This window comes from Antarcticibacterium sp. 1MA-6-2 (assembly GCF_021535135.1).
Taxonomy (GTDB): Bacteria; Bacteroidota; Bacteroidia; order Flavobacteriales; family Flavobacteriaceae; genus Gillisia.
In genome coordinates this window covers 115,343-173,013 of record NZ_CP091036.1, presented here as the reverse complement: position 1 = coordinate 173,013, position 57,671 = coordinate 115,343, and the positions used below count along the sequence as shown (strand labels likewise).

Annotated in this window: 46 protein-coding genes and 7 pseudogenes (2 of these 53 running past the window's edge); 23 read left to right on the top strand and 30 right to left on the bottom strand. The window is 37.2% G+C overall.

The window, feature by feature from the left end; all coding sequences use genetic code 11:
• The 3 genes from LZ575_RS00770 to LZ575_RS22165 all read right to left on the bottom strand — a co-directional run.
• On the bottom strand, window positions 1–911 hold the beginning of the coding sequence (locus LZ575_RS00770) for a histidine kinase dimerization/phospho-acceptor domain-containing protein (RefSeq protein WP_235327678.1). Its footprint begins 1,102 nt before the window's first position; only the first 911 of its 2,013 coding nucleotides appear in the window; the start codon lies at window positions 909–911; its stop codon lies beyond the left edge, outside the window.
• 98 nt (window positions 912–1,009) lie between these two features.
• Window positions 1,010–4,177, bottom strand: coding sequence for a CheR family methyltransferase (locus tag LZ575_RS00760; protein ID WP_255702720.1), 3,168 nt, complete (start codon window positions 4,175–4,177; stop codon window positions 1,010–1,012).
• Between the two features lie 47 nt (window positions 4,178–4,224).
• On the bottom strand, window positions 4,225–4,611 hold the full coding sequence (locus tag LZ575_RS22165) for a chemotaxis protein CheB (protein ID WP_255702719.1): 387 nt from the start codon (window positions 4,609–4,611) through the stop codon (window positions 4,225–4,227).
• Window positions 4,612–4,928: 317 nt separating this feature from the next.
• On the opposite strand from LZ575_RS22165, the gene LZ575_RS00755 reads away from it, so the two are divergent.
• From LZ575_RS00755 to LZ575_RS23050, 7 genes are all read left to right on the top strand, one after another.
• Window positions 4,929–7,043 (top strand): M3 family metallopeptidase, encoded by a 2,115-nt coding sequence (locus LZ575_RS00755; RefSeq protein ID WP_235330796.1) that lies wholly within the window; start codon window positions 4,929–4,931, stop codon window positions 7,041–7,043.
• Window positions 7,044–7,182: 139 nt separating this feature from the next.
• Window positions 7,183–9,669, top strand: coding sequence for a hypothetical protein (locus LZ575_RS00750; protein ID WP_235327676.1), 2,487 nt, complete (start codon window positions 7,183–7,185; stop codon window positions 9,667–9,669).
• Window positions 9,670–9,789: 120 nt separating this feature from the next.
• Window positions 9,790–10,701, top strand: coding sequence for a hypothetical protein (locus LZ575_RS00745; protein WP_235327674.1), 912 nt, complete (start codon window positions 9,790–9,792; stop codon window positions 10,699–10,701).
• A 4-nt stretch (window positions 10,702–10,705) separates the two neighbouring features.
• Entirely contained in the window at window positions 10,706–11,929 is a 1,224-nt protein-coding gene (locus LZ575_RS00740; protein WP_235327672.1) for a translocation/assembly module TamB domain-containing protein, read from the top strand.
• A complete protein-coding gene (locus LZ575_RS00735; protein WP_235327670.1) occupies window positions 11,922–12,188 on the top strand; it encodes a hypothetical protein in 267 nt (88 codons plus the stop codon). Before LZ575_RS00740 ends, LZ575_RS00735 begins: the two co-directional genes overlap by 8 nt.
• Before the next feature lie 19 nt (window positions 12,189–12,207).
• Complete coding sequence (locus tag LZ575_RS23055) at window positions 12,208–13,455, top strand: hypothetical protein (protein ID WP_311195916.1); 1,248 nt, start codon at window positions 12,208–12,210, stop codon at window positions 13,453–13,455.
• 182 nt (window positions 13,456–13,637) lie between these two features.
• Complete coding sequence (locus LZ575_RS23050) at window positions 13,638–14,495, top strand: BamA/TamA family outer membrane protein (protein ID WP_311195915.1); 858 nt, start codon at window positions 13,638–13,640, stop codon at window positions 14,493–14,495.
• Window positions 14,496–14,614: 119 nt separating this feature from the next.
• On the opposite strand, the gene LZ575_RS00725 is transcribed toward LZ575_RS23050, so the two are convergent.
• Entirely contained in the window at window positions 14,615–14,833 is a 219-nt protein-coding gene (locus tag LZ575_RS00725; protein ID WP_235327669.1) for a hypothetical protein, read from the bottom strand.
• Between the two features lie 324 nt (window positions 14,834–15,157).
• Here LZ575_RS00725 and LZ575_RS00720 point away from each other — a divergent pair, with 324 nt between their 5' ends.
• From LZ575_RS00720 to LZ575_RS00705, 4 genes and pseudogenes are all read left to right on the top strand, one after another.
• The gene (locus LZ575_RS00720; RefSeq protein ID WP_235327667.1) at window positions 15,158–15,583 is read left to right on the top strand and encodes a hypothetical protein; all 426 of its coding nucleotides are present in this window, start codon (window positions 15,158–15,160) and stop codon (window positions 15,581–15,583) included.
• Window positions 15,584–15,907: 324 nt separating this feature from the next.
• A pseudogene (proC, locus tag LZ575_RS00715) lies at window positions 15,908–16,713 on the top strand (pyrroline-5-carboxylate reductase).
• A gap of 37 nt (window positions 16,714–16,750) precedes the next feature.
• Window positions 16,751–17,526: pseudogene (gene proB, locus LZ575_RS00710) on the top strand (glutamate 5-kinase).
• A 59-nt stretch (window positions 17,527–17,585) separates the two neighbouring features.
• On the top strand, window positions 17,586–18,785 hold the full coding sequence (locus tag LZ575_RS00705; RefSeq protein ID WP_235327665.1) for a glutamate-5-semialdehyde dehydrogenase: 1,200 nt from the start codon (window positions 17,586–17,588) through the stop codon (window positions 18,783–18,785).
• A 67-nt stretch (window positions 18,786–18,852) separates the two neighbouring features.
• Here LZ575_RS00705 and LZ575_RS24140 read toward each other — a convergent pair whose 3' ends face one another.
• From LZ575_RS24140 to LZ575_RS00685, 5 genes are read right to left on the bottom strand one after another with little or no spacing between them, the layout of a single operon-like run.
• The gene (locus LZ575_RS24140; protein ID WP_409187233.1) at window positions 18,853–19,071 is read right to left on the bottom strand and encodes a T9SS type A sorting domain-containing protein; all 219 of its coding nucleotides are present in this window, start codon (window positions 19,069–19,071) and stop codon (window positions 18,853–18,855) included.
• Window positions 19,038–21,110: a DUF5689 domain-containing protein gene (locus LZ575_RS00700; RefSeq protein WP_235327663.1), complete on the bottom strand. Its 2,073-nt coding sequence runs from the start codon at window positions 21,108–21,110 to the stop codon at window positions 19,038–19,040. Before LZ575_RS00700 ends, LZ575_RS24140 begins: the two co-directional genes overlap by 34 nt.
• The gene (locus LZ575_RS00695) at window positions 21,067–21,840 is read right to left on the bottom strand and encodes a hypothetical protein (RefSeq protein WP_235327661.1); all 774 of its coding nucleotides are present in this window, start codon (window positions 21,838–21,840) and stop codon (window positions 21,067–21,069) included. The genes LZ575_RS00700 and LZ575_RS00695 overlap by 44 nt, the downstream gene beginning before the upstream one ends.
• Before the next feature lie 18 nt (window positions 21,841–21,858).
• Window positions 21,859–22,236, bottom strand: coding sequence for a hypothetical protein (locus LZ575_RS00690; protein ID WP_235327649.1), 378 nt, complete (start codon window positions 22,234–22,236; stop codon window positions 21,859–21,861).
• Complete coding sequence (locus LZ575_RS00685; protein WP_235327646.1) at window positions 22,194–22,844, bottom strand: lamin tail domain-containing protein; 651 nt, start codon at window positions 22,842–22,844, stop codon at window positions 22,194–22,196. The genes LZ575_RS00690 and LZ575_RS00685 overlap by 43 nt, the downstream gene beginning before the upstream one ends.
• Before the next feature lie 164 nt (window positions 22,845–23,008).
• Here LZ575_RS00685 and LZ575_RS00680 point away from each other — a divergent pair, with 164 nt between their 5' ends.
• From LZ575_RS00680 to LZ575_RS00655, 6 genes and pseudogenes are all read left to right on the top strand, one after another.
• Window positions 23,009–24,886 carry a peptidase M61 gene (locus LZ575_RS00680; protein ID WP_235327642.1) on the top strand — a complete coding sequence of 626 codons (1,878 nt, stop codon included), beginning with the start codon at window positions 23,009–23,011 and terminating at the stop codon, window positions 24,884–24,886.
• A 138-nt stretch (window positions 24,887–25,024) separates the two neighbouring features.
• Window positions 25,025–26,272: a cation:proton antiporter gene (locus tag LZ575_RS00675; RefSeq protein ID WP_235327640.1), complete on the top strand. Its 1,248-nt coding sequence runs from the start codon at window positions 25,025–25,027 to the stop codon at window positions 26,270–26,272.
• Window positions 26,241–26,858: an NAD-binding protein gene (locus LZ575_RS00670; protein ID WP_235327638.1), complete on the top strand. Its 618-nt coding sequence runs from the start codon at window positions 26,241–26,243 to the stop codon at window positions 26,856–26,858. Before LZ575_RS00675 ends, LZ575_RS00670 begins: the two co-directional genes overlap by 32 nt.
• A complete protein-coding gene (locus LZ575_RS00665) occupies window positions 26,788–27,027 on the top strand; it encodes a TrkA C-terminal domain-containing protein (protein WP_311196140.1) in 240 nt (79 codons plus the stop codon). Before LZ575_RS00670 ends, LZ575_RS00665 begins: the two co-directional genes overlap by 71 nt.
• A gap of 218 nt (window positions 27,028–27,245) precedes the next feature.
• On the top strand, window positions 27,246–28,898 hold the full coding sequence (locus LZ575_RS00660) for an AarF/UbiB family protein (protein ID WP_235327636.1): 1,653 nt from the start codon (window positions 27,246–27,248) through the stop codon (window positions 28,896–28,898).
• Window positions 28,899–28,952: 54 nt separating this feature from the next.
• Window positions 28,953–30,436, top strand: a pseudogene (locus LZ575_RS00655) (S10 family peptidase).
• 143 nt (window positions 30,437–30,579) lie between these two features.
• Here LZ575_RS00655 and thrC read toward each other — a convergent pair.
• The 5 genes and pseudogenes from thrC to LZ575_RS00630 form a co-directional block, all read right to left on the bottom strand.
• Window positions 30,580–31,875 carry a threonine synthase gene (gene thrC / locus LZ575_RS00650; protein WP_235327634.1) on the bottom strand — a complete coding sequence of 432 codons (1,296 nt, stop codon included), beginning with the start codon at window positions 31,873–31,875 and terminating at the stop codon, window positions 30,580–30,582.
• A 39-nt stretch (window positions 31,876–31,914) separates the two neighbouring features.
• Window positions 31,915–32,836, bottom strand: a pseudogene (locus LZ575_RS00645) (homoserine kinase).
• A 4-nt stretch (window positions 32,837–32,840) separates the two neighbouring features.
• Entirely contained in the window at window positions 32,841–35,288 is a 2,448-nt protein-coding gene (gene thrA / locus LZ575_RS00640) for a bifunctional aspartate kinase/homoserine dehydrogenase I (RefSeq protein ID WP_235327632.1), read from the bottom strand.
• 411 nt (window positions 35,289–35,699) lie between these two features.
• Window positions 35,700–37,163, bottom strand: a complete 1,464-nt coding sequence (locus tag LZ575_RS00635) for an AAA family ATPase (protein ID WP_235327630.1) — start codon at window positions 37,161–37,163, stop codon at window positions 35,700–35,702.
• Window positions 37,164–37,209: 46 nt separating this feature from the next.
• Window positions 37,210–38,337: a VWA domain-containing protein gene (locus LZ575_RS00630; protein WP_235327628.1), complete on the bottom strand. Its 1,128-nt coding sequence runs from the start codon at window positions 38,335–38,337 to the stop codon at window positions 37,210–37,212.
• Window positions 38,338–38,515: 178 nt separating this feature from the next.
• Between LZ575_RS00630 and LZ575_RS00625 the strand changes: the two genes are divergently transcribed.
• From LZ575_RS00625 to LZ575_RS00615, 3 genes and pseudogenes are all read left to right on the top strand, one after another.
• Window positions 38,516–39,124, top strand: a complete 609-nt coding sequence (locus LZ575_RS00625; protein ID WP_235327626.1) for a hypothetical protein — start codon at window positions 38,516–38,518, stop codon at window positions 39,122–39,124.
• A pseudogene (locus tag LZ575_RS00620) lies at window positions 39,097–39,360 on the top strand (phosphatase PAP2 family protein); the annotation flags it as partial. The gene LZ575_RS00625 and the pseudogene LZ575_RS00620, both read left to right, overlap by 28 nt.
• Before the next feature lie 24 nt (window positions 39,361–39,384).
• Window positions 39,385–40,464, top strand: coding sequence for an endonuclease/exonuclease/phosphatase family protein (locus LZ575_RS00615; RefSeq protein WP_235327624.1), 1,080 nt, complete (start codon window positions 39,385–39,387; stop codon window positions 40,462–40,464).
• Here LZ575_RS00615 and LZ575_RS00610 read toward each other — a convergent pair.
• Window positions 40,461–40,853, bottom strand: a complete 393-nt coding sequence (locus LZ575_RS00610) for a two-component system response regulator (RefSeq protein WP_235327622.1) — start codon at window positions 40,851–40,853, stop codon at window positions 40,461–40,463. The two genes, LZ575_RS00615 and LZ575_RS00610, sit on opposite strands and share 4 nt — an antisense overlap.
• 289 nt (window positions 40,854–41,142) lie before the next feature.
• Between LZ575_RS00610 and LZ575_RS00605 the strand changes: the two genes are divergently transcribed.
• Window positions 41,143–41,760 carry a tyrosine-protein phosphatase gene (locus LZ575_RS00605; RefSeq protein ID WP_235327620.1) on the top strand — a complete coding sequence of 206 codons (618 nt, stop codon included), beginning with the start codon at window positions 41,143–41,145 and terminating at the stop codon, window positions 41,758–41,760.
• A gap of 120 nt (window positions 41,761–41,880) precedes the next feature.
• Here LZ575_RS00605 and LZ575_RS00600 read toward each other — a convergent pair whose 3' ends face one another.
• The 10 genes and pseudogenes from LZ575_RS00600 to LZ575_RS00560 all read right to left on the bottom strand — a co-directional run bounded on the left by LZ575_RS00600 (window position 41,881) and on the right by LZ575_RS00560 (window position 52,105).
• On the bottom strand, window positions 41,881–44,280 hold the full coding sequence (locus LZ575_RS00600; RefSeq protein WP_235327618.1) for a tyrosine-protein kinase: 2,400 nt from the start codon (window positions 44,278–44,280) through the stop codon (window positions 41,881–41,883).
• Window positions 44,280–45,086 carry a polysaccharide biosynthesis/export family protein gene (locus tag LZ575_RS00595; protein WP_235327616.1) on the bottom strand — a complete coding sequence of 269 codons (807 nt, stop codon included), beginning with the start codon at window positions 45,084–45,086 and terminating at the stop codon, window positions 44,280–44,282. Before LZ575_RS00595 ends, LZ575_RS00600 begins: the two co-directional genes overlap by 1 nt.
• Before the next feature lie 63 nt (window positions 45,087–45,149).
• Window positions 45,150–47,147 (bottom strand): annotated as a pseudogene (locus LZ575_RS00590) (polysaccharide biosynthesis protein).
• Between the two features lie 21 nt (window positions 47,148–47,168).
• A pseudogene (locus tag LZ575_RS00585) lies at window positions 47,169–48,339 on the bottom strand (DegT/DnrJ/EryC1/StrS family aminotransferase).
• Between the two features lie 48 nt (window positions 48,340–48,387).
• On the bottom strand, window positions 48,388–49,011 hold the full coding sequence (locus tag LZ575_RS00580) for an acetyltransferase (protein WP_235327614.1): 624 nt from the start codon (window positions 49,009–49,011) through the stop codon (window positions 48,388–48,390).
• Window positions 49,012–49,020: 9 nt separating this feature from the next.
• Window positions 49,021–49,626, bottom strand: coding sequence for a sugar transferase (locus LZ575_RS00575; RefSeq protein ID WP_235327612.1), 606 nt, complete (start codon window positions 49,624–49,626; stop codon window positions 49,021–49,023).
• An 87-nt stretch (window positions 49,627–49,713) separates the two neighbouring features.
• Window positions 49,714–50,436: a glycosyltransferase gene (locus LZ575_RS23045; protein ID WP_311195914.1), complete on the bottom strand. Its 723-nt coding sequence runs from the start codon at window positions 50,434–50,436 to the stop codon at window positions 49,714–49,716.
• 34 nt (window positions 50,437–50,470) lie between these two features.
• The gene (locus LZ575_RS23040) at window positions 50,471–50,863 is read right to left on the bottom strand and encodes a glycosyltransferase (RefSeq protein WP_311195913.1); all 393 of its coding nucleotides are present in this window, start codon (window positions 50,861–50,863) and stop codon (window positions 50,471–50,473) included.
• A gap of 157 nt (window positions 50,864–51,020) precedes the next feature.
• Window positions 51,021–51,260, bottom strand: a complete 240-nt coding sequence (locus tag LZ575_RS00565) for a hypothetical protein (RefSeq protein ID WP_235327610.1) — start codon at window positions 51,258–51,260, stop codon at window positions 51,021–51,023.
• Window positions 51,261–51,286: 26 nt separating this feature from the next.
• On the bottom strand, window positions 51,287–52,105 hold the full coding sequence (locus LZ575_RS00560) for a hypothetical protein (RefSeq protein WP_235327608.1): 819 nt from the start codon (window positions 52,103–52,105) through the stop codon (window positions 51,287–51,289).
• A gap of 587 nt (window positions 52,106–52,692) precedes the next feature.
• On the opposite strand from LZ575_RS00560, the gene LZ575_RS00555 reads away from it, so the two are divergent.
• A complete protein-coding gene (locus LZ575_RS00555) occupies window positions 52,693–53,361 on the top strand; it encodes an acetyltransferase (protein WP_235327606.1) in 669 nt (222 codons plus the stop codon).
• 13 nt (window positions 53,362–53,374) lie between these two features.
• Complete coding sequence (locus tag LZ575_RS00550; protein ID WP_235327604.1) at window positions 53,375–54,340, top strand: glycosyltransferase; 966 nt, start codon at window positions 53,375–53,377, stop codon at window positions 54,338–54,340.
• Here LZ575_RS00550 and LZ575_RS22160 read toward each other — a convergent pair.
• The 5 genes in view from LZ575_RS22160 to asnB are tightly spaced (at most 7 nt apart) and all read right to left on the bottom strand, a layout consistent with a single transcriptional unit that may run on beyond the window.
• Complete coding sequence (locus tag LZ575_RS22160; RefSeq protein WP_255702718.1) at window positions 54,337–54,468, bottom strand: hypothetical protein; 132 nt, start codon at window positions 54,466–54,468, stop codon at window positions 54,337–54,339. The genes LZ575_RS00550 and LZ575_RS22160 overlap by 4 nt on opposite strands.
• On the bottom strand, window positions 54,465–55,193 hold the full coding sequence (locus LZ575_RS00545) for a glycosyltransferase (protein ID WP_235327602.1): 729 nt from the start codon (window positions 55,191–55,193) through the stop codon (window positions 54,465–54,467). Before LZ575_RS00545 ends, LZ575_RS22160 begins: the two co-directional genes overlap by 4 nt.
• Complete coding sequence (locus LZ575_RS00540) at window positions 55,145–55,465, bottom strand: hypothetical protein (protein ID WP_235327600.1); 321 nt, start codon at window positions 55,463–55,465, stop codon at window positions 55,145–55,147. The genes LZ575_RS00545 and LZ575_RS00540 overlap by 49 nt, the downstream gene beginning before the upstream one ends.
• Window positions 55,462–56,328, bottom strand: coding sequence for a glycosyltransferase family A protein (locus tag LZ575_RS00535; RefSeq protein WP_235327598.1), 867 nt, complete (start codon window positions 56,326–56,328; stop codon window positions 55,462–55,464). Before LZ575_RS00535 ends, LZ575_RS00540 begins: the two co-directional genes overlap by 4 nt.
• Before the next feature lie 7 nt (window positions 56,329–56,335).
• On the bottom strand, window positions 56,336–57,671 hold the 3' portion of the coding sequence (gene asnB, locus LZ575_RS00530; protein ID WP_235327595.1) for an asparagine synthase (glutamine-hydrolyzing). The gene runs 566 nt beyond the window's last position; the window shows 1,336 of its 1,902 coding nt (coding positions 567–1,902); the start codon falls outside the window, past its right edge — the gene reads right to left on this strand; its stop codon occupies window positions 56,336–56,338.

Sequence of the window (57,671 nt, the reverse complement as noted above, 5' to 3'; positions counted from 1 at the left end):
TGGTTATTATCCATTTGCTCCACGAGCTTCTTCCTTATCTCCAAAGAATACCGGGATTTTTCTATAGATATTTCGGTAGTTTTTACGGCAAGCCTGTTGGTAAAGATCTGGGTAAGAAATTTTACCGATTGCCGTTGATAATAATCTACAAATTTTGCTATGTAATGGTGGCAGGCAAGGAGACCCCACAACTTACCGTTTAAAACAATAGCTGCCGTTAAAGAAGCTCCAACACCCATATTTTTTAAATATTCAATATGAATGGGAGACACAGCCCGAAGCTCAGACCGGGAAAGGTCCAGTGGTTTATTATTTATTGGAGAATATTCGGGAGTAATTACTGCAGGAGAATAATTAACATCGCTAATCATTCTTACCCCCTGTTTTAAAAATAGATCTCTTGAAGGTTTTGGAATATCTGTAGCTGGATAATGAAGTCCTAACCAGCTCTCCAGCTTTTCCTCTTTCTCTTCGGCAATTACTTCCCCGTTCCACTCCTCGTCAAAGTGATAAAGCATTACCCGGTCATACCCAAAAAGCGTCTTTACCAGGTAAGCAGCCTTATTGCACATTTGCTCGATAGATTCTGCCGCTGTTAATTCATTGAGGATCCTACTTAGCTGCTCCTGATAATTGACAGGTGTTGTACTACCTGCCAATGGCTCAAACTCCAGGATCAAACTTTCTTCGGAAGTATGCGCAATAACGAGAAAAGAGGAATTATTGAACTTTGCTTCGGGAAGCAGGATTTTTTCTCCTTTTCCCGGATTTAAACCTTTGTAAGAGTTTTCAGCTAACAGGACAGACAGTGGTTTTCCTACAAGCTCAGAAACTTTAAACCTCAGAATTTCAGAAGAGTTTTCACTACACTGAGTTATCCTGAAGTTTCTTTTGTCACAGGCGAGAATCACCCCGTGAGCCTGAGATTTTCCTATTATATGTATGGGTTCACGGTCACAATTGGTTACATCTATTTGAGAAGGATAATCCTCTGCTAAGTAACTTCATATTAGTCCGTTTTCACTTTAAAATAAAAAGTACTTCCTACTCCCGGTTGAGAATCTACCCAAATTGTTCCTTCATGGAGTAAAACGATTTTTTCAGCGTGAGCAAGTCCCACCCCGGTACCTTCATATTTTTCACGTGTTTTAACCCGGTTAAATATGGTAAATATATTTTTTTGATCTTCTTCCGAAATTCCTATACCGTTATCCATAATTGAGAAAACCCAAAAGTTCCCCTCGGGAAAAGCTGAAATTCTAATCTCCGGATCCCGGTCTTCAGCTTTATATTTTAAAGCATTACTTATAAGGTTTTGAAACAGGAGCCTTAATTCCACCTGGTAGGCCATTATTTTTGGCAGGGCACCAACATGAATTTTTGCACTTGTATCTTTAATTCGTTTTCCAAGATCATACTTCACTACCTCGACAAGTTCTTTGGTATTTACCAAAGTTTTTTCAGTATTTTGGCCAATCCTGGAATGATCGAGTAAAGCTTTGATCTGGTTCGAAAGCCTGTCTGAAGCTTCATCAATATATTTAATATATTCCTTACCCTTTTCGTCCAGCTGTTTGGAATATATCTTGCCCAAAATGTCACTTCCAAATTTAATAGTTGCTAAAGGTTCCTGCAGGTCATGAGAACAAATGGAAACAAATTGCTCCAAATCTTTATTTGCTCTTTCCAAAGCTACTTTCTTTTTTCGTAGTCTTACCTGGGCCTCCTTAAGTTCAGATATATCAACACAGGTGAACCTGTTACTCACCACATTGTTATCCTCATCCAACTCCACTGTAGAATTAAGAAGTACTGGTAATTTTTTACCAGATTTGGTAATCATTTCCTGCTCTACATTAGTAAGTTCCCCCTGCTTTATAAACAAATTATTGAGTTTTACAGCTTTAAGCTGAGCTTCATCTTCATAAAGTTCATACATAGGCCTGCCAATCAATTCCTCTTTTGAGGAATATCCCAGCTTCTCAACTGCCTTTTCATTACACTCTTTTATTATAGAGGTATTAGGGTCTACACTAAAGTGAAGCACAGGATCTTTTTCGTAAAAAGATTTAAATTTCTTTTCACTTGCCACTAATTTATCCTGGGCCTTTTGTAAAGTCTCTATATCTACAAAAGTTATTACAACACCATCGGGTTTTTCTCCGGAATTGATAAAAGGGGAAATACGTTGTAAATAATGATTTCCTTCCCGTGAAACTATATGTCTTTCCTGCTTTTTTCCTGTTTCAATTACTTTTTTACATCTTGAAAGAAGATCTTTACGTCCTTTTAAAACTCCAAAATTGGTTGTGAAATTATGAATAGGCCTTCCTATGTCAGAATTTATAAGGCTGAAGTGTTTTTTAATAGCTGGTGTAAATTTTCTTATTCTCAGGGAACTGTCGAGAAATATGGTACCTATATCAATACTTTCGAGAAGATTATTCATGTCCGCATTTAGTTCAGCCAGATCATCCATTTTCTGAACATTTTCTGCATTCACTGTATTTATCTCCTCGTTTACACTCTGTAGTTCTTCATTGGTACTTTGCAACTCTTCATTACTGGCAAGCAATTCTTCATTAGCCGCCTGCAATTCTTCATTGCTGGTTTCAATTTCCTCAAGGGAGGTTTGCAATTCCTCTTTAGTCCTCTTTAGTTCGGTCTCAAGTTCTGCAATGTACTCTTTAGTCCTGCTGGTAAGGGTAACCTTCTCAACTTCTGTTATTTTATGCAGTTCAATTTCTTTTTCTAAGAACGTAATAACAAAACTATTTTCGTTGTCGAGGTTGTGCTGTTTAAAAGGTTTTACAATTAGATCCAGAGATTTCTTCTCAAAATTGTGTTCATAGACTGCATCTTTGTAATATACCTTATCGTTCTCTTTTTCGGCATTTCTCACGGTAGCTTGCACTATGTGCTTCAGGTCCTGCTCTAACATATCCAGGAGATTGATAGAAAAACCGTTAACAGGTAAATTAGCGTATCTTCTAAATTGACCAATTGCCTGTAGAATATTAAATTCTGAATCAACAAAAACACTAGCCCCACCGAATTGTTCCAGAATAGCTTCATTAAGTTCGTTGACGAACTTCTGTCTTATATTCCCCTGAGAAGCAGAAACATTACTACGTTTTCTAAACGTCTTATTTTCAACCAGAATACGGGAAGATGAATGTAAATTTTCAGAATTTAGCCTTTTACGAGGATTAATGTTCCGGTAAATTTTCCATTTTCGGCTTATATCCTCAAAAAATTCCCGGTGAGTTTGAACAGTTTCACTTGTGCCCAACACTAAAACACCTTCTTCTTTTAAACCGTAGTGCAGTACATTTAAAGCTTTCCTTTGAATAGAGGGCTGAAAATAAATCAATAGGTTACGGCACAAAACCATTTCCATATTACTAAATGGTGGATTCTTGATCACGTTGTGTTTAGAAAAAATAACCATTCTTCTTATTTGTTCTACAACCTGATATCCTTTGCTTTTAACACAAAAATATTTTTGCATGAGATGTGGTGCAACGTCTGCAACTATACTCTCTGAATATATTCCCTGGCTTCCTATATCAAGGTGTTTTTGTGAAATGTCAGTCGCAAAAATCTTAACCTCTACTTTTTTGTCCTGCCGCTCAATTTCTTCGTTCAAAAGCATACCAAGAGAATAGGCTTCCTCTCCTGTACTGCAGCCAACATCCCATATTTTTAAAATTTCACCTTCCTTTTTATTCTTAATAAGATCTGGAATTACTTCCTCCCTTAAAATATCCCACACCCGCGAATCCCTGAAGAATTTTGTGACCCCTATTAAAAACTCCCGATAAAGCACAGGAATTTCATTTTCATTGGACTGTAATAAGCTGTAATATTCTCCCAATGAATTACATCTACATACATTTACTCTCCTGGCAACCCTCCTGGCAAGCGTTGAATGTTTGTATTCCCTAAAATCCAAACCTGTTTTTTCATTTACCAGGTGAAGAATTTTAGATAAGGTATGTTCATCATATTCAATATTACCTTCAGTAAAGTGTAATACCACAGGAGCATTAATAAAATTGCTTAGCTCCTCACCCATATCTTCAACTTTTAAAACATAGTCCACCAATCCTGTATGTATAGCACTTTGAGGCATGCCATCGAACTTTGCCTGTTCAGGATCCTGGACCATTACCATCCCATCCTTTTCCTTTATAGCTCTAATTCCTCTGGTACCGTCACTGCTTAAGTACCACTAAGAATAACAGCAATTGCTTTGTCGGTTTTATATTCGGCGAGGGATTGAAGAAACATATCTATTGGCAAATTAAGCTTTTGATCCTTGGGTTTTTCAAGAAGATGAAGCATGCCATTTTGGATCACAAGGTTATTTACCGGAGGAATTAAATAAATTCTACCCGGTAGAATCTCCATATTGTCCTTAATTTGTTCAATTTGAAGATTGGTAGATTTTGCCAATAGTTCCCCCATCATACTTTTATAGTCTGGCGAAAGATGTTGAATGACTACATATGAATTATTGTCATCACCCGGAAGATTCTGAAAAAAGGCTTTTAAAGCTTCTAACCCTCCTGCACTTGCACCAACAGCTATTAATCTTGTAGTTGCCACTGAAGAAGTTTTTACTTTAGGGCGGGCAGATGAATTATTATTTTTCATGTAAAGGTGAAAAGGAAGTTTTAGGTTTAAAGTTTTGTAAAATTAGTAAATATTAGAAAAGGATAAAGCAGAGGGAAAACGTAAATTGACGGTATTCTCACTAATTTTACACCGTTTAGTAAGTGGGCGAAATAAAAATAATAAATTTTGCCAGAAAAAATACTTCTTTTCTCTAATTTACCTGAATGATGAAAGATCAAAAAAAATTGAAAATGATGTCCTTGCAGCTCCTTGCAGGTGTTACTCTAATTAGTGGGTTTCCAACTTCTATGTTAGCCCAGGACTCACCACAAACAAAAATTGAAATGAACAGAAAAAATGTAGAGGAAAATGTTCTCCTAAAAGAATATCAGGGACCATATGGAGGAGTCCCGGCTTTTGATAAAATGAATCTGGACCAATTAGAACCCGCAATTGAAAGAGGTATGGAGCTTCATTTGCAGGAAATTCAGAAGATAGCAAATGATCCCCAGCCTCCAACATTTGAAAATACTATTGTGGCAATGGAAAGAGCAGGCAAACCTCTTAATCGCGCTTTTACCTACTATGGTATATGGAGCAGTAATATCTCCTCACCGGAATTTCGTGAGATACAGGCAGAACTTGCTCCACAAATTTCTGAGTATTCTTCAAAAATTCTTCAAAACGAGAAGCTTTTTAAAAGAATAAAAACAGTTTATGATAATTCCCGGCAAACACCATTACCGGAAGATCAGCAAAGAGTAGTACATCTTGTATATGAGAACTTTGCTTTAGACGGAGCAGAATTAAACGATGAAGCCAAACAACGTTACGCCGAAATAAATAAAGAACTCTCTCAATTATATACTAAGTTTTCAAACAATGTCCTTGCCGAGGAGGAAAATTATGTTGTTTTTCTTACAAAGGACCAGCTAAGCGGCCTTCCTGAATCTTTTGTAAAAGCTTCAGCCAAAGCTGCTGAAGATCGTGGAGAAGACGGAAAATACGCCATAACAAATACCCGCTCTTCAATGGATCCATTTCTCACCTATTCCGATGAAAGAGAACTAAGAAAAAAAGTTTGGACAAATTACTATTCCCGCGGAGATAATAATGATGAGTTCGACAATAATGATATAATTAAACAAATTTTAAAGCTGCGGGATGAGAGAGTAAGCTTAATGGGATATGATAATTATGCTGAATGGCGACTGCAAAACCGAATGGCTAAAAATCCTGAAAACGCAATGGACCTAATGATGGCCGTATGGCCTGCCGCACTAGCCAGGGTTGAAGAAGAGGTGGCCGATATGCAGGAGCTGGCTAATGCTGAAGGTGCCAATATTGAAATTAAACCCTGGGATTATCGCTACTATGCAGAGAAGGTGAGAAAAGACAAATATGATCTTAACAGCGACGAGGTAAAGCAATATCTGCAACTGGACAAGCTTACCCAGGCTCTGTTTTTTACAGCAGGGGAACTTTTTAATTTTAAGTTCACCCCAGTTCCTGAAGCTAGTGTTCCCGTTTTTCACGAGGAGGTAAAAGTTTGGGAAGTGACCGATAAAGATTCCGGAGAACATATTGGATTATGGTACCTGGATCCATTTGCCCGCAAAGGAAAACGATCTGGTGCCTGGGCCACCACCTACAGAAGCCACACCACATTTGATGGAAAGGAAACGGTATTATCCTCCAATAATTCAAATTTTGTAAAACCTGCTCCGGGAGAACCAGCCCTAATTTCCTGGGATGATGCTACAACATTCTTCCATGAGTTTGGACACGCCCTTCACTTTCTATCTTCAAACGTGAAATACCCTACCCTTAATGGAGGGGTGAGAGATTATACTGAATTCCAGTCACAGCTGCTCGAAAGATGGCTGTCCACTGACAAAGTCATTAATCAATTTCTTTTACATCACGAAACCGGGGAACCCATTCCGGCCGATTTGGTAGAGAAGATCAAAAAAGCTTCGACTTTTAACCAGGGATTTGAAACAACAGAATTTCTTGCTTCAGCTTTAATGGATATGAAATATCACACTACTGATCCTGCGAACATAGATCCACGAACTTTTGAAAAAGAAACCCTTGAGGAATTGGGAATGCCAGAAGAAATAGTAATGAGACATCGTTCTCCTCATTTTGGGCATGTATTCTCCGGCGAAGGATATGCCACAGGATATTATGGATATTTGTGGGCCGATGTTCTTACATCAGACGCTGCAGAAGCTTTTGCTGAATCTCCTGGTGGATTTTATGATAAGAGTTTAGCGACCAGGCTGGTACAATATCTATTTGCACCTCGTAACGCAATGGATCCTGCCGAAGCATACCAAAAATTCCGTGGAAGAGATGCAACTATTAATGCTCTTATGAGAGACAGAGGATTTCCTGTTCCCGAAGGAGAACCTAAGTGAAATTAGCTTCAACAATTATAAAAAGGCTGTTAATGAAAATTATACAGCCTTTTTTTGTTTAACAGCAACAACAGGTTTCGCTTAAATTTAACAGACTTCCCTCTGCAAGTGCCTATCTTTATGGCAAAAGTATTTGAACTTGAAAAAGTTTCTTCGCAAGTTTTTAAAAGTAATTTTATGGATATTAGGGAGCATAATTGGTATTTTGTTGCTCCTGCTTCTCCTTATTCAAATCCCTGCCGTTCAAAATTACGCTAAGAAGGAGGCAGTCTCATTCCTTGAAGGCAAATTTAAAACTCCCGTACGTGTTGGAAACCTTGATATAGATTTCCCAAAAAAGATCGTCCTTGAAGATTTTTATCTGGAAGACCAGGAAGGTGACACTCTTGCTGCGGGACAACGCCTGGCAGTAAACATAAATTTTTACAAATTAGTAAGTAATACGTTTGATATTGGAGCAATTGAGCTTCAGGGCGCTGTTGTTCATTTAAAAAGAGATCAGGATTCAGTATTCAATTTTGATTATATGGCCGAGGCTTTTGCGACGAACACTCCTAAAGACACTACGACATCAGCTATGGAAATATCTTTGGGTACCATTGATCTTAATAAGGTACGTTTCCGGATGAATGACCAGCTCACCAAAACTAACATAGATGCTAATCTAAATCATCTTGAAACCCGCATTGGGACTTTTGATCTGGAGAATATGATCTATGAAATTCCCGAAATTACCATTGATGGTCTTATTCTAAAAATGGATCAGGGACTTACAGAATCTTTGACTGAATCTACTTCAGGTACATCGGAAACCGAAGAAGAGGAAGAGACTGCACCATTATATATTGGTCTTGGAGATATTTCTTTATCAGATATTCAGGTGAGCTTCAACAGTGAATCAGCCAATATCAACAGTGTTTTTGGATTAGAGGAACTACAGGCCGAATTTGAAGATTTTAAACTTCAGGAACAATTTGTAGATCTTTCAAACCTTAAAATTAAAGGATTAGAGGGAGAGCTAATTATGCCTCAAACTGCAAGTGCCGCAGAAACAGGAACAGAGACTGAGACAGATTCCACCGCAACAACAGAAGCTTCAAATAACTGGAAGGTAAAAATTGATGATGCAGATTTTCAAAATGTTGCTTTTCGTTTTCAGGATCAAAATGCACCTAAACAGGAGCAAGGGATCAACTATATGGATCTCGACCTTACAAATTTGAACCTTAATGCAGAGAACTTTTATTATAGTCTCGATTCAATTTCCGGAAGAATAAATTCCTTCACTTTAAAAGATAAAAGCGGTCTTAATATCAAATCTTTAGAAACAGATTTTGCGTATGCAAATACTGCTGCTTACTTAAAAAATTTATACCTGGAGACCCCAAACACGCTCCTAAGGGAAAAAATTGTTTTAGATTATCAATCCCTGGAAAGTCTTCAGGAAAATATAGGTGAGGCAAGGGTGGTAGCTAATCTTAACAATAGCAAAATTGCCTTTAGTGACATTTTAATTCTTGCACCAGATCTTAAAGATACTCCACCTTTTGCAAGTAATCCTAATGCAGTTCTTAATATTAATGGAGAAGTTTCAGGTAAGGTAAACGACTTAAAAATAGACAATTTTGAAGCTTCAGGAATTGGTAGCACTGCCGTGTCCATAAATGGATCTATTTCAGGATTACCAGATGCTGAAAATGCTTACTACAACCTGAACATTCGCAATTTTAGGACAACAGCAGCTGACATTAATGAATTTGTTCCGCCGGGAACTATACCAGATAGTATTCAATTACCTGCAACTTTTAGTGCAACTGGAAATTTTCGGGGAACAGCTGAAAATTTCGACACCAAGATTGATCTTCAAAGCAGCTCCGGAAATGCTCAAATTGATGCTACCATTGACATGAGACAGGAGAATGCAGAAAGGTACAGAGCAGATGTCGCATTGAATGATTTTGATTTAGGAAGATTGATGCGGAATGATTCTATAGGTGAGCTCACTTTAAATTTAAAAGTAGACGGAATTGGTTTTGATCCCGCCACGGCTAACGCTACTGCATCGGGGACAATTCAAAAGGCTGAATACAATAGCTACACCTACAATGACCTTCAGTTTGAAGGTTCAATGGAAAACGGAAATCTTACTGCGCAGGCAGAAATGGATGATTCTAATTTAGATTTCAACCTTGAGGCAACAGGAAATTTCCAGGGAGAATATCCATCTATCCAACTTCAGGCCGATTTACGCAACATAGCACTTGATTCCCTTAACCTCTACGGAAGCCCATTAAGGATTGAAGGGAACCTTACTGCCGATCTTCAAACCGCAGATCCAGATTATTTAAACGGGGAGATTTACATTACTGATCTTATTGCAGAAAATGCCACGGAACGATATCCTCTAGACACTATTTCTATTGTCTCCTACGCTTCACCAACACTGGATAGTTTAAAACTTAATTCGCAGTTTGTAGATGCCAAAATTGAAGGGCAATATCAACTAACTAAAATTGGAACCGCCTTAACAAATACCATTTCCAATTATTATGATCTCTCCCTCCTATTGATACAATTGAGGTGGAAACAGATACTATCCAACCTCAACAATTCACCTTTAAAGTAGACATTGATAATGATCCTGTTTTCGCACAACTGGTTCCCCAATTAGATTTTAGAGAGCTAGGTAAAATTCACCGGGGGCTTCAATAGCGAAACTGATTCTCTTGGCTTACAGGGAAAAATCGTGAGTCTTAAATATCTTGATTATGATCTCACCAATTTGAATATCGATGTTACAACAGTAGGCGATGCTATTGAGTATGCCATTATAATTGAAGATGTAGACAGCCCACAACTGCAGTTATTCCACACCGAAATAACAGGAAAAATTACTGATAATGTTATATTTTATGAACTCCAGATAGATGACTCTAAAGGAGAACCTCATTATCGAATAGCCGGAGACCTGGAAGCTGTAGAAGGCAATCAACGAATTTCACTGGAAGTTGAAAATTTGTTGCTTAACTATGACAAATGGCAAATTCCCGACAATAACAGTATCACCTTTGGACCAGGTGGAATACAGGCCACTAATTTTAACCTAAGCCATCAGGGCAACGCAATCAGGATAAATTCTACAACAGACGATCCCTCCTCCCCCCTCGAAGTTGAATTTGAATCCTTTCAACTTGAGACTATAAGTGCAATGATTTCCAAAGACACTCTTCTGGCCGCCGGGGCTTTAAACGGGCAGGTAGTTATAGAGGATCTTACCGCCGCACCTCAATATGAAGCAGATTTAAACATTTCTAACTTTAGTTTTAAACAGGACACTGTGGGAGATGTTGGTATAAAGGTTAATAATGAAACTGTGAATTCCCTACAGGCAGTTGTTACGATCACAGGACAGGGAAATGATGCAGAACTCGCAGGAAATTATAATACCGAAACTGGTGCTTTAGATTTCCTTTTTGACCTGGAACGACTGGAAATAGAAAGTATTCAGGGATTCTCAATGGGCAGTATTAATGATGGTACAGGATATTTATCTGGAGATTTAAAGATTGAAGGTACCATGGGCGAACTAAGCAGTTATTGGGGACCTGTTATTTCACGAGGTGGGCTTCAGGGTTACCACTCTCAACAGTTATTTTAAAGATATGAACGACCGGATCTCTTTTGACAGGCAGGGTATAACTATGAATAACTTTACCATATCTGATGAAGATAATAACGAATTGGTAGTGGATGGTACCATTGCAACTACAGATTACACTGATTATGGATTTGAATTAACCGTAAATGCCGATAATTTCAGGGCTATCAACTCTACTAAAGATGACAATGATTTCTACTACGGAACCCTGGTTTTGGATACCCGGCTTACCATTGGCGGCAGCCTTGATACTCCCGTGGTAAATGGAAGTGTAAGTGTAAATGAAGGAACAGATCTAAGTATTGTATTGCCGCAGGAAGATCCCACAATTGCAGACAGAGAAGGAGTGGTGGAATTTGTAGACGAAACCAGCCTTAGAATGAAAGAAATGAGGGAAATAGAAGAAACTGTAAATACCTCTGAACTGCAAGGGATGGACGTATCAGTTAATATTGACATAAATGAAGAAGCGGAGTTCACCATAGTTGTAGACGAAGGAAACGGGGATTATTTAAACCTGCAGGGAGAAGCACAGTTGACTGCGAGCATTGATCCTTCAGGAAATACCAGTCTTTCCGGCAGGTATGAATTTACAGAAGGAGCTTATGAAATGTCCTTCAATTTTATAAAAAGAAGATTTGAAATAGAACCGGGTAGTTTTATCCAATGGAACGGGGAACCTACAAATGCAACAATAAACATAACAGCTATTTATGAAACTGAAACCGCTCCTATAGATCTTTTAGGCAACCAGCTTGCTAATCTAACACAATCTGCAAGGAATATGTACAAGCAGGAATTGCCTTTTCAAACACTTTTGAAAATGAGGGGAGACCTTCTGGAACCGGAGTTGACCTTTGACATAAGATTACCTGAAGGCAATTACAGTGTTGCCACTGAAATCCTGAATAGTTCCAGGGCTAAACTGGAGCAACTTCGTCAACAACCTTCAGAATTAAATAAACAGGTTTTCGCTTTACTCCTTCTCAACAGGTTCATAGGTGAAAATCCTTTTGCCAGTGAGGCAGGCGGCACCAGTGCAGAGTCACTTGCGAGGCAGAGTGTGAGTAAGATCTTATCACAACAACTAAATGATCTTGCCGGGGATCTTATAGGTGGAGTAGAATTAAATTTTGATCTTGAATCTACTGATGATTATACAACAGGACAGCGGGAACAACGAACAGATCTTAACGTAGGCCTATCCAAAAGCTTATTAAATGACTAAGTTAAAAGTTTCTATTGGAAGCAGCTTTGGATTAGAAGGCCCTCAACAGTCTAACCAGCAGGCAAACAATATTGCAGGTGATATTGCTGTAGATTATGATCTCTCCAAGGATGGAAGATATAAACTAAGGGCTTACAGAAAAAATCAATATGAAGTAGCTTTACAAGGTCAAATTATTGAAACCGGGGTGGCATTTATTATAACCATGGACTACGACCATTTCATGGAGATTTTTGGAAAGCAGCCAAATGAGGAATAGATAAATACGAAACACAGTTATGAATTATAAATATCTTCTCTTAAGCTTGTTTATTGTCGTTTTCATATGCGGTTGTGGCAATGCAAAATATTTGGACGAGGGAGAAATGTTATATGTGGGTGGAGAAGTGAAAGTAGAAGGACAGGATGTTTCCAAAAGCGAAAGAAAAACTCTTGAAGCCAACATGGAAGGTCTTCTAAGGCCAAATCCTAATTCGTCATTTCTCGGTCTGCGACCACAACTCTGGTTCTATAATATTTCCGGAGGAGAGGATGCAAAAGGAATAGGCAAATGGATTCGGGAAAACCTGGGACAACCTCCTGTGCTTTTTGAACAGGTAGATTTAGAATACAACGCCGATCTTGTTCAGGGATATGCTGAAAACCGGGGATATTTTAATGCCAGTGCAATTCCCGATTCAACCGCGAAAAATAAAAAAGTAACTGCACAATATTTTGTGGAGCTGGGGAACCAGTATATAATGAAAGAAATTTCTTTTCCCAATGATTCCATCCCTCTTACTGAAGATATAAGAGAAACAAAGGAAGGTAGTTTTTTAAAAGTAGGTAATCCATATGACCTGGAAGTAATAAAGGATGAAAGGTTGAGAATAGATGCTAATCTAAAGGAAAAAGGTTATTATTACTTTAATCCAGATTACCTTCTTGCGCAGGTAGATAGCACCGCAGGAAATCACGAGGTCACTCTTAATATGGTTTTAAAAGAAGAAACTCCGGAAAAAGCTACGCAACAATACACTATTGGAAATGTATATATCTATCCTAATTATTCAATAACCGGAGATTCTATTCCTGCCAATGAAGCAACAGGGGAAGAATATCAGCAATTCACACTAATAAATTCTGAAAATAATTTTAAACCTCAATTATTTGAGAGATCCCTGCTTTTTGACCAGGGAGAACTTTACAATCGTACAGACCATAATAAGTCAATTAACCGTCTTATCAACCTGGGAATATTCAGGTTCGTAAAAAACCAGTTCCGGGTATCGGACTCTGCAGATAACGTTCTGGATGCATATTATTACTTAACCCCAATGCCTAAAAAGTCTCTAAGACTGGAGTTACTGGGAAAGACGAATTCAGCCAATTATGCGGGATCTGAGGTCAACCTCAGCTGGAGCAACAGGAATACGTTTAGAGGAGCAGAATTATTGACAATTTCAGCCTTTGCAGGTTACGAAGCACAAATTTCCGGGCAAAACCAGGGATTTAATGTTTTTAGATTAGGGGGGAAGCCAGTTTAACATGGCCCAAGTTCGTAACTCCTTTTCCAGTTCATTCCCCCAGTGCTTTTATTCCCCGAACAAGGGCTACTCTGGCTTATGAATATCAAGCCCGGCAACAGCTTTATGGACTAAATTCCTTTCGTGCATCCTTTGCATACCTATGGAAAGAAAATATACGGACAGAACATCATTTAAAGGTAATGGACATTCAGTATGTGAATCCGTTCAACGTTTCTGATCTTTACCGGGAACAAATCGCTTTAAATCCCAATCTTGAGAGAATAATTGAAGAGCAATTAATATTTGGCCCTACCTATACCTTCACGTTTACCAACACTATGGAAACGGCGAAGAAGAATACTTTTTATTATCAGGGACATGTAGACCTTGCAGGTAATGTTACAGGCCTTATAACCGGGGCAGATGTTGATGCCGGGAAACAAAAAGAAGTATTTGGGGTACCATTTAGCCAATATGTAAAACTGGAAAATGATTTCAGGCATTATTTAAACCTGGGTCGAGGTCTGGATCTTGCAAGCAGGATTATTGTTGGAACAGGTTTACCTTATGGAAATTCCCGCGAGATGCCTTTTATTAAGCAATTTTTTGTGGGAGGAACTAACAGTGTCCGGGCCTTCAGAGCACGATCTGTAGGACCGGGAGCTTACCATGAAGAAGTACCACCCTCATCTTTCTTACCAGACCAATCCGGAGATATAAAACTGGAATTAAATACTGAATTACGTGCACATATTTACAGTGTCGTAGAAGGTGCTGTTTTCGTAGATGCAGGAAATGTGTGGTTAATGAATGAAGATCCCAATAAACCCGGAGCAGAATTTTCAAAAGATTTTTTAAAGGAGTTAGCTGTTGGAACGGGAGTAGGTTTACGGTTTGACTTTAATTTCCTCATTTTAAGAACAGATCTCGCCTTCCCTATTCGCCTGCCCTATTTACCTGAAGGAAATCGCTGGGTATTTGATCAGGTAGATTTTGGAAACAGGGATTGGAGAAGAGAAAATCTGGTGTTTAATTTAGCTATTGGCTATCCATTTTAGATTTTGAGATAAATTTAAAATCAATGTGCGCCAGTAAAGAAAGAATAGCAAATAAAAATGGGGCCGAAGCCCCATTAAAATACTGAGAATCCTGAAGGATCAGGAGATCATTTATATTTTTATTCTACAATTGTAGCATCTTCACCAGTAGTAGCAGTAGTAGTATCTACTTCTTCTACAGGAGCTTCTTCGATTACTTCTTCAGTAGATTCAGTTTCTGTTTCAAGAACTTCCATCTCTGTTGCTGGATCTTCAGTAGTTTCTACTGTAGTTTCTTTACAAGAAGTAAAACTAAAAACTAGTGCGATAGCTGCAAGAGTTAAAAATGATTTTTTCATTTGAAAAATGAGTTTATTGTTTGATTTATGGGCCAAATGTATGTGAAAAATTGTTCGAAAAAACATTGGACAAAAAAAATATTTTTCGACCTCAACCCTTGATTTTACTACAATTTCTCAAATTTTCCTTTCTCCACACATCTCAGGAAAGATTAAAAATATTCCAGATGACAGCTAGAAAACAAAAACTGTGCTCAATTTAAATTTTCCAAAGGTCAAAATGAGGAATATTGGCATCTCTTTTTTAATTAAAAATTAGCTTAATATTGATGAGCATTTAGTTAATCTTGTTGTACATTTATTAACCCCCTAAAATTTTCAGCTATGTCCACAACCATGAATTGCCGCCGCTCGGCGAACGAAAAAAGTGTAGATGAATTGCAGGCAGATACCCTTCGTTGGGACTCATTATTACAAATTGATACTGAAGAAATTCACTTTTTGAAACAATTTCTTACCTCTGACATTTACCAGGATTCAATCCCTAATTTATTTGAGCGACTCCAGGAATTTTATGATGAGGTTGAAGAAAGAAAGGCTGAAAAAATTGAATTACACGAAGAGTTGCACAATCATAAAAACGACCTGAATGGAATGATGGAATGCGAGGATATAAGTTGTGAATCTTTTTACCATTCACAACATCAAAAACTTTCTATTCGTCTTGAGAAACATATTGAAAAAATGCAGGATCTCAAATTAAGAATTCTTCGTTTTACAACTCCTTTACTAAAACGTAATAGTAACTAAACCTGCCATTTTTACAGATTTTTAACGACATTGCGGCGGGGGTTAATTTTAAGCTTAAAATTATTTGCCTCTTTTTTCCTACACTCCGCCCTCCCCGGGTTTTATTACCTCTTCCTATCATTTATCTTTTCATTCCACTAATACTGCAGGTTTCGTTAATTTACAAATTCTAAATCTTCATCTTTTTAATTATAGTTATCTTATTCCGGGGAGATTTCTTAAAATCTTTCCTACAATAAGGTGGCATTGCATGGTCTTTGTACCATTATACCCAAATAGAAGTAATTTTTTAGACGATCAATCAAAGTAATTAAAACAAAAAGAATGAAAGTACTAGTAATTGGAGCAGGAAATATGGGCCTAACATATTCCCAGGGAATGGCTAAATCTCCATTGTTGACCCGGCACAAGTTAATGATCTATGATAAGTCTCCGGAATTGCTTATATCCCTTAGTAAAATTGAACATTTTGATGTTTACGATAACCTGGAAGATTGCCTTCCGGAAGCTGATGTAGTTTTTCTTGCAGTTAAACCTTATCATATTGATGGTTTATTTGAAGAAATAAAATCAATGGTAAATAATGGGCAGATCATAGTTTCAATTATGGCAGGTGTTACCATAAATAAAATCCAGAAGGGATTGAATATACCCAAGGTGGTAAGGGCAATGCCTAACTTACTTAAGCACAGGTGGGAAAAGGAGTTACCTCGTATACAGAGTCAAAAGAAGTTTCCAGGGTGGAACTTTTAATGATAAGGAATTTACTGGATACCACAGGAGAATCTATTCATGTTGAAACTGAAAATTATATAGATGCCTCAACAGGTATTTCAGGAAGTGGCCCGGCCTATGTTTTTTATTTTATGCAATCTATGCTGGAAGCTGCTTTAAAAATGGGCTTCTCAAAAAACGATTCCAAGGTGCTGGTAAGTCAGACGTTTGAGGGAGCCGTTGAGCTTTTCAACCAAAGTGATCTCTCGCCGGAGACCTGGATGGAAAGAGTTGCTTCCAAAGGCGGAACTACAAGAGCTGCGCTGGATTCCATGGAAGATAATAATGTAAAGGAATTGATTAAGGATGCTGCTTATGCAGCCTTTGATCGTGCAGTGGAATTAGGAAAACAATAAAAAATTAGTTAATAAAACATATATTTTGATTAAAGATATAAAAGACGCAAAAAGAATTGTAGTAAAAGTGGGTACTAATGTATTGACCAACAAAGACAACAGGATTTTAGGTCCCGTCTTAAAACATTTGGTAGAACAAATAGCTTCATTATACGAAGAGGATGTAATGGTAGTACTTGTTTCATCAGGATCTGCGATCGCGGGTAAGGAAATTTTGGGCGAAATAAGCATAAAAGATCCCTCCAAGAGGAGACAGGTTTATTCCTCTGTAGGGCAACCTAGGATGATGAGGCATTATTATGGAATTTTTAATGATTTTGGAATGCGTTGCGCCCAGGTACTTGCTACCAAACGGGATTTTGCTCCGGGGTTACATAGGGAAAATATGATTAACTGTTATGAGTCTTTACTTTCTGAAGGAATTATTCCTATAGCAAATGAGGACGACGCAGTTTCTGTAACAATGTCTATGTTCTCTGATAATGACGAGCTGGCGAGCCTGGTGGCAGAACTCATAAAGGCAGATGCTTTGATTATTTTAAGTGATACGGAAGGCCTTTATACAGGGCATCCTAATGATGATGAGTCAGAAAAACTTAACAAGGTTACGATTGATGAGAACGTAGAAAAATATGTTCAGCAATCAGATAAAGGCGAAGGTGAAGGTCGTGGAGGCATGGAATCCAAAATTAAAATCGCAAAAGGTACTGCCGCTAAAAACATCCCAACCTATATAGCGAATGGTAAACGCAGGAACGTGATCTTGGATATCGTTGCTTAGGTAAAGACGTGGGAACAAAATTTACAGCTTAAGCTGAAGTTAGAAGTTAGAAGTTAGAAGTTAGAAGTTAGAAGTTAGAAAAAATTATAATATGAAGTTGATAAACACAAATACAAAAAACAACGTTTTAAAATTCATGATTAATATTTTGGATAAAAGACGTGCCGAAATAATAAAAGCAAATAAAGATGACCTTGAAGCCTTTGGAGAAACTGAAGGTGCGATGTACGACAGGCTAATAGTGGACAACAAAAAAGTTGACGGCATGATCCAGTCTGTAAGGGAAGTAATGGAACAGGAAGACCCTGTTGGCCAGACGATTTCCCACAGGGTACTGGAAAGTGGTTTGGATATTACTAACAGAACCGCACCTTTTGGTACCATTATGATCATTTATGAATCAAGACCCGATGTTACTATTGAGGCAGCCGTTCTCGCCTTTAAAGCCAATAACAAGATCTACCTTAAAGGTGGAAAAGAAGCCAACTTTAGTAACAAAATTCTGGTAGCATGCTGGCACGAAGCTCTTAAAGAAAATGGACTTGATCTTAATTGGATAGAATTGCTCCAGCTTGACCGCACCCAGACACAGGAATTTCTCAAAAATCCGCCGGAAAAGCTGGATCTTATAGTTCCCAGAGGTGGAGAAAGATTGATCGCATTTGTTAAACAACATGCTACAGGAGCTGTTCTTGTAAGTGGACGTGGAAATAACTTTTTGTATGTCTCTAAAAATGCCGATGTGGAGGTAGCAAAGAGAGTAATTTTGAATGCTAAGATAGATAAGATCTCCGGTTGTAATGCATTGGATAAAGTTTTGGTAGACAAAAACCTTCCGAACTATGAAGATCAGCTAAAAGAGCTTGAAAATCTTATGAAGAAAAACAATGTAGAGATTCTGGTAGATGAGGAAGCTGCAAAAGTCTTGGGAGAAGCTACTAAAATTCCAAATGAAGAAACCTGGTATGAGGAATTTCTTGCGATGAAAATGGTAATTGGCAGTGTAGAGAACCTTGACGAAGCCATTGAAAAGATCAACAAATATTCCGGAGGACATTCTGCAGCAATTATAACTACGGAAAAAGAGGAAGCAATTAATTTTATGGAACAGGTAGACAGTGCGGCTGTTTATCACAACGCCTCTACCCGATTCACCGATGGCGGACAAATGGGTGTGGGAGCAGAATTGGCTATAAGTACAGATAAACTTCACCACCGCGGGCCACTTGGTTTAAAACAACTGGTTACTAATAAGTATTATGTTCTTGGTGAAGGACATATAAGAGAGTAAATGTTATTTTACAGGAATAAAAAAAGGGAACCAATTTGGTTCCCTTTTTTTATACAAATATGGTTGCTTAGTATTTAATGATCTTAACAGGATCGCTTTCAAAATTGGCTCCCTGGATTTTTACTATATAAATTCCGGGAATTGCTCTTGTAAGGTTTATCTGAAAATCTGAAGTTCCTTCAAATACAGTTACTTTTTCTTCCTGGACTTTATTTCCACTTAATCCATAAACAGCAAGTACTGCCTTACCACCTAAGTTGTGCTTTTGAAACGTACAACAGAATATCCCGAAGTTGGATTTGGAGAAGCAGTAATCTCTTCAATATCTAAGGCAGAAGAAGTTCCACAGCTTCCCAGTTGCGCTCCATTCTTCAATAAAGCAGGTACAGCTTGTTGGGCAACACAATGTGTTTTACCCTGAAAACAAACCTGAACTTTATCAGTTTTATTTCCATTTCCGCAGGAGATATTCTGAACTTCCACTTTTACTTCGGAAGAAGTGCTGCAGCCGTTGGCATCTGTTACCGTTAAAGTATAAGCAGAACTTTCCGTAGGACAAACAGAGATAGATTCCGAAGTTTCCCCGGTGCTCCACTCATAGCTATATGATCCTGAACCTCCGGATATTGAAGTTGCGCTTAAAGTAGTGCAGTCGCTTCCAAAACCAAGGTATACAACTTGATCTTCAATCATTTCAACCAGGATAGGATTAGCATTTTCAACGGTAACTTCTGAAGAAACAGTAGTTCCAAGAGCATCAGTAACTTCTACTGAATAATTACCTGCTCCAAGACTTGTAGCTGTTTGAGTTGTTTGCCCATTGCTCCACAAATAAGTGTAAGGAGCGATTCCGCCTTCAGCATTAACTGTAGCAGTTGCAGTATCGGTCTCATTACAAAGAAAAGTGGATTTTACAGATGAATCTTTAAGCGCCTGAATGGTCAGTCTTACAGATACCGGAAGGTGATCTGAAGTCGTGAATGTATAATCCCCGTTATACAGCTCATAGTGCACTCTTGCAGATCCTGTTATGTAATTATTTTCCAGCTCATTTGTAAGCATAATATGGTCGATCATATCATTATAATCCCCAACAACATAAGAACGGAAGCCCTGCTCATTTAAAGTAGCAGTCGGAATAAAATAATCCTCTGCATCCTGAACAAAACTGGCATACGTGGAAACCGTGGTGGTAACATTCGCCACCGTGAAATCCACGTCATCGTTATAATCACCCAGGATCATAACTTTATCATGAGGATAATAAGTATCAAGAGAATCTTTAAGAACCTCTACATCATACTTTCTCATATCGTAACGACCCTGTGCTCCGTTGCTACCATTTGCCCGGGCATGAAGTGCAATAAACTTCATTTCCTGAGTTACTCCTCCAATGGTCACCTCTGCTTCCATTAGGAATGGCAATCTTCCGCTAGCGTAAAAACGATCCGGAGACTCAGGATAATCCTGAAGAAGGGAACCGTCACCATCATAAAAAGGATGAACCGAAGTAAACATCGCTCTTGTGCTGGTCACGCTTACAGTTTCTGAATTATAAATAAACCCAACCTTTTGGCCTCCCGGACTGTCCGGATAAGAAGTAGCATCTGATAAAATATAATCGTAACCTTCCATTTCAGAAACCATTTGTCCGAACAGGACCTCATCAGAAATTTCATTAACCGCAATTACATCTGCGTCTAATTTTAAAAGCACAGCTTTAACAGCTTCCTTCTGAATTTCATCTGAATTTTCATTTCGGGCAGAAGGAGCATTTTCTGCATCACCAAACCACTCGATGTTCCAGGTCACAGCATCAAAAGTAAGCTCTCTGGAAATATCCATTCCCGGATAGGTTGGATTAAACTCAGTTGCACAGGGAAGATCCTCAAGATTTCTTGGAAGCAATTGATTGATCTGATTATATCTGCCTACTACTCCAACCACCTCAGCACAAACTTCCGGTTGAAGTTTTCCTACCAAAGTAGAAACATCACTGTCTATTCTTAATTCTCCCGTACCACCTGCAGCATCAGTCACAGTGTAATTTGCGTTGCCAAAGAAAAGTTGTCCCGGATTCGGAAAACTTACATCAGTAATCTTTACAAGTTGTCCTCTATATTTTTCAATTTCAGATAGAGATATCGCTTTTGGCTCAATAGGTTCTTTAGCTACTCCAAGATATTCTACGATTTCAACTTCTGAGATTTGAATAAGTTCATTATAAACAGCTCTTGTTCCGGTCACCCGAATGCTGTCTCCAATTTGATAAAGACTGGCTTCAGTTACAAGATCTCCGAAAATGGCAATACCACCTAGTTTCATCCTGAAAAAAGGCGGTGTTTCCGTGATGATCTGTTACCGTTAAAGTACCTTCTACCACTAATTTAGTTCCAATATCAGCAGCTCTGGCATACGCAATTGTACCCGGTTCTGCAGGGACTTCAGGCTCCGGTTCCGGCTCAGTTACAGTACCTCCAAAAGATTGATTAAGGTTAACAGCACCAAAAGTATTTGCAAGAGACTCCTGCCAGGTGAAATCAGCATAATTAAATCCTGTTCCGCCAAGCTGAAGAGAAGTTCCTGCGTCTGCACCATTTTCAGAAACATTAATTTCTGTACTTACCAATCCTGCAGCAGGACCATCAACAGCTGTAAATGTTCCCTCATAGCTAAGGAATTGAAGCACTTCATCTCCTTTTACAAGAGCAACCCCATCAGGGCCTCCGTTCTGAATACCAGGGATAAAAAATTCTTTGGTTCCGTAACCTGATTGTTGATTTAGTAAGCTACCTGAAAGAGCTATAGTTTTGTAAGATGAACCACCGTTTCCGTTGTACAAAATAAGGCTGTAGCCTGAAAGTTCTAGACCTGCAGTACCTGCCACTTCTATTCCCTCTCCGGCATCTGTCCCTGCAGTGTCATAGTGGATCTCATTCACAAAAAGAACAGGCTCGGGAGAAAGAAATGTCTGAGCATTATTTACCTCTCCAAAGGTATTTTGTGCTTCAGGTGCCCAGGTAAAATCACTATAATTAGAACCTTCTCCTGTCAATTGTAGCGAATATCCAACCTATGTGGAACTTCCTTCTTCCACTCCAATATCTGTACTGGTCATTCCATTTGCAGCTCCTGCAGTTGCTACCATTTCTCCTTCATAGCTCAGAAACTGAATAACTTCATCTCCTTTTACCAGAGCAATTCCATCTGGCGCACCATTTTGAAGGCCATTAGCAGGCAAAATAAACGATACAGTTCCGTAACCATTTTGCTGATCAGGAATTACTTCATTAGAAGTAATTGTGTTATAAACCGTTCCGACTGAACCATTGTAAAGCAAAATGCTATATGCTGAAAGATCTGTTCCGGCAGTTCCTGCCAGTTCAAAACCTTCTTCTATATCCCCACTTACATTGTCATAATGGATCTCGTTAATGAAAACGATATCCACGGCAGGCGCTTGAGTGGAAGTTCCGGTTCAGGCTCAGGCTCTGGAGTAGTAACCTCTCCCCCAAAGCTTTGGTTGGTATTAATAGCTCCAAAAGTATTTTCAATTGAAGTTTGCCATGCAAATTCTGAATAGGTATTTCCTTCTCCTCCTAATTGCAGGGAATGACCAACAGGATCTGATCCTGATTGCGCAACACCAATGTCTGTACTTGTCATTCCTGCTGCAGGACCATCTGTTGCAGTCATAGTTCCTTCGTAACTAAGAAACTGAACGACAACTCCTTCGGCATTCACTAATGCCAATCCATCCGGAGCTCCGTTTTGAATACCTGATTGCGTAAAGGATACTGTTCCAAAACCGCCTTGCTGATCGGCTATAGTTCCTTCTAAATTAATTGTTCCGTAAGAGGCGCTGTTGTTCCCATTGTATAGAACAACAGTCCATCCCGCTAAATCTGTTCCGGCAGGACTGGCAATTTCCACTGCCTCTCCAAGATCACCACCGTCATTATCATAATGAATTTCATTGATAAAAACGGACTGAGCGGGTAGTAAAAAGGTGACTAAAAAGCTGGCTATAAAGCCGATAATGTGTAATTTCTTCTTCATTTTCGTAGGATTTTTTTTACATATGCAAGAAATGAATAAAATTCATTTGAATCCTAATCTTCTTATTAACGAACTGTTAACAATAAGTTATTGCAGATTATTGCTGTTAAATTGTAACATTTGCCAATAAAATAGCGTCTTATCAAAAACTATAATTTCTCTACATGAAAAAAATTCTTTATTTCTTTGGAGTCCTCGCAGTTACTTATAGCTGTAAAACTCCACAAAATCAATCAGCCAGTATACCACAACCTGTAATGGTTAACATAGATCTTCTTAATATTAAGGAAGATAGGGTGATGGTAACTGTAGATCCTGACAAATTTACCCAATCTCAAACCACATTCTATATTCCCACTACTGTTCCCGGTACTTATTCAATAGATAATTACGGAGAACTGGTACAGGATGTAAAAGCTTATGACTATAAAGGAAACGAATTGACATTAGAGAATACTAATTCCAATACCTGGGTCATAAATAATGCGACTGAACTGGATAAGATAACTTACTGGGTCAATGATTCTTTTGATATGGAGGGTGAAAAAGGAATTTTTTCTCCTTCGGGGACTAACATTGAAAAAGGTGAAAATTTTATGCTGAACCTTCATGGTTTCATTGGTTATTTTGATCAATTGAAAGAGCACGCTTATAAATTAACCATTGACAGGCCACAGGCTCTTTTCCCGGGTACAGCCATGCAATTGACAGGAACACAACCTAACCAAAAGCAAGCTTCAGCAGTTACGGATACATACAACGCCTCCCGTTACTTTGACATTATTGATAATCCTATAATGTATGCGGCACCAGATACAGCATCAATAAGAACTGAAGGTATTAATGTGCTGCTTCACGTGTATTCCCCAAACAAAGTTTACACCGCCCAAAGCATAAAAGATGGAGTTGCAGAAATGATCTCTGCACAAAAAAAGTTCCTGGGAGAAATTGACAATACTTCAAATTATGCAATACTGCTGTATCTTTCTAATCCTGAAGTAGCAAGTGCTAAAGGTTTTGGTGCTTTGGAACATCACACTTCTACAGTCGTGGTTTTACCGGAGACAATGCCGCTGGAAAGTTTAAAGCAAACAATGACCGATGTTGTTTCTCACGAATTTTTTCACATTCTCACTCCCCTGAATGTTCACTCTAACGAAATCCATTATTTTGATTATAATAACCCTCAAATGTCGCAGCACTTATGGATGTATGAAGGAGTAACTGAATATTTTGCCAATTTATTCCAGGTAAACCAGGAACTAATTGAGAATGAAGAATTTTACAAACGAATGTCTTCCAAAATTGAAAATTCCAAAAATTTTGATGATACCGTCCCTTTTACTCTAATGAGCAAGAAAATTCTGGAAGTACCTTATAAGGACGCTTATTATAATGTTTACTTAAAAGGTGCATTGATAGGAATGGCATTAGATATAAGGCTAAGAGAACTTAGTAATGGAGAGGAAGGTATCCTTGATCTCATGAAGGAGTTAAGCGGTAAATACGGTAAAAACAAACCTTTTGAAGATGAAGAACTAATACCTACAATAGTTCAAATGACCTATCCTGAAATAGCAGATTTCTTCAGCAAATATGTCACAGGAGAAACTCCAATTCCATACGACGAATTTTTTGCTAAGGTAGGAGTGGAAATGCAGGAAGAAACGATTAACACCTCCTATTTTATAAAAGGACAAACCCCCTACATAGATGGAAATCCTGAATCAGGTGAACTCTTCTTTAGGAAAGGAATTAATCTTAATTCATTTTTAAAAGAACTGGGAGTAGAGAACGGTGACCTCATAAAAAGCGTAAATGGAAAGGATTATAATGTTCAAAATGTTTATGAACTTGTAATGGCATCCCAGCGTTGGGAGGTAGGCAATGATATAACCATGGTAGTTATAAGAAATAAAGAAGAGAAGGAATTAAAAGGAAAAATTACTCAACCTACCGATACTGAAACAGGTTTGGGAGATATGGATCTTCCTGAAGATGATAAACGGGTGCAATTAAGAAAAGCCTGGCTTAAAAATTAAAGCTTAAAAGCGGTAACTAAGGTTGCCGCTTTTTTTTATGCCCTTTTTAGCGCGAAAATATTATATATAGAACAGCGGCGGAATTCGGGATTTGTTTTAACTTTCAATCTTACCTCTTCAGGAAAGATTAAACATAATATGGAAATCCCAATTTTAAAGGACATAGTAGTAATTCTAGGACTGTCGATATTTATAATTCTGCTCTTTCAAAAGCTTAAGTTGCCATCACTTTTGGGTTTTTTAATAGCAGGAATAATTGCAGGACCTTATGCCTTCAATCTAATAAGTTCACAACACGAGGTTGAACTATTGAGTGAAATAGGGATTATATTTCTTCTTTTTATAATAGGAATTGAACTATCCTTAATAGGTCTCGCTGCCATTAAAAAAACTATCCTGATAGGCGGAGGGTTGCAGGTAGGAGGAACTATTTTGTTCACCGCTCTCATTTCAAACATTCTTGGATTACCCTTAAATACCGCGGTCTTTTTAGGATTTCTTTTTTCTTTGAGCAGTACCGCAATTGTTCTAAAGATTTTACAGGAGAAAGGAGAAATTACCTCCCCTCATGGAAGGGTTGCAGTAGCAATTTTGATATTTCAGGATATAGTGGTAGTTCCTATGATGTTGCTAACTCCACTTCTTGCAGGAAAATCTGATAATATTCTGGAGACACTGGGAATACTGCTGTTAAAGATTTTAGGAGTAGGTATACTTATTTATTTACTGGCCCTTTATGTGGTTCCACGGGTGTTCAAAATGGTGATCAAAACCAAAAACCGGGAATTATTTATTTTAACAACGATAGTGTTTTGTTTTGGAGTTGCCTGGTTAACCTCTTCTGTAGGTTTGTCGCTTGCCTTGGGAGCTTTCTTCGCGGGATTAATTATTTCAGAATCTGATTACAGCCACCAGGCCACCGCAAATGTGCTTCCATTCCGGGAAATCTTTATTAGTTTTTTCTTTATTTCGGTAGGATCACTTCTCAATCTTCAGTTTTTCTTCAATAATATTGTTTGGATTTTGTTGCTTGTTATAGGCGTTCTGCTTCTAAAGATGCTTATTATAGCAGGTACAGTTTGGGTATTAAGGTATCCTCCACGAACAGTGTTCATGACAGTTTTTGCACTTTTCCAGGTAGGAGAGTTTTCTCTTTTACTTTCTACGGTTGGTGTACAAAACGAATTGCTACCCGAAAGTGTGTACCAGTATTTCCTGGCTATTTCAATTATCACAATGGGGCTCACTCCTTTTGTCATGAATTATTCAGCAAGTCTCACTTATAATATTTTAAAGATTCCCATACCTGCAGCCGTTAGAAAACGTCTCGATAATGTGCACAGACAAATGAAGAGTGCAGAGGCACCAATGGAAGAACTTCCATGACCACCTGGTGATCATTGGTTTTGGAATCAACGGACAAAATATTTCTAAGGCCGCAAAGCATGCCAATATACCCTATGTAGTAACCGATCTTGAACCGGATGCTTTTGAAAAAGGTAAAAAGGCAGGAGAACCTATAATTTTTGGAGATGCGACCAATCCCTTAATTTTAAAACACCTGCACGTTCAGGAAGCGCGGGTGGTGGTAATCGCAATTTCAGATCCCGATGCTACTAAAAAAATAATTAATGGAATAAGGTCTCTAACTCAAACGGCCAATCTAATTGTACGAACAAGGTATGTGCGGGAAATAGAAGAAAACCTAAGACTTGGTGCAGATGAAGTAATTCCCGAAGAATTTGAGACTTCAATAGAGATTTTTAGTCGGGTTTTACGAAAGTATCTCATACCTCATAATGAAATTCAGGATTTTATTAACCAGGTAAGATCCTCTGATTATGAAATGCTAACGACACTCAAGAAAGGTCCACACACGTCACACTTACCAGCATCTTCATATTCCAAACAAGGAAATTGTAACCTTAAGTGTACAAAGAGAAAACAATTCTATAGTTGGAAAAACTATTGAAAAGTCCGGGATTGGAAAGAATTTCGGGGTAACGGTCTTAACCATTAAAAGAGGAGTGAATTACATTACCGAGGTACAGCCGGATACCATGATTAAACAGGGAGACCTTTTGTACCTCTTCGGGAATCCTTCCAATATTAATAAACTGAATCAGCACCTTTCCTTATAAAGCGGGAAAATTTATTCTATAAAGCTTTATATACTTCAGCTGAAAGCAACTATTATTAATAACATAAAATGATCTTTAATTTCTCTCAGGTTGAAGCCGCTTTTTATTAAATCTTTGCCAAAAATCTAAAAACTGCGGGGTGCTTTTCTTAATCTGTTTGCGCAATGACTTTAAATAAATATCTTTAATCCAGTTAAACATTTCTAAACCTGATTAACATGTCTGTACTTCCTGACAATTTGGTGCGCTACCAAAAATTTATGGGTTTTATGCTGAAATACTGGAACAGTGATTTATTTCAAAGAACTGCAGCCACTGCTCTTAATGAAGATGACAGCGAGGAACACAGCAACGAGAATTATGACCAAACCCCTGAAGAACTGGTTGAAGACCTTAAAAAAATGGGTCCTACTTATATTAAAATGGGGCAGCTCCTATCTACAAGGCCAGACTTATTACCCGATGCCTATTTAAAAGCTTTGGCTACCCTTCAGGATGATGTACCTCCAATTTCTTATGAAGAAGTACACAAGATAGTAGAAGAGGAAATTGGGTCACGTATCTCTAAAGCTTTTTCTTTTTTTGATGAAAAGCCCTTAGCAAGTGCGTCTATTGGACAGGTTCATAAAGCCACTCTTAGATCAGGGAAACCCGTTGCCGTCAAAGTACAGCGGCCGGGGATAAGAAAACAGTTTCTGGATGATCTTGATACTCTAAGAGAGCTTGCAGGATTTGCTGTGAAACACACGAAGGTTGCCAGAAAATACGCCTTTGACGATGTTTTGTCAGAGCTTAGAAGAATTCTGCTACAGGAGCTGGATTACCACAGGGAAACCCAAAACTTAATGACTTTGGGTGATAATTTAAAGCAATACGACAGGATAACTGTTCCACAACCAATTTTGGATTACTCCTCTTCTAAAGTATTGACGATGGAATTTATCCAGGGAACAAAAATAACTTCTATTTCTCCTTTAAAGCAGTTGGAGAATGATCTTAGTCCATTGGTAGACCAATTAGTAGATGCTTACCTTAAACAGATCATTACCGATGGCTTCGTTCATGCCGATCCTCATCCCGGAAATGTACATTTAACCGATCAAAATCAAATTGCTCTAATTGACCTTGGGATGGTGGCAAAGTTCACCCCAACCATGCAGGACAAACTTTTGCAACTGCTAATCGCCCTTAGCCAGGATGACGGGGAAGCTTGCGCAAATGTGCTCCTTTCAATGAGCGAGGTTGGTGAAGAAGCAGACATTAAAAATTTTAAGACGCAGGTAAACCATCTTGTAATGGACAGCCAGAATACCAGGGCAAAAGAAATGCAAACCGGGAGGCTGTTGATCCAGATGAACCGGGTAGCTGCAGACAATGGCATTCACATCTCTGTGGAGGTCAATATTCTGGGGAAAATCCTTTTAAATATGGACCAAATCGTTGCAGTCCTCGAACCCGAATTTGATCTAAGAAAGGCAATTAGAGAGCATGTAAATAAAATGATGCGCTCTAAGATGTATGCTGAACTAAAACCGGAGAACATTTTCTCCATGGCCCTGCAGGCAAAAAATCTTGCGGAAAATCTTCCAAACAGACTCAATAAAATTTCTGAAAATTTAGCTGAAAACAAATTTGAAATAAAAGTAAATGCAATTGACGAAAAACGTTGGACAGATGGTTTTCAGAAAGTAGCTAACAGAATAACTCTGGGCCTTATCATCGCTGCAATGATCGTGGGTGCAGCCATGTTAATGAGTGTGCCCTCTACTTTCGTTATTATGGGATATCCTGGACTGGCAATAATTTTCTTTTTAATTGCAGCTGTCGCAGGAATAGCACTTAGTTATACAATATTATTTAAGGACGAGTAGGTAAAATTCAGGAAAAATCCTCAAATTTATAGCTCGTAATTTTTTAGACCCCTTATGAGATATCTTTTAAGGGTTGTTATTGCAGTATTTTCTGTAACAGCCTTTCCTCAACAGGTTAAACTACTAGTAGACACTACTGTAGTAACTAACCACAGCGTAAATATTAAAGGAAAAACTATTAACTACACTGCTCAGGCAGGAACTCAGCCAGGTTTGGAACAGCGATGGAAAACCGTAGCCAGCCTTTTTTATACTTACTATAAAAGAAGTGACATAAAAGACACCAAAAACAGGCCAATAGTTATCTCTTTCAATGGAGGTCCGGGTTCCGCATCAGTTTGGATGCACCTGGCCTACACCGGGCCCCGGGTATTAAAAATTGATGATGAAGGTTTTCCTGTACAACCTTATGGTGTAAAAGAAAATCCGCACTCTATACTCGATATAGCAGATATAGTTTATGTGAATCCGGTAAATACAGGGTATTCCAGATTAATTGAAGACGGAGGAGAAAAGCCGGATAGAAAAGATTTTTTTGGTGTAAGTGCAGATATTAGTTACCTGGCAGGTTGGATTAACACTTTTGTAACCAGGAATAACAGGTGGCTATCACCTAAATATTTAATAGGCGAAAGTTATGGTACCACCCGCGTTTCAGGATTAGCACTGGAACTTCAAAACAGTCACTGGATGTACCTTAATGGGGTAATTCTGGTTTCGCCTACAGAGATTGGAATAGATAGAGAAGGTCCCGTAGAAATCGCAAATCGTCTACCCTATTTTGCAGCTGCTGCCTGGTACCACAAGAAATTACCTGCGAATATGCAGAGTAAAGATCTGGATGAACTTCTTCCTGAAGTAGAGGAATATACTATTAACAAATTATTACCTGCTTTAATTAAGGGTGGCTTTACTTCAAAGGAAGAAAAGCAGAAGATAGCTGCTCAAATGTCTGAATATTCCGGTATTTCTGAAAAAGTGATCCTTCAGAACAATCTTGCCGTGCCCTTCCAGTACTTCTGGAAAGATTTGTTGAGAGAAGACGGAGGCTACACAGTTGGGAGGTTAGATTCCAGATATTTAGGTATAGATTCTAAAGAGGCAGGGATTCTCCTGATTATAATGCAGAACTCACCTCCTGGTTACATTCCTTTACCCCTGCTATAAACTATTACCTGCAGGAAGAACTTAAATTTAAAACAGATCTACGGTACTATATGTTTGGGCCTGTACATCCATGGGATAGAAGTGGAGACAATACCGGGGAGAATCTAAGGCAGGCAATGGCACAGAATCCCAATTTAAATGTGCTAATCCAGTCTGGTTATTTTGATGGTGCCACTACTTATTTTAATGCAAAATACTCAATGTGGCAACTCGACCCGAGTGGGAGAATGCAGGACAGGCTTAGCTTTAAAGGCTACAGAAGCGGTCATATGATGTATTTGAGAGCCGAGGATCTTAAAAATGCCAATGACGATATAAGGACTTTTATTGAAACCAGTCTTCCGGGAGAAGGAAAATCGGCTAAGTATTAATTCACTCTGATTATTAGAGGCTGTATTAAAAGATGAAAAAATCCTTCTGCTAACTTTTCAGCTTTATAAAAGTTAGAAGCTGAAATGACTTCATTATGATCAAGTTAACCTTTTAATCCAGCCTCTATTTTTTTCTGAAGAATTTATTTCAACAGAAACTCTTTTAGCTCTTTATAATCTTTAATTGGTAAAGATTTCTTTTCCAGATTCAACAGATCTTTAACTGAAGATGGGAGATCCAGCTGATCCCCTGTAGCCTCTTCAACAGTTTCTAAAAACTTCACAGGATGCGCTGTTTCGAGAAAAACTCCGTTATATTCAGGATGTTGATTCAAGAAGCATTTCAATCCCAGATACCCCACAGCACCGTGAGGATCTAAAGTGTAACCTGTTCTTCCATAAACATCCTTAATAGCTGCTTTTGTAGTTTCGTCATCAAAACTGTAAGAGGACAAATTACTCTTCAGGCCATTAAATTCATTATTAAAAAGTTCCTGTACCCTCACAAAATTGCTGGGATTTCCCACGTCCATTGCATTCGATACCGTCTGTACGCTCGGTTTAGGTTCGTATTTCTCAGTCTCTAAATAATCTGTAACCACTCTATTAGCGTTATTGGCAGCCACAAAATGATCTATGGGCAATCCCATTTCCCTTGCCAAAAATCCGGCACAAATATTTCCAAAGTTTCCACTAGGCACTGAAAAGACAAGCTTTTTTTCTTCGGAAGGTAATTGCTTGTATGCCAGGAAATAATAAAACATTTGCGGTAACCATCTCGCTACATTAATAGAATTAGCTGAGGTAAGTTGCCTTTCTTTCTGAATTTCCTCATCCTGAAATGCCTGTTTCACGAGATCCTGACAAAGATCAAACGCACCGTCTACTTCAAGAGCCATAATATTTTTTCCCAGGGTAGTCAACTGTCTTTCCTGTATATCGCTTACTTTACCTTTAGGATATAAAATTACGACATCAACTCCTTCAACACCAATAAACCCGTTTGCTACCGCACCACCTGTATCCCCCGATGTCGCTACCAGAACTGTAATTTTTCCCACATTTCCTTTTTTGAGAAAGTAACCTAAGCTTCCCGCCATAAACTTTGCTCCCACATCTTTAAAAGCCAAAGTAGGACCATGGAAGAGTTCTAGACATTTAATATTTTCTTCTACAGGCACCACCGGAAAATCAAAATTAAGTGTCTTTTCAACAATATTTTTCAGTTCAGAAACAGGAATTTCATCACCAACATATTGTTTAATTACTTCAAAACCTATTTCGGTATGACTTAGAGTATTCAATCTTTCAAAAAAAGATTTAGGTAGCTTCGGAATGACTTCAGGAAAGTACAAAGCTTTATTTGGTGCCAATCCTTTCAGTACCGCATTTTCAAAAGTGGAACTATGACTTTTATCTTTTAAACTAAAATATTTCATTAGCTGATGTTGATTTTTTTTCTACTTACTAAAATAATTTTATAAAATCCTGATTCCCTCTGAATTGATTGCAGAGAGATGAAGATCGAATTCTATTCCTTGTTGTTCATAAAATTCCTGAATAGCCTCTTTTACCTGTTGAGCTTTTTCGTCTCCCTTACAAAGGGCAAAAACTGAAGGTCCCGAGCCTGAAATACCAAAGCCCAATGCTCCATTTTCCATAGCTACCTTTTTTAAATCTTCAAAATGAGGAATTAAAATGGATCTTGTAGGCTCTATAATTCCATCTTTAAGGCTTCTTCCCAGGAGATCGTAGTCTTCGGTATGCAGAGCACTAACAAAAGCACCCAAATTTCCCCACTGTTCAATAGCTTTTTGAAGACTTACATTCTGCCGTAAAATTGAGCGAGAATCTTTTGTCTTTATTTCTATTAAAGGATGGAGGACAACGACCCTAAGTTTAGGAGGAGTTGGCAGGGATAACACTTCAAGAGGATTGTAGCTTCTCACAAGACTAAAACCTCCAAGTAATGCTTAGTGCAACATTGTCAGCATGTGCATTACCACTCGCAAGCGCCTCTCCTTCCATTGCAAAAGGAACAAGTTCTACGGGGGTGCATGGGCTTCCCAGCAAATGATTCACAGCAAAAACAGCTCCGGCTGCACTTGCAGCACTGCTGCCAATTCCACTTCCTACTTTAATATTTTTGGTGATTTCAATATCAAAACCCTGTTCACTCTGCAAATGATTCAGTAGACTTTGTGCTGCCACTCCTGCGACATTTTTTACAGGATCCCGGGGCAGATCTTCACCGATAATCTTAGTGATCCTAATTTGTTGTAAATCGTTCTCACGGACCAACATCCCATCTCCCACGTTTTCAAGGCAGCAGCCCAAAACGTCAAAACCGCAGGAGAGGTTAGCTACGGTAGCAGGAGAAAAAATTCTTATCTCTTTCATCCTGTTATTTTTTCCCAATTCTTATTATATCCGCAAAAATCCCTGATGCCGTAACATCAGCTCCTGCTCCCGCACCTTTCACTATTAAAGGTTGCTGTGGATATCTGCTAGTAAAGAAAAGGACTATGTTGTCACTTCCGCTAAGATCAAAATAAGGATCTTCAGGTCCCGCTTTCTGTAATCCCACCTTAGCTTTCCCGTTTTCCAATTGAGCTACATATTTAAGTCGTTTTCCGTTTGCAGAGGCACTATTATATATTTCCTGAAACCTGGATTCTTCAGCTTTAAGATGGTGGAAAAATTTCTCGTTGTTTTCAGCATTCAAACTTTCTTCAGAAAGGAAACTTTCATTTTCAATATCCTCCAATTCCATCTGCAGGCCACTCTCCCTGGCAAGAATAAGAATTTTTCTCGCCACGTCTACTCCACTCAAATCTATCCGGGGATCAGGTTCCGTAAAGCCTTCTGCCATAGCCATTTCCACAACCTTATAAAAAGGTTCTGTTGCATTGTAGGTATTGAAGACAAAATTTAAACTTCCGGAAAGTACAGCCTGAATTTTTGTGACCTTATCACCGGAGGCAACCAGATTCTTTAGTGTATCAATAATAGGTAGGCCTGCACCTACATTTGTTTCATATAAGAAAGAAGCGCCATATTCCCTTGCCAGGTCCTGAAGTTCCTGGTAATTCTCAAAATCATCGGAACAGGCGATTTTGTTACAGGTTACAACCGAAACAGAGTTGGCTAAATATTGTTTATACCACGAAGCAATTTCTGCACTGGCAGTGTTATCAACAAAAATGCTATTGCGCAGGTTGAATTGATTTACTTTTTTAAAGAAAATTTCTTTGTTGGCTGGTTCTCCATCTTTTAAAATTTCCTGCCAGTTTTCAAGATCAATTCCATCCTCATTAAATATCATTTTTCGAGAATTAGAAAGCCCCAGTACCCTAACCTTAAGGCGAAGTTTTTCCAGTAGATATTTCTCCTGTTTCTTAAGCTGGCCGAGAAGTTTGCTCCCCACATTTCCTACTCCCGTGACATATAAATTAAGTTCCTTGGACGGTACCTCGAAAAATTGTTCGTGCAGAGTGTTCAGCGCTTTTTTTACATCCTTTTTTGATATAACTGCAGAAATATTCCTTTCAGAAGATCCCTGTGCTATAGCGCGAATGTTGATATTATTGTTTCCAAGGGCACTGAACATTTTACCACTAAGGCCGTGATGGCTTTTCATCGCATCACCCACCAGGGCTATAATAGCTACATTTTCTTCTATTTCTACAGGTTTAATTTTCCTGTTTTCAATTTCCACAGCAAAGGCTTCATCCAAAGCTTCTTTTGCTGCTGAAGCTTCATCATCTTTAACCGCTACACAAATGCTATGCTCTGATGAGGCCTGGGTAATTAAAACAATATTGATGTTCTCCTGATACAATACTTCAAAAAACCGCTTTGAAAATCCAGGAATGCCTACCATACCGCTTCCCTCAAAATTCAGAACTTTAATTGCATCAATATGAGTGATCCCGGTTACCGATCTAAAATTTTGTTTGCTGGATTTAGAGATTAAAGTTCCTGCATCTTCCGGTTTAAAAGTGTTCTTTATCCTTATTCTTATATGTTTTTCCAGTAAGGGTTGCAGGGTGGGAGGATATAAAACTTTTGCACCAAAATGTGATAATTCCATGGCTTCCTCGTAAGAAATATTTTTAAGGGGATAAGCCTGCGGAACGATTGCCGGGTTGGCCGTATACATTCCATCAACATCTGTATAGATCAATACTTCCTCTACCTCAAGGGCTCCTGCAAAAATAGCCGCAGTAAAATCTGATCCTCCACGCCCAAGAGTACTTGGTACTCCCTGATCATTCTTGGCAATAAAACCCGGAGCAACAAAAAGACCTGATGAATTTTCGTTGAACCTGTTCTTAATGTTAGCGTAAGTTTTTTCGTAATTAACCTGTACCTTTTCGTTCAGGTTTTTACAAACGATCAATTCACGGGAATCGAGAAATTGAGTCTCAATTTTTATGCTTCTAAAATATTCAGCAATAATGAGGGAGGAGAGGATTTCACCAAAGCCTGCAACTACATGTTTTGTTTTATTTGAAAGTTCATTTAGAAGGTACACTCCTTCATATAATGTCTCGAGCCTGTTAAATTCAGTTTTTACCTTACTAAGAATACTGCTTTGCATTTGGACAGGAATCAATTCCCGTACAACCTCTAGATGTCTCTTCTCATTCTTTTCCAGGATCTCTTTGTATTTTTCATCCTCACGTGCTGCCAAATCAGCCATATAAAGAAGGTCATTTGTGACCCCGCCAAAAGCAGAAAATACAGCTACAGTAGATCCCTCCTGTAAATGCGATAAAACAATTTGAGCTACAGATTTTATTCTTTGTGAGGATGCAAGGGAAGAACCTCCAAATTTTACAATTTTCATGGATTTTAAATTTTATTAAATAAGAAATGATAAAAAAGTGCGTGGACGGAAGATATATAGCTTAGTACCCCATAGGGGTAATACCAGTGCCAATCATAATAATTACAACTATTGCAGTAGCGATTGCAGCAGTGGAAAAATTAATGTGAAATGGTACTATTATCATTCTATTTTTGAAAAGTAGATTATAAAAGTAGCTAATTAGCCCAACCAAAAAAATAAAAAATGAAAAATATTAGAAGATTTGCAGTCTTCTCATTTTGACGTATTATAATTTAGATATCCATAATTTAAAGTGAAGCTTTTTGAGAATCACGCACCACCATTTTAAGAGTTATGGCAAAAAAAATGAGAATAAGGAAATAACAATTGCTATTACCTATTCTCATTTATCAATCTAATTTATCTGAATTACAATCCGCTAATATAGCTTCCGTATAAATCCTTAAACTGAATACCGGTAGTGTATCTAAATTTGTTTAGTTTTTTAAATTCTACCAGTCCCCAAAGCAGAAACTCCTTCAGGAAATAGCTGTCTTCTTTTGCTATTTCCGGCTGGTATTTTTTAACTAAAGTATTTAGAGGAGGAATTGAATCTAATTTTTCCCGGTACTCATCATCGGAAAGGTCATCGAGCAATTCAAAACCGCTTTCAGCAAAAAACCATTCAACCAGATCATTGTAAGGGCTGTTCTCTTTGGGTTTTTCGAGTTTCTCAATCTTCGGAAAATGTTTCGGGAACAAAGTCTTAACAGCATCAGCTATTAGCTGTTGTGCCACCACTGCGCTTCCCTCCTGTTCTCCCTCATATACTAATTCAACTTTACCGGTAATTGCCGGAATGACGCCAAGAAAATCACTAAACCTTAGAGAAGTTTTTTCTTCTCCTGTTTTAATGGCACGTCTTTCGGCTGTACTTAACAAGTTTTCAAAAGCTGAAATACTTAGCCTTGCACTTATACCACTTCGGGAATCGATAAACTCATTGTCCCTTGCTTCAAAGCTTATTTGTTCCAGAAGATCCTTTGCAAGATCTGGCACGTAAATCATCTCCTTCTGCCTGGAATCTAATTTTGCCTCCTGTTGGGTAATGGCCCGGGCGGTTTCAATATTGTGAGGATAATGAGTTAAAATTTGAGACCCAATCCTATCTTTTAAGGGAGTAACTATACTTCCCCTATTCGTATAATCTTCTGGGTTGGCTGTAAAAATAAATTGCATATCGAGAGGCAGTCTTAGCTTAAAACCTCTAATTTGTATGTCTCCCTCCTGGAGAATATTAAATAGCGCTACCTGAATTCTTGCCTGAAGATCTGGTAATTCATTGATTACAAAAATTGATCTGTTAGCCCTTGGTATCATTCCGAAGTGAATCACACGATCATCGGCATAACTCAGTTTTAAATTAGCTGCTTTTATAGGATCAACGTCTCCAATAAGATCGGCCACAGTAACATCGGGAGTCGCAAGTTTTTCGAAAAATCTTTCATCCCTGTGAATCCAGTCAATTGGAGTATTTTCTCCTTTTTCAGCAATTATTTCGCGTGCGTACCGGGAAATGGGGTTTAACGGGTCATCATTGATTTCTGAACCTTCCACAACTGGGATCCACTCATCCAGTAGTTTTACCATAAGCCGCGCTAATCGGGTTTTAGCCTGTCCCCGCAGTCCAAGTAGGTTGATATTGTGTTTGGAAAGAATTGCCCTCTCCAACTCCGGAATTACGGTGTATTCATAGCCGTGTATTCCCTCAAAGGCAGGTTCTCCCGCTCTAATTTTAGCTATTAAATTTTGTCTTAGTTCCTCCTTTATACTTCTACTTTGGTAACCTGATTTTTTTAAGTCTTCTAATGTCTTTATTTCTTCCCTTTTCATTTACTTCTTTTTTTGCAGCAACTTTATTTTTTAATTGCCGCCAGTTTCATCCTTTTATTCTTTTCTTCCTGTTTGCCTCATAATCTTCAAAGATCATTTCCCCCAGACCTTTTAATCCTGTAAAAAAGGCTTTTCCATGATTTGCCTGTGTAAATTCCCTTACAAATTTCTCCAAATATGGATCCTTTGCTATCATAAAAGTGGTAATAGGAATATGAAGTTTTCTTGCCTGCTGTGCCATATTATAACATTTATCTACTACATAAGGATCCAGGCCAACACTGTTTTTATAATAAGTTCCATCCCGTTCCCTAATGCAACTGGGTTTACCGTCGGTGATTATGAAAATTTGTTTGTTTGTATTTCTTTTTCGGCGAAGCAAATCCATTGCCAGTTGTAGACCTGCGACCGTATTCGTGTGATAAGGTCCTACCTGTAAATAAGGAAGATCTGCTATTGAAATTGCCCAGGCGTCATTCCCAAAAACCAATATATCTAAAGTGTCTTTAGGATACCGGGTAGTAATAAGTTCAGCAAGAGCCATGGCGACCTTCTTTGCCGGAGTAATTCTATCCTCCCCATATAAGATCATACTATGGCTAATGTCAATCATTAATACCGTACTCATTTGGGATTTATGATGCGTCTCTTCCACTACGAGATCATCTTCGGTCATCTTAAAGTCTCCTGCTCCGTGATTAATATGGGCGTTTCGTAAACTTTCAGTCATAGAGATCTTTTCAAGCGGATCTCCATAATTAAAAGATCGAAATTCACCTGTGTGCTCATCTCCCGTTCCCTGATATTTAGTGGTATGATTTCCGGAGACGCTCTTCTTCAGTTTTCCAAAGATTTGATTCAATGCCTGTTGCCGGATTGCTCTTTCCGTTTTAGCGGTAATAGCCATTCCTGGTCCATTCGGAGTTATTTCCTCTCTTATGTATCCCTTATTCTTTAGATCTTCTATGAAATCATCAATAGAATACTCATTAGTTGTAAGTTCATACTCTTTGTCCAATTGTCTCAACCAGTCAATAGCTTCTTCAAAATCACCGGAGGTATGAGTGATGAGCTCTTTAAAAATTTCAAAAAGCTTATCGAAAGGAGACTGATTGGGTTCTTCATAATTTTTAAAAACAAAGCCCGATTTAATGTTGTTTTCATCCTTTTTCATAGTCATAAAGTTAATGGATTTTAGGCGCACATAGAAAAGATTCAACCAGCACAGGGACTAAATTTTTGTTAATTATAATTTCAAAAAATATTTGTCGATTTTTAGGTTCAAACATTCATTAAAGACCTGATTTCCTGTTATTCTTTTCTTAAATGGTTAAGTGGTTTGATGGAGAAATATGATTTTTGAAAAAAAATTAGAAATGAAGAAAGCTTATTTTCTATTATTAACCATTTTATTAAATTTTACCAGCTTTGCTCAAAATAATGATTCCCCTTATGAGACCGACCTGGTGAAAGATGGGATTTTCATAACGACAGGTTTAGGCCTTAATGTTTTAGGCGTACTATTAATCCAGGAAAAAGATGCATTAACTGAAACTAAATTAAACAATCTTTCAAAGGAAGATATTTGGAAGGTAGATCGTTGGGCAGCTGGAAATTATAGTGAAAGAGCAAATAGTGATAGCTACATCCCAATGTTTGGTTCTTTTGCTTTGCCAGTGGTGTTAATGTTGAGTAAGAATGAAAGATCTCACGCAGGTCAAATTTCTGTACTATTTGTGGAATCAATGGCAACAACAGGAGCTTTATTTACGATAACAGCTGCACTTGTCCAAAAGAGTAGACCACTGGTATATAATACTTCAATTCCTGTTGAAGAAAGAATAGATAGTGATGAACAACGGTCTTTTTTTGCTGGTCATACTGCAGCTACAGCTGCCGCTTCTTTTTTGCTGCTAAAGTTTATAATGATTTTCATCCCGATTCAAACTGGAAGCCAGTAGTATGGGGTGTAGCAGCTGCAATTCCTGCAACTGTGGGATATTTAAGAATAAGAGCAGGAAAACATTTCCTCACAGATAACCTTATTGGATATGCGGTTGGAGCAGCAAGTGGAATATTAATTCCGGAATTACATAAAAAAGAGAATAAAAATTTGCAAATTTATCCTGCCATGGGATTTAATCACCGTGGAATGAATATAAATTCTCAGGGAATAGGTATTAGTTACCAATTCTAGAGTAAACCCCGGATAAAACTATAAATGAGAATTATAGAATTTGTTGTCACTTTTTTAGGTTTTTTTATGCTTATCCCCACAATTGCATCTTTGACAAGATTTGATCAATGGTGGGTAAGAGGATTTGATTTTCCGAGAATCCAGATAAGTTTATTTATACTAATTATATTAGTTTCCACCTTTTTTACTTACGAGTATGATGCGACTTTACATTTCGTTCTTAGTGGACTTCTTGTCTTAAGCTTAATTTACCAGGTATCGAAAATTTTCCCCTACACAGTGCTTTCTAAAAAGCAGGTTCTTTCATTTAAGGGAAATGATCCCGAGGCCATTATTTCTATTTTAGTTAGCAACGTTCTTACAACTAATAAACAAAGTGATAAACTTATTGCTCTTGTAAAGAAGAAAGAGCCGGACATCCTACTCACTCTTGAAACAGATAAGCGCTGGGAGAAAGAGTTGGAAGTTATTGAGCCTCAATATCCATACGGTGTAAAAATCCCTTTGGACAATTTATATGGAATGCATTTGTATTCCAAATTAAAATTGGAAGATATTGAAGTCAAATATTTAATTAAAGGTGACATTCCTTCTATCCACGGGTACGTTAGGATGAACAATAAGAAAAGAATTAAAATTCACTGCTTGCACCCTAAACCTCCAAGCCCAACTGAAGATCCTACATCAACGAACCGGGATGCAGAATTACTCCTGGTGGGAAGGGATGTAAAAAAGGATCAGGAATCGGTATTGGTATTTGGTGATCTTAACGATGTTGCATGGTCACGTACGACACGTTTATTTCAAAAATTAAGCGGTCTTCTTGATCCCCGAATAGGACGAGGTTTTTATAATACCTTTCATGCAGGACACCGTCTCTTACGATGGCCGTTGGATCACGTGTTTCACACAAGAGATTTTACTCTAATAGAATTAGCCAGACTGGAAAACATAGGATCTGATCATTTTCCTATGTTCATTAAACTCAATTACGAACCGAGGGCCGAAATTCTTCAGGAAGAACCTGAAGAAGCAGATGAAGAGGAAAAAGAATGGGCAGAAGAAAAGATTGAAGAGGGACATCCCACCGAAAGAGAGGTTTAAAAATAATTTTTTAATGCCGGGATAGATCTTATTTTTTTACAATTGTCTGCGTTAAATGGTTTTTCAATAAAATCAAATACATTGGGATAATTCTCAGCAACTTCTTTATCATTTAATTCTATTGAAGAAGTAACCATTAAAATGTGAGTTCGATCTACAACTTCCATTTTTGATAACTGAGATATGAAATCCCACCCGTTCATTTGAGGCATATTTACATCCAGTAATATGAGGAAATCATCACTATCAGATACCTGAGAGAGATAATTCAATGCCGATTTAGCAGAACGATATGAAATAATCTCCTGCTCAAAATTGCAACGTTGGAGAAGTTTCCTTTGCACCAGCAATACTATTTCATCATCATCAATTAATAAGACCTTCAGCATTTATTGGTACTTTCTGTAGTTTTGACTTTCGTAATTCTGGATTCCAGTAAAGTTGGTAAATATACTATTTAGCTTTCTGATAAAATATAATAATGAAGGCGATAAGGTTGTCGAAAGTTTAAAACAAAAATTCCAGACAAAGTAACTACTATCAATTCCTAATTCTGCTCCTTAATGCTGAAAAAAATAAGCTCACCTGAAAATTTTGAACTACGTCAGCCCCTTTTCCTTAATAGGAAAATTATAAGCATCACCTGATTTTTTGTAAATTTACTTAATAACAGAACATATGCTAAATATTTTTAAAAGCAAGATATACCTGAAAGACCTCCTACAAGGAATAACTGACATACACAATCATATTTTACCGGGTATTGATGACGGTGCTGCTAATGAAATTGATTCTGTTCAATTACTTTTAAAATTTAAGGAACTGGGAATAACTAAATTTATTGCCACTCCTCATGTGATGAATGACTATTATCCAAACACCCGGGAGACAATCAATAACGCACTTAGCCTTTTAAAAAATAAAATTATTGAAGATCAGGAACTTCAAAAGGTAAAAATTAAAGCTGCTGCGGAATATATGATGGACCAGAGTTTTATGGAAATACTTGAGAAGAAAGAATTACTGTGCCTCAATGAAAATTATGTGCTGGTTGAAATGTCCTTTTTCCAGGCTCCAATAAATCTTAACGAAATACTCTTTAAATTACAAACACAAGGTTATCGTCCCATTCTTGCACATCCTGAAAGATATGCCTTTTATCATTCCAAAGATCTAAGCAAATATGCCGACTTAAAGAACCGGGGATGTCTTTTCCAAATCAATGCACTCTCCCTATCCCCCCATTATGGATCTCAAATTCAGGAAATAGGTTTTCGACTCCTGGAAGCTGGATAATTGATTTTATTGGTAGTGATACTCACCGCGATCAACACCTGGATAAACTGGAAAATATAAAATTGAACAAAAAATTTGGAGACCAGGTTAAAAAGGTTATCCAAAATACCAACCAGGTGTTTACTTACTAGCTTTTCCCCAATTGAACAACTTTTTCCATTTTGACTCCTTGTTTACCCCGTAACCATAACCATAACCATAATTATATCCATATTTCGCACCATATGAAAATTTGGAATAATCTACATCGTTAAGAACGATTGCCAATCCTTTTAATTTTCCCTGCTGTTTTAACTCTTTAGGAAAATCCAGCAACTTTTTATCTGTGTAACCTGCCCTGGTGACGTACAAAGTAGTATCGGCTAAAGGACTAATAAGAAGGGTATCTGTAACGATCATTGTTGGTGCTGTATCCACTATAATATAATCGTAAGTAGCAGAGAGTTCCTTTAACAGGATTTCCATACGATCATTCATAAATAATTCAGCAGGATTAGGTGGTATAACTCCCGAGAGAATGAGATCTACTTTAATTTCTTTGTCTTGTGAGCTAGTGATTATATCTGATGAAGAAATATCCAAATTGTACAAATAGTCCGACAAACCTTGTGTTTCCATTGGAACATCAAGATAGCGGTGCAACTTTGGATTTCTAATATCTGCACCAAGTATAATTACTCTTTTATTGGTAGTGGCAAGAGTGCGGGCAAGATTATAAGAAATAAACGTTTTACCTTCTCCTTTAATGGTTGACGTAACAAAGATAATTTCTCCCCTATTCTCCTTTTTCGCCTTCATTAAGTAAGCGAGATTCGTTCTTAATATCCGAAAGGATTCGGCAAGGGGGGACCTATCATTTAATTGAATAACTTCTTCAGATTCGTTAGCAATCTGAGGTACCTCTCCTAGAAATGGTATGTTCTTAGTTAAAGAAGAAAGGTCCCCTTTATGATGTACCTTAGTATCTAACATAAACCTCACAAACAAAACAATTAGAGGTAACAAAAGGCCAACAAGGAAGCCACCTGTCAATATCAACCAGGGTTTGGGATCAACTGGAGTTGGAACAGTGTATGCAGGGTCAATAATTTTAGCTACAGGGGAAGTAACTGCAAATTCTATGGCGGCTTCTTCTCTTCTTTGTAGTAAAAACAGGTATAATTCTTCTTTTATTAGCTGCTGTCTCTCAATTCCTCTCATTCCTTTTTCCATTCCTGGAAAAGTAGAGAACTTCGCTTGTGCACGACTGTCCAGCTGATTAAGTTCGGCTAACTGAATATTTAAAGCATCTTTGGTGCTCTCAATATTATCTTTTAAATTCTCCCTTAAAGAATCCAGTTCTGCGGTCAAACGTTCGACAGCTGGATTTTCTTCAGTTCCATTTCGAAGAAGAGCATTCCTCTCCAATATTAACTCATTATATGTTGAAATTAGACCTGATACTTCTACGGCATCAATTCCCATATTAGTAGGAAGTAGACGATAACTTTCCCTTCTGTTTATAAGGTCTTCAATAGAGGAAATAACTTGCATTTGGAGTTCGAGATCAAAAATTTCCTCCTCGGCCATAGTGGATTTGGAGAGATATTGATTCGCACCGCTGGCGACATCCATAAATTGGTTTTCTCTCTTAAAATCAGCCATTCCTCCTTCAACAGTGTCCAGTTCCATGGTAATAATTTCCAGCCTCTCCTCTATGAATTCAGTCGTATTTAATGCCACCTGTCGCTTATCTGCAACCCCGTCTTCATTAAACTGGAACATCAGGTTATTTAAAAAATCTTCAGACTTGTCACTTTCAGCCTGTATAATAGATAAAGAAAGTATATCTAATGCCTTCCCTTTTGGTGCTACCACCAGCGCAGAGATGTATTCAGCAGCCACTTGATCCAGTGGATTTACATCTATTCTAATAGTTCCTGCATTTTGAAAACTGGAAGAAGCACCTGTCTTCCTGGGAACTATTGTAAAATGCAATTCCCCTATAGAAATTACTTCTCCTAACTTATGGCTTTTATTGTAATTGAGATTCTCATTTACCAGAGTAAAATCAGTCGATGAAACAGGGGTGACAAAAAATGATTCAGAAACATAATTTACAATAGAATCGTGAGTAATAAAATCAATTATTACAGGGCTTGTCTTATATGCCTCAGTTGTAATTACTTTACCCTCTATAAAATATGAAATGTTATGATTTAAATCTTCAACTACTTTTTTTACGAGTCGCTGAGATTTCAAAGTAACAATTTGATTATCAAGTGAATTTTCTTCAAGAGTAAGAAAACCTCCACCGGAAGGTAAAGCCCCGGCGACTCCACTTTGATTATCTTTTACAATCATCATCGAGGCCTCACTCCAATACCTTGGAATGGTGTAACGGTTATAAAGAAAAGCTAAAAGACCACCTAATAAAAATCCCAGAAGCAACCACTTCCAGTAAGCTAAGTATTTAAAAATTTCAGCTTTTAAATCAAAATTTGACTCTTTTTCTTCAGAATATTCCTGTAAATCTTCCATTAAAAGTTTTGGGTTATAAAATAGAGACTAACTGCCGAGGTTATAACAGATAAAATACCTTGCCAGCTGGTGATCCATCCTGCAGATTTTACTTGTTTATAGGTAGGTTCTACATAAACGATGTCGTTTTGTTTTAAATAATAATAGGGATTTTTAAAAATATCTGCACTTGTCATATCTAGATATCCGTGGGTAATAACACCGTCTATCTCACGAATGACCAGAATGTTGTCTCTCATCCCATCATAAGTTATGCCTCCAACATTAGCAAGAAGTTCGGGAACACTAATTCTTTCATTCTCTACCTGAACTACAGACTGGCTACCTGATTCACCAAGTACTATAACTCTAAAATTTATTAGTCTTACAGCAACTACAGCATCTCTAACATACTTTTTAATTTCCCGTGTTAAGTGTGCTTCAAGTTCACTACGGCTTTTACCCGCAACCTCCACCTGACCCAGGACAGGAAACTGTATATTCCCTTTAACATCCACGAGATAACCTATGGAGGCTGAATTTCTTCTCCCTCCTCCACCAGAGGATCCGGAACTACTGCTTCTACTGCTGCTTCCACTACTTTGGTTTTGAGAAGCAACATTCATTAAAAACGGAGCAACCACAGCCGGATCCATAGACGATACATCTATTTGAAGTACATCGTTGCTTTCGAATACAGGCTCAAACTTAGAATTAATAACCGTCCCCTCAATATTTTCTATTCCCTGGAAGTAGACAATTTCTTTACGCGAAGCACAACTTGCGAGAAATAGAATTGCAAGTAAGAATAATAATTTTTCTCTCATAAAATTTTTTTTGCCAATATAAAAGATAAGTGATGTTACCTGTAATTCTAAGAATATTATTTCCTAAATAGTTTTATTTGCTGTATTCTTTAATGTTTTTTCTAATTTATCCAGTCTCTCATAAGAGGAATTATTGCTTATAAATTCCGGTATCAAGTCTTTCAATTTTGCCACTACTTTGTCATTTTTTAACTTATGAGCTGATTTTATAATAGTAGAAACTTTTTCATTAATACGTTCATAATCCTGAACTTTATCCACTCCTATCATTATTTTCTTATGGTGAGTGGGGAGGGTTTTACTCTCCTTATTAAGCAATTCCTCATAGAGTTTCTCTCCTGGCCTTAGACCAGGTAATTTTAATTTTTATATGCTTATTAGGAATATAGCCTGCAAGTTTAATCATCTTAATAGCCAGATCCATAATTTTTACTGGTTCTCCCATGTCAAACACAAAGATCTCTCCACCTTTACCCATGGTACCAGCCTCTAAAACAAGTTGGCAAGCTTCAGGAATAGTCATAAAATACCTAATAATGTCCGGATGAGTGATAGTAATAGGACCTCCTTTCTCAATTTGCTTTCTAAACAAAGGAACTACCGAACCATTGGAACCTAAAACATTACCAAACCTTGTTGTAATAAATCTTGTAGGGTTCTCTTTCTTTACAATTTCACTGTGAAAAAGGGATTGTACATACATTTCCGCAGCCCTTTTACTAGCTCCCATAACATTACTGGGATTTACAGCTTTGTCTGTTGACACCATAACAAAATGTCCAACATTGTATTTCACAGATAAGTCTGCGAGATTTTTAGTTCCATTAATATTTACAAAAACTGCCTCGTGAGGATTCTCTTCCATTAACGGGACATGTTTATAAGCAGCTGCGTGATAGACAACATCTATATCTTGTTTCTGAAACATTAATTCCAGTCTTCTTTGGTTATTTACATCACAAATTATTGCTTTATAACTTAAGCCCGGAAACTTGGATTCAACTTCTAATTGTAAATTGTGCAGTGGTGTCTCTGCCTGATCCAGAAGCAATAACTTCTTTGGATTATAGTAAGCTACCTGTCTTACTATTTCGCTACCTATAGATCCGGCAGCACCTAAGTTACTAAAATAGTTTTACCAGTAAGTTGTGCTTCTTTGTTTGCCTTGTCTAATTGAATTGGCTCACGCTCCAGTAAATCTTCTATTTGCAACGTTTTTACCTGTTGAGCCAAAGGTTTATCTTCTCCCTGGTAATATGACACTATTGGAGCGTTGTAAACTTTAATGTCATTTTCCAAACAATTTTCAACGATAGCAAATTTTTCTTCTGATGTGAAATTATCTTCTGAGAGAATAACGGCAGACGCTCTGAGAGCACGAACCTGAGAGTGGAGAGTATCGGAATAATGAACAACGGGTTTATCTAAAATTCTTATGCTTCGGTGATGTTTGCCTTTTGTGAGAAACCCTACAATTTTAAATCTTCTTGGATGTTCAATATCTAACGCCCCGGCGATGGAAATCGCATTAGAATCCGCCCCTAAAATTACTGCTCTTATTAATACTTCATTCTTATGTGCAATCTTAAAAAACTCGTAGACTTGTTTTACCCCGAGTCTAAATAGAAATAGCAGCGAGAAAGAAATCCATAGATTTATTAAGAGTCCTCCAATAAGGTATATTTTTTCACCTATAACGATAAAAGTGATATAATTGATAAGGACAAGAGTAAGAAAAGAAGAAGTAGTTGCCAATAATAGCTTTAAAGCATCTATGTTCGAAGAATATCTAATTATTCCTGCATAAGTTTTAAATACAAAAAAGTAAAAGATATTAACCAAAATCCCCAGGACTATTTTAGAAGGAAAGTCTAGAGTGGTATAGTAATTTGGAGTAAGATCAATAATTATGAGGACTGTTAAAACAGAGGATATAAGCACCAGGAATATATCTATAAGAAATATTACCCACCGCGGTAAATATTTCATATTTCGCAAATCCAAAGAACTATCTTCTCCGTTTAAACTAAACTTAAGGGCGTTTTTAAAGCGATTCCCCATATATGATTTTTAATTAATCTATTATCCTAATACCCTTTTTATAACTTCAGAAATCCGGTTCCTATCACTGTCATTAAGATTGGATCCTGAAGGCAAACATAATCCAGTTGTGAAGGCTTTTTCACAAACACCATTCCCAAAATATGGAGCACCTGCAAAAATGGGCTGTAAATGCATAGGCTTCCAAAGAGGACGGCTTTCGATATTTTCATATTCAAAGGCCAATCTTAAATCTTCCCTGGATATTCCTCCCGTCTTTGATTCGTCAACTAAGATCACAGAAAGCCAATGATTGCTATAGTAATTTTCGTTAGGTTCCTCTAGAAGTGTAATACCTTTAAACTCCTTAAAAATATCTTTATAAAATTCGTTCATTTTTCGGCGATTGGCAACGTGTTCATCCAAAACCTCCATTTGCCCCCTTCCAATACCTGCGGAAATATTACTCAACCTGTAGTTATATCCAATATGGCTATGTTGGTAATGGGGCGCTTCATCCCTTGCCTGAGTCGCCAGAAAAACCGCTTTTTGCTTTTGTTCATTACGCTTTGCCACCAGTGCACCTCCACCAGATGTAGTAATTATTTTATTTCCGTTAAATGACAGTATTCCTATATCCCCAAAAGTACCACATTTTTGACCTTTAAAAGAACTACCTAAAGCTTCTGCACTATCTTCTACTATTGGAATATTATATTTTCGAGCTACTTCATGTACCTCATCAATTTTATAGGGCATTCCATATAAATGAACGGCAATTATCGCTTTTACATTTTTACCTAATGCAATTCGATTTTTTATCGCCTCTTCCAGGTGATAAGGAGATAAATTATAAGTTTCAGATTCACTATCTACAAAGACCTAGTGTGGCTCCCAAATAGGCAATTGGGTTAGCAGATGCCGCAAAGGTCATACTTTGGCAAATTACATCATCACCAGCCTTGACTCCTAATAATACCAATGCTAAATGCAAAGCAGCAGTTCCGGAACTTAATGCCGCAACAAATACTTTTTCAGGTTCAATATGCTGACCTTCACCTTCATTAAAAAGATAATTTTCAATATCTTTCTCAAACCCACTCACGTTGGGGCCTAAAGGTGCAATCCAGTTTTCCTGAAATGCTTCATTTATGTATTTTTGTTCTGTCCCCCCCATATGAGGTGAGGATAACCAGATTTTACTTTTTGCCATAAATTTTTTTATAAATATTTTTCTTCAGGATTTCTCTTTTTAATTGGTTTAGCTAAGTATACCAAAAGCTACATAATAATCTTCTATGTCTTTGTTAACCAGCGAATTTCCACCAATGACACAGTAATCACCTATACTCTTGTAGTGTAGAATGGAGGCACCTATTCCTATAGCTGTACAATCGCCAATAGACACCCTACCTCCTGTAGTAACCCCGGGACTCATACTAGAAAAGTTTCCTATTGTGGAATCATGATCGAGTGAACATTTTGTCGCTAAAAAACAATGATCCCCTATTTTACAATTATTGTTTACAATAACTCCAGCCATAAAAACACAACCAGAACCAATTTCTACTTTTTTACCAAAAATTACTGAGGGATGAATAGCGTTTATAAACGTAAAATTTTGAACAGATTTTTCTATTTCCTGTTGCAATCTCTTTCTTGTAAAATTATCTCCTATAGCAATAACGCCTCCAACGATTTGCATATCCTCGATTAATTTTGGAAGATCATTTAAATATCCCAATACCGGATATCCACCAAACTCTTCTCCCACAGGTAGGTTTTTATCCAGTATTCCGGAAATTTCATATTTCCCTTCCTGTTCAATAATATCAATAGTATACCTACAATGGTCTGAAGCTCCAATTAGAATAATTTTTTTCATATCTTCGAATTAATTATTGCCATTAAAAGGTTCTGTTGTGGCCATATTGGCAGTATTTATTCCTTCTGAAATAACAACTTTTCTAACAGTTTTCCATAATATTTTTAAATCCAGAAAGAAGGAGAGATTCTCCACATACCAAACATCATATTCAAATTTTTGTCTCCAACTTATAGCATTTCTTCCATTAACCTGAGCCCATCCTGTAATACCCGGCTTTACCAGATGCCTTTTTTTCTGCCTGGAATTATACAGAGGCAAATACTGAGGCAACAGAGGCCTCGGTCCAACAAAACTCATTTCACCTTTGATTACATTCAAAAGTTGAGGAACTTCATCAATGGAAGTCTTTCTAACAAATTTACCTACACTTGTTAACCGCTCTGCATCGGGTAATAAACAGCCATTCCTATCCTTCGCATCGGTCATAGTTTTAAACTTTATAATTTTGAAAATATTTCCATTCTTTCCAGGCCTGTTTTGGAAAAAAAAGGGTTTACCATTATTTGCAAAAGCTAATAAAATTAGGATCACCAATAACACAGGACTTAAAACTAATAATCCTGCAAAAGCCATAATAAAATCCATCCCAGGTTTAAAAAAGTTTTTATACATCCTAAATTACAACCGTTCAAGAGGAACGAATTTTTTATTTTTACCGGGTGCAAAAGTACAAAACCTATTCTTAAGTTTATCTTAATCTTAGGAATGCAAATTCAATTCCTTTATTAAACCCTCATATTCCTCTTTTAAGAGCAGCCAAAACTGTTCCCGATCATAATTCTCCCGAATTTCTGCTCTTGCCTTTGATGCAAGTTCCAACCTCAAAGATGGATTTTTAATTAGCGTTTTCATTGACTCAAAAAGTGCATTTTTATCTTTGACTGGTATTATGATTCCATTTTTTCCCGTCTCAATAATTTCGTTACATCCATTAATGTTACTTACAATAGATGGTAAGCCCATTGCTCCTGCTTGCATAACAACATTAGGAAAACCTTCCCTGTAGCTTGGAAAAGTGAGAATATGGCTTATTTCGAGATATGGACGAACATCTGGTTGATATCCGGTAAAAAAGATTTTTGTGTGTTCATTAATAGTTTGCAAAGTAGTTGGAGTCAAGGGATCTAACTCCTCTTCAAAAGGCCCCACCAGAAGCAGCGAGATGTCCTTAAATGTTTGTTGAAGTTCATCAAAAGCTGCAACAAGTTCATTTATTCCTTTTTCTGAAACCAGCCGACCAATAAAAATAAAAATTAGATCATTTTCCGGAATTCTAAGTTTTTCTAAAAGAATTTCTCTTTCACAGTTTTCTTGTTTTTTACTATTAAAATATTTGAGATCTATTCCATTTGAACTACCCTTACCAAGAACTTTAATTTTTTCAATTCCGGCGAAACCTTCAGCTAAAATAATATCTTTCAAACCATAAGAATTAGGATAAATTCGAGTGGCTAAGTTATATGTTTTTTTTTCGACCAAATTGAGCAACTTCCTTTTTGAACCTAGTTGTTTCGAGCAATGGGAGACCTGCGACAGTATGAAGGCGAATAGGTACACGAGCTAATTTAGCTGCAAGCATACCAACAATTCCTGCTTTAGGGGTGTGAGTATGGACTATAGTAGGACGCTCCTTCCGAAAGAATTTGTAGAGGCTAAAAACTGCCTTTAAATCCTTTAAAGGTGTTATGGCCCTCGTCAAATCGACACAAAATGTTTTCACATGGTTATCTCTACCGTACTTCTCAAGCCGCTCTTTTTCTGCCGAAACAGCGGTCACCTCATAAAATTGATTCATATAAGTTAGTTGACCTTCCAATAATTTTTCCAGGGAAAGTGGAATAGTAGTCATTCGAACTAGTTTATGCATATATAAACGATTGATAGGGAGCAAAAGTAGTTTATAATTCTATTATTAAGAAAAACCTCTCTTATCCTTAGTCAATAAGAGGAGGTTTATAAAAAAGGCCGCCTGGAAAGGCAGCCTCATTATTTTAGTTGACTACTAATTAAGGAACAACTGTCAAAGTAAGTACTACAGAATCCTGACACTCATTTTGGCCAATTGTAAGTGTAGTTTGGTAAACACCAACGGGAGATGCAGCGAAATTTGCAATTAACTCATCAATTGAAGGACTAAAAGTATATGGAAGGCCTTGGATTTGAACACCTGGAGATAGCATTCTAAAGAAAATTTGCTCTACACTTCCATAGGTAGAGCCCTGAGTACGGGCAGCTTTTACGGTCAAGGTTTTAGCACCATCTTCTCCGGCATTTACTTAAGCACACAAGTAGGAGTGTTTTGATTATCCTGAATCACTCTCACTGTTAATTCTACTGAATCTGTACATTCTCCCTCACTTAAGGTATAAGTGGTGGTAAAATCTCCAAGACTGTGAGCCTGGAAGCTATTTATTAATTCCTGAATACCAGGATCAAAAGTACCAAGGCGTGAAACTCCAGGGGCTAATAAACTTAAATAAAGTTTTCTTACTTCATCCCAACTAGGAATGGCTGCGGCTACAGATTCTTCCAGAATAATCATATTATCTGGACCTGCATCTACTGTTGAGCAATTAGGAGTATCTTCAACAACAGTAACTGTAAGATTGACAGTATCTGAACAATCCCCTTCTACAATGGTATAAGTTGTGGTAAAATCTCCAAGTCGTTGATTTTGAAATTGACTATTAATATTAGCGATGGATGGGTCAAAAGTACCCTGTCTACTCACACCTTCATCAAGTAAACTTAAGTACAACTTTCTCACCTCATCCCAGCTTGGAATTTCTAATGCCTCCGACTCTGTTAACGTAATAGAATTATCTGCTCCTGCACTTAAACTACAGGGACTGTCGAGGGTTTTACGAACTTTTATGGTAAGATCCACAGAGTCTGAACATTCACCATCTATAATGGTGTAAGTGGTGGTGAAATCTCCAATACTCTGTTCTTGGAACTGAGAAATTATTTCATCAATTGAAGGGGTGAATTTACCATACTTTGTCACACCGGGAGCTAGTAAAGTTTGATACAATTTTCTTACCTCATCCCAACTTGGAATTGCTGCAGCTTCAGATTCTAAAATCGTCAAAGAATTATCTGGACTTAAGCATCTAAATAGGCACATTCCTTCGAAGTGTCGAAGGTGGAGTTTATAAACATGGGAGATCCATTCTGATAGATTTCTTCATTATCCACCGAACAGGATGCAAAGCAAAAACTTAGTACGAGCAAAAGTAATTTTTTATTCATGATTCTATAGATTAGGTTATTACCTAATGAAAATACAGAATGTCAAAGCCATTAGTGAGAGGGGAAATTGACTTTTCGATGTAATTAATCTTAAAATCGTTAAGCGATACTTACTCTTTAATTTTTCCTACAATTATCTTAATTTTTACTGTAGAAAATTTCCCCAACTATTTGTTAATAATTTTAAAAAAAAGAATTTTTTAAACTAAGGTTCTGGTTTTAGTTAAACTTGTATTTATTTTCAGCCTTGGAAAGAGAAACAAAAAAATATTTAGAAATCCTGAATTGATTTTATTTATGTAGAATCAGGCACTTAGTCATATAACAGATAAAGCGATTCAGAAAGGAATAAGGAATACTCTATAAGGCATAAATTAAAACAGGTATTTAATCTTATCTTTGTTACTACCCAGAAGAAGAAAAATAATGCAGAAAAAAAAGCTGATTATCTATGGCATAGGAAGGTTTGCTAGATACGCTGCCTATGTTTTTAACACCGATAGTTCATATATTGTGGATAGTTATAGTGTTGAATCCTCACTTATTGAAAATAAAAGTGATTTTTTTGATTCCAGTCTGGAATATACACCCTTTGAACAATTAAACCAGGTAAAGTCACCTCAGGAACATCTTTTATTCATTTCAGTAGGTAATAATCTGGTAAGGGAAAGGCTCTACTTAGCTGCCAAACAACAGGGATTTGAGCTCGCTACTTATATTTCTTCAAAAGCTTCTACCTGGCCAAATCTCGATGTAGGGGAAAACTGTTTTATAGGAGAAGGTTCCGTATTACAACCCTTTGTTAAAGTAGGCTCTAATAGTATACTTCTATCTTCTAGATTGGGACATCACACTGAAGTAGGTCAACATACATTATTAAGTGGAACTTTATTAGCAGGTAACGTAAAAGTAGGAGATTACTCTTTGCTTGGATTAAATTCCGCTATTATGGAAAATATTAAGATTGGAGCAAGAAACATTCTAGGAATGGGAACAGTAATAACTTCAGACACTGAAGACAACGCAATTTACACAGCTCCTGCTTCTGTAAAAAGATCAACAACCTTTCAGGAATTTTACCGGGACCTGCTTTAAAGTAAAAACGAGCATGACGTTTTCAGAATTTAAATTTAGGTATGAAAAAAAGGAGGTAGAGAGAATTCCCTCTAAAACTCCCGAAAAACCATTACTAAGTATATGTATTCAAACTTATAACCATTCTAATTATTTGCGCAGGTGTTTAGATTCAATTCTAAATCAAGAGGTAAATTTTGATTTTGAAATTCTTATTGGGGAAGATGATTCTAGTGACAGTACCCGGGAATTGTGCCTCAAGTATGCTGAAAAATTTCCGGATATTATCAGACTCTTTCTACACAACAGGGAGAACCAAATTTCTATTTTAGGAAGGCCTTCTTCTAACTTTAATGCCTTCTATAATTTATTTTCTGCAAAAGGGAAATATATAGCTACTTGTGATGGAGATGATTATTGGGATGATCCTTTAAAAGCTCAAAAACAGGTTGATTTTTTAGAAAATAATCCACATTATTTCTTTTCATATCATTCTTATAAAGAAGTCGATAAAGAGGGAAACCTCTTCGCAGATCCTCAATCCCTGATACAACCCAAAGAAGATATAAGTGCAGAAGTCCTGAAAAAAGGTGAGAGCCATCCTTTACTTCTTACTATCTGCTTCAGAAATAAAATTAGAGAAATTCCCGAAGAGATTCTTACTGTATTAAACGTTGATACATTTTTATTGAGTCTTTTCGGCCAACATGGAGGAGCTAAATATCTTTCGGAAATAAAGCCAGCTTATTATCGCAAACATGGGGAAGGGATATGGAGCAGTCAAATAAAAAAAGTAAAATTTTTATCCAAAATTAGAACCTTTAGAAAACTCACTGATTACTACAGCCGCATTGAAGAGCCGGAAATGAAGAAGCATTATCAACAAAAACTTCAAAAAATCTTTAAAATGTATATAGTAATGTTATTAAGAAAGGGAGAATTTAGAGAGGCATTTGAAGCAACTTTGCAAATGAGAAAAATAATTAATCTCTATCCTTAATTGAGAATTTCTTTATAGAAGCGTTCATAGGTTTGGCTTATCTTTTTTATTTTAAAATTCTCTTCAGCGTGACGATAAGATTTTTCTAAAATCTTGGACCAATCATTTATTTCTCTTGCTTTAATCATTTTATGCGCCATGGCTTCAATATCACCAGGTGGAAAAAAAGTGCTCCATTTTTCATAAAACATTCGCGATTCTCAGGAATATCTGAAACTATTGTTGGCTTTTTTGCTATAATAGCTTCTAGTAATGCTCCAGGTAATCCTTCAAAATATGAAGGAAAAACAAAAAAATCAGTCACAGCTAATAATTCAGGAATATCCTCTCTATAGCCTAAGAGATGAACGTTATTTTGAAGATTATAAAAGGCGATTTTCTTTTCAAGCTCAGCCCGCAAAGGACCTTCTCCGGCAATATATAGTTGATTTTCTGGATATTGCTCCAATAAAATTTTAAAAGCTTGCAAAAGGTCTAATTGTCCTTTACTTCTAATTAATCTACCTACATTTAAAAATATTTTTTTATTTCCAGGATTAAGCTCCTTTCGAATTCTTTCTACGTTTTCTGATGATATTTTATAATCCTTAAAGGATCTTCCCCTATAGATAACCTTAACTTTTTCCTCAGGAATTCCAAGTGCTTTTACATTGGTTTTCTTTATTGCTTTTGAATTACAAATAAAATAATCAACTTTACTGGTGGAGAACCTATCTCTGCATTGCGTGGTAAAAAGTTTTAACTGGGATAGAAAAGACATTTCCAAATATCTTTGCTTTCCATAGGAATTGCTCACTAAACTTCCTACCAAGGGTATATCTGGAAAAATTCTTTTAAGTTTCCTGGCAACCATATCTGCCCTAAAAAGTGTAGATTGAATAATATCTGGTTTTTCCTTTCTATAATTGCAGGTATTTTCTTAAGAGCGAGTTTGTAGCCGTATGCTGAAGAAATATTTAAGGAATATACTCCTATTCCTGCTTTTGTTAACACCGATTTCAATTTATCACCGTTGTATAAATGAATAAAAACAGGAGTCACTTCTTCCATATTTACTGCTATTTGTACAATACTTTTTTCTGCACCATAGCCTTCTAACGTGTCAATTAGGTACAGTACCTTCATTTAAATAAATTTAGGAAAAGAACCTTTAGAGCTTTTAGATTCCAAGGGGTGCAATACCAGGAGTTCCGGTAATATTCCAATGCAGATGTTTTATTATCGGTTTTTTCCAATATGAAGCCAATTAAATAATTCATTGTAGCTCTGGCAGGAGGATCTTTTTTGTATTTTTCCTTATGTTTTTCAAATTGATGAAGATGAGAATTTAATCTATTGCTAAAAGAGTTACTCGTTCTAGTTGTAGTATCTATAGTATATTTTAAAAAAACTTCTTTAATATATTTTGTTTTTAAATTCTCTTTTTGTGATATTCTTAATCCCAGTTCATAATTTTCACCAAATGTCATTAAAGGATCATACCCCCCAAAATTCCAAAACATTTTCTTTCTGTAACAAACACTTCCGGCTAAAAACGTTCCGTAAAGTTTGTTATACATCTTCCCTAAGTTAAGTGGTTTTCGTTTGGAAATTTTTCCATTAATCACTTGAATTACGTCCCAAAATATAAGATCGAAATTAAGAAAATCATTTTGGTACAATTTATTAATTAATTCCGGAAAAAGGACATCATCGGAATCCAGAAAAATTAAATACTTACCAGCTGCAACTTTGGCATAAGTGTTTCTTGCAATTGAAACGCCAAGGTTTTCCTGAAAAAAATAATTAATGCGTCTATCTACTAAATAGGGATGAATCACTTGTGAAGTCTCATCCGTAGAACCATCATCTACCACTATTAGCTCCCAGCGTGGGTCTGTTTGTGCAATAACACTGTCTATAGCATTTGTAACTTCATTGGCCCTATTATAAGTAGGAATAATAAATGAAATATCAAAGTCAAAGTTTCTTGTTGGATAATTCTTCACCCCTTATTCAATTCTGTAAAAATGTTTGCTTATACCACTTTTGGAAGCAGAAAAAGGTCCATACCCTAAACGTATTATCTTCTTTCCCGCTTAAGTGGTTATTTACCATATCTGAAATTTTGACCAATTGAAAAATATTTTGAAATTTTATAAATTCAGGTTCTATATAAGATTTCAATTCAGAGGATAAATGGCCACGCAACCAGTCTCCTACAGGCACGCCAAAGCCTTGTTTAGATTTATCTAAAAAACCTTCAGGAAAATATCGTTTAAACGATTCTTTAAGTAAATATTTCTTATTCCAACCCTTCATTAAATAATCTTCAGGCAATTGGGCAGTAAAATTCCATAATTTCTTATTTAAAAAAGGTGCTCTACTTTCAAGGGAGGTTAGCATACTGGTTCTATCCACTTTGACTAACATATCTCCTTCTAAGCTTATTATCTTATCGATATTCCTAAAATCGGAAAGTGTTTTATTCTGGTCTCCAATTTGTTCTTTATAATGTCTAAGACTATTATCCTGAAAGTGACCATTCCCTAAAATTTTCTCTAATTCTTCAGACTGATAACCCAGGGAGATAATGTTATAGTAAAAATTATTTTCATAATTAATGGCGCTCAACATCTTTTTCAACTTAAACCGTTTTCCACGTTTATCGTGACTTGTTGAAAGAATGGAATTGGTCAATGATTTTAAATTAGCGTGCAGGAACTCTGGCACTAAACTGGTATACCTTGCATTTAGCTCTCCCATATAGTATTTGTTGTATCCTCCAAAAACTTCATCTCCACCGTCTCCCGTCAATGCCACCTTAACATGCTGCCTCGTTTTATGTGCAACGAGATAAGTGGGTAAAGAGGAAGAGTCCGCAAAAGGTTCATCAAAATTGAGAAGAATATTATCAATGTTGTTTTTGAGATCATCTACAGAAATAATAAATTCATGATGGCGACTGTTGATTATCTTAGCCACGGTACGAGACTTATCTGATTCATCAAAAGATTTTTTCTCAAATCCCACGGAGAAAGTATCTATAGGTGTAGCTGTTTGTTGTGCCAGTGCAAGGGAAACTATTGAAGAATCAACCCCTCCTGATAGAAAGGTTCCAAGAGGAACATCTGCAATTGAACGCGTCTTTACACTTTCATTCACATACTCATGAGTTTTTTCTTTAGCATCTTCAAATGAAATATTTGGATCAACCTCTTTAGAAAATTCCTGATCTATAACTTTTACACTAAACGATAAATCCTTACTGTCAATTTCTAAAAATTTGTTGGCTTCCAGTTTACAAATATCTTCATAGATCGTAAAAGGTGCCGGAATGTATGTGAGTTGG

Bases quoted from the DNA above. Each gene is read 5' to 3' on its own strand.
- LZ575_RS00740 (WP_235327672.1), top strand. From the start codon at position 10,706: ATGAACGACCGGATCTCTTTTGACAGGCAGGGTATAACTATGAATAAC.
- LZ575_RS00720 (WP_235327667.1), top strand. From the start codon at position 15,158: ATGTCCACAACCATGAATTGCCGCCGCTCGGCGAACGAAAAAAGTGTA.
- LZ575_RS00555 (WP_235327606.1), top strand. From the start codon at position 52,693: ATGCAGAAAAAAAAGCTGATTATCTATGGCATAGGAAGGTTTGCTAGA.
- LZ575_RS00700 (WP_235327663.1), bottom strand. From the start codon at position 21,110: ATGAAACTAGGTGGTATTGCCATTTTCGGAGATCTTGTAACTGAAGCC.
- LZ575_RS00615 (WP_235327624.1), top strand. From the start codon at position 39,385: ATGAGAATTATAGAATTTGTTGTCACTTTTTTAGGTTTTTTTATGCTT.
- LZ575_RS00625 (WP_235327626.1), top strand. From the start codon at position 38,516: ATGATTTTTGAAAAAAAATTAGAAATGAAGAAAGCTTATTTTCTATTA.
- LZ575_RS00735 (WP_235327670.1), top strand. From the start codon at position 11,922: ATGACTAAGTTAAAAGTTTCTATTGGAAGCAGCTTTGGATTAGAAGGC.
- thrA (WP_235327632.1), bottom strand. From the start codon at position 35,288: ATGAAAATTGTAAAATTTGGAGGTTCTTCCCTTGCATCCTCACAAAGA.
- LZ575_RS00760 (WP_255702720.1), bottom strand. From the start codon at position 4,177: ATGGTAATGGTCCAGGATCCTGAACAGGCAAAGTTCGATGGCATGCCT.
- LZ575_RS23055 (WP_311195916.1), top strand. From the start codon at position 12,208: ATGAATTATAAATATCTTCTCTTAAGCTTGTTTATTGTCGTTTTCATA.
- LZ575_RS00630 (WP_235327628.1), bottom strand. From the start codon at position 38,337: ATGAAAAAGGATGAAAACAACATTAAATCGGGCTTTGTTTTTAAAAAT.
- LZ575_RS00580 (WP_235327614.1), bottom strand. From the start codon at position 49,011: ATGAAAAAAATTATTCTAATTGGAGCTTCAGACCATTGTAGGTATACT.
- LZ575_RS00545 (WP_235327602.1), bottom strand. From the start codon at position 55,193: ATGGTTGCCAGGAAACTTAAAAGAATTTTTCCAGATATACCCTTGGTA.
- thrC (WP_235327634.1), bottom strand. From the start codon at position 31,875: ATGAAATATTTTAGTTTAAAAGATAAAAGTCATAGTTCCACTTTTGAA.
- LZ575_RS00575 (WP_235327612.1), bottom strand. From the start codon at position 49,626: ATGTATAAAAACTTTTTTAAACCTGGGATGGATTTTATTATGGCTTTT.
- LZ575_RS00605 (WP_235327620.1), top strand. From the start codon at position 41,143: ATGCTAAATATTTTTAAAAGCAAGATATACCTGAAAGACCTCCTACAA.
- LZ575_RS00660 (WP_235327636.1), top strand. From the start codon at position 27,246: ATGTCTGTACTTCCTGACAATTTGGTGCGCTACCAAAAATTTATGGGT.
- LZ575_RS00685 (WP_235327646.1), bottom strand. From the start codon at position 22,844: ATGAAGAAGAAATTACACATTATCGGCTTTATAGCCAGCTTTTTAGTC.
- LZ575_RS00595 (WP_235327616.1), bottom strand. From the start codon at position 45,086: ATGAGAGAAAAATTATTATTCTTACTTGCAATTCTATTTCTCGCAAGT.
- LZ575_RS00705 (WP_235327665.1), top strand. From the start codon at position 17,586: ATGAAGTTGATAAACACAAATACAAAAAACAACGTTTTAAAATTCATG.
- LZ575_RS00635 (WP_235327630.1), bottom strand. From the start codon at position 37,163: ATGAAAAGGGAAGAAATAAAGACATTAGAAGACTTAAAAAAATCAGGT.
- LZ575_RS00610 (WP_235327622.1), bottom strand. From the start codon at position 40,853: ATGCTGAAGGTCTTATTAATTGATGATGATGAAATAGTATTGCTGGTG.
- LZ575_RS23040 (WP_311195913.1), bottom strand. From the start codon at position 50,863: ATGACTACTATTCCACTTTCCCTGGAAAAATTATTGGAAGGTCAACTA.
- LZ575_RS22160 (WP_255702718.1), bottom strand. From the start codon at position 54,468: ATGATTAAAGCAAGAGAAATAAATGATTGGTCCAAGATTTTAGAAAAA.
- LZ575_RS00600 (WP_235327618.1), bottom strand. From the start codon at position 44,280: ATGGAAGATTTACAGGAATATTCTGAAGAAAAAGAGTCAAATTTTGAT.
- LZ575_RS00755 (WP_235330796.1), top strand. From the start codon at position 4,929: ATGTTAGCCCAGGACTCACCACAAACAAAAATTGAAATGAACAGAAAA.
- LZ575_RS00550 (WP_235327604.1), top strand. From the start codon at position 53,375: ATGACGTTTTCAGAATTTAAATTTAGGTATGAAAAAAAGGAGGTAGAG.
- LZ575_RS00675 (WP_235327640.1), top strand. From the start codon at position 25,025: ATGGAAATCCCAATTTTAAAGGACATAGTAGTAATTCTAGGACTGTCG.
- LZ575_RS23050 (WP_311195915.1), top strand. From the start codon at position 13,638: ATGGACATTCAGTATGTGAATCCGTTCAACGTTTCTGATCTTTACCGG.
- LZ575_RS00725 (WP_235327669.1), bottom strand. From the start codon at position 14,833: ATGAAAAAATCATTTTTAACTCTTGCAGCTATCGCACTAGTTTTTAGT.
- LZ575_RS00680 (WP_235327642.1), top strand. From the start codon at position 23,009: ATGAAAAAAATTCTTTATTTCTTTGGAGTCCTCGCAGTTACTTATAGC.
- LZ575_RS00540 (WP_235327600.1), bottom strand. From the start codon at position 55,465: ATGAAGGTACTGTACCTAATTGACACGTTAGAAGGCTATGGTGCAGAA.